Consider the following 50,505-nt stretch of genomic DNA (forward strand, 5'->3'; position numbering starts at 1 on the left):
CCAGCGCGTGGCCGCCGGCGGCGCTTCCCACGCGGCCGCGCCCGACGTGCGGCTGACCGCCGAGGGCTCCGAGGAAAAGCGGATCGCGGCGCAGCGCCTGGCGCACGACCTGGTGGCGCGGCTGGACACTTTGCGCGATCTCGGCCTGGGCTACCTCGCGCTGGAGCGCAGCACGCCCACGCTGTCGCCGGGCGAGCTGCAGCGGCTGCGGCTGGCGACCCAGCTGGTATCCAACCTGTTCGGCGTGATCTACGTGCTGGACGAACCATCGGCGGGGCTGCACCCGGCCGACGGCGAGGCGCTGCTGACCGCGCTGCAAAAGCTCAAGGCGTGCGGTAACTCGGTTTTCGTGGTCGAGCACGACCTGTCGCTGATGCGGCGCGCCGACTGGCTGGTCGACGTCGGGCCCGAGGCGGGCGAGCGCGGCGGCACGGTGCTCTACAGCGGTCCGCCCGCCGGGCTGGCGCAGGTCAAGGCCTCGCACACCCGGCCTTACCTGTTCGGCCAGGTGCAGGCCGCTCCGCGCGAGCTGCGCGGCCCAGCCGGCTGGCTGCGGCTGGAAGGCGTGAGCCGCAACAACCTGGAAGGGCTGGACGCGCGGTTCCCGCTGGGCTGCCTGACCGCCGTCACCGGCGTTTCGGGTTCGGGCAAGTCGACCCTGGTCAGCCGCGCCTTGCTGGAGCTGGTGGCGCAGCACCTGGGCAGCGAGTTGCCCGAGGCCGACCAGGAAGCCGAAGACGCGCTGGACCCGTCGGCCCGCGACGGTATCTGGTCGGGCCGGCTGGCGGGCGACATAGACCGCATCCGCCGGCTGGTGCAAGTCGACCAGAAGCCGATCGGCCGCACGCCGCGCTCCAACCTGGCCACCTACACCGGGCTGTTCGACTCGGTGCGCAAGCTGTTCGCGGCCACGCCGGCCGCGCGCAAACGCCGCTATGACCCGGGCCGCTTTTCCTTCAACGTGGCCAAGGGCCGCTGCGAAACCTGCGAAGGCGAAGGCTTCGTCTCTGTGGAACTGCTGTTCATGCCGAGCGTGTACGCGCCGTGCCCGGCCTGCCACGGCGCGCGCTACAACGCGCAGACGCTGGAGATCCGCTGGCAGGACCGCAGCATCGCGCAAGTGCTGGGCATGACGGTGGAGGAGGCGGTGGCCTTCTTCGCCGAGCAGCCGCAGGTTTTGCGACCGTTGCGGGTGCTGCAGGACATCGGCCTGGGCTACCTGCGCCTGGGCCAGCCGGCCACCGAGCTGTCCGGCGGCGAGGCGCAGCGCATCAAGCTGGCGACGGAGCTGCAGCGCATGCACCGCGGCGACACGCTGTACGTGCTGGACGAACCCACCACCGGGCTGCACCCGGCCGATGCCGACCGCCTGATGGCGCAGCTGCAGCGGCTGGTGGACGAAGGCAACACCGTGGTGTTGGTGGAGCACGAGATGCGGGTGGTGGCGCAAAGCGACTGGGTGATCGACATGGGGCCGGGCGCCGGCGCCCAGGGTGGCTGCGTGGTGGCGGCCGGCGTGCCCGCGGACGTGGCGCGCGCGCGCGGCAGCCGCACGGCACCGTACCTGGCGCAAAGCATCGAAGCAGCGCATCGCTGACGCGCGCGCTTGTCGCGGACGGGCCCCTCTGCTAAGGTCAGTCCATGCAGACCGAGACCGATCGCCGCGCAGGATACCGCTCCGTTTTCCGTCCGGGCCTGTTGCGGGGCCAGGTCATCCTGGTCACCGGCGGCGGCTCCGGCATTGGCCGCTGCACCGCGCATGAACTGGCGGCGCTCGGCGCCCACGTCGTTCTGCTTGGGCGCAAGCTGCAAAAGCTGCAGGACGTGGCCACCGAGATCGTGGCCGACGGCGGCCGCTGCAGCTTCCACGGCTGCGACATCCGCGACGAGCAGGCGGTGCAGGACGTGGTGCAGGCCATCGTGGTGGCGCAAGGCCGCATCCACGGCCTGGTGAACAACGCCGGCGGCCAGTTCATCAGCCCGCTGGAAGACATCAGCGCCAAGGGCTGGGAGGCGGTGATCGCCACCAACCTCACCGGCGGCTTCCTGGTCGCGCGCGAATGCTACCGGCAGTCGATGCAGGCGCACGGCGGCGCCGTCGTCAACATCATCGCCGACATCTGGGGCTCGATGCCGGGCATGGGCCACAGCGGCGCGGCGCGCGCCGGCATGGTCAGCTTCACCGAGACGGCGGCCATCGAGTGGGCGAAAAACGGGGTGCGGGTCAATGCCGTGGCGCCGGGCTACATCGCCTCCAGCGGCATGGATCACTACCCGCCCGAGGCCGGCGATATGTTGCGCGAGATGCAGGCCACGGTGCCGGCCGGGCGCTTCGGCAACGAGGCGGAGACGGCGGCCGCCATCGTCTTCCTGCTCAGCCCCGCGGCGGCCTTCATCAGCGGCAGCGTGCTGCGCGTCGACGGCGCGCGGCCACAGGTGCGCATGGGCTGGGGCCAGGTGGCCGCGCCGGCCGAAGTGCAGGGACGCGACGCGGTCAAGCCGTTCGACGGCTTCCATCGCTACCTGGCGCCCAAGCTGCTCGAGCGATGAAGTTCAGCTCCGGCTGGAACGCCGAGGGCGCCCAGGCGCAAGAGCGGCGCGCCGCGATGCTCGAGCGCGTGGCGCTGCTGCGGGCGCTGGAGCAGCGCGCCGACTCCAGGTCGGCCCAGGCGCGACCCGTGTTCGAGCGGCGCGGGCAGTTGCTGCCACGCGAGCGCGTCGGTCTGCTGCTCGACCCGGGCCGGCCCTGGCTGCCGCTTTGCGCGCTGGCCGGCTACCGGCAAGACCACAAGGATCCCGCAGCGTCGATCCCCGGCGCCGGGATGATCGCCGGCATCGGCTTCGTCAGCGGCGTGCGCTGCATGGTAATGGCCAGCGACTCCGGCATCGACGCCGGCGCGATCCAGGCCATGGGCCTGGACAAGATCCTGCGGGTGCAGGAGATCGCCTTGCAAAACAGGCTGCCGTTCCTGCACCTGGTGGAAAGCGCCGGCGCCAACCTGATGAAGTACCGGGTGGAAGGCTTCGTGCACGGCGGCGCGCTGTTTCGCAACCTGGCGCGGTTGTCCGGCGCCGGCATTCCGGTGGTCACGGTGCAGCACGGCTCGGGCACCGCCGGCGGCGCCTACATGCCGGGGCTGAGCGACGTGGTGGTCATGGTGCGCGGGCGTTCGCGCGCCTTCCTGGCGGGGCCGCCGTTGTTGATGGCGGCGACGGGGGAAGTGGCGACGGAGGAGGAACTCGGTGGGGCCGAGATGCACTCCAGCGTGTCGGGGCTGGGGGAGTACCTGGCGCAGGATGATCGGCAGGCGTTGGGGATTGCAAGGCAGGTGGTGGCCAGGTTGGGCAGCGCCCCCACCCCAGCCCTCCCCCGCAGGGGGAGGGAGAAAGATGAGGAACTGCTGGGGCTGATGCCCGCCAACCTGCGCGAGCCGGTGGACATGCGCGAAGTGATGGTTCGCCTGGTCGATGACGGCATGCTCGAGTTCAAGGCGCTGTACGGCGCCGCCACGGTCTGCGCCCAGGGCAGCATCGCCGGCCACGCCGTCGGCTTCATCAGCAACAACGGCCCGATCGACGTGGCCGGGGCCAACAAGGCCACGCATTTCATCCAGTGGCTGTGCCAGCTTGGCCAGCCCATCGTCTACCTGCAGAACACCACCGGCTACATGGTCGGCAAGGACAGCGAGCAGGGCGGCATGATCAAGCACGGCAGCAAGATGATCCAGGCGGTGACGCACGCCGCCGTGCCGCAGCTGACCATCCAGTGCGGCGCCTCTTTCGGCGCCGGCAACTACGGCATGTGCGGCCGCGGCTATGCCCCGCGCTTTCTCTTCAGCTGGCCGGGCGCCAGGACCGCCGTGATGGGCGGCGAGCAGGCCGCCCGCACCATGCAGATGGTCACCGAGGCGGCGCTGGCCCGCAAAGGCGTGGCGCCCGACGCGGCCCAGTCGCAGGCGCAGTTCGACCAGATCGTCGGCGTCTTCGAGCAGCAGGCCGATGCCTTCTACACCTCGGGGCTGCTGCTGGACGACGGCGTGATCGACCCGCGCGACACCCGCGCCGTGCTGGCGTTCTGCCTGGACACCATCCACGAAGCGCAACAGAAAACCGTGCGGCCCATGCAGTTCGGCGTGGCCCGCATGTGAGCAGGAGACCCCATGCAATACAGCCATGAACACCTCGAAATCCAGAAGACGCTCAAGCGCTTCATCACCGAGGAGATCAACCCGCACGTCGACGAGTGGGAGGCCGCCGAGATCTTCCCGGCCCATGAAGTGTTCAAGCGGCTGGGCCAGCTCGGCCTGTTGGGCCTGACCAAGCCCGAGGCGTACGGCGGCGCCGGGCTGGACTACTCCTACTCGCTGGCGATGGCTGAGGCGCTGGGCCACATCGAGTGCGGTGGCGTGCCCATGGCGATCGGGGTGCAAACCGACATGGCGACGCCGGCGCTGGCGCGCTTTGGCAGCGACGAGCTCAAGCGTGAGTTCCTGGCCCCGGCGATTGCCGGCGCCATGGTGGCCTGCATCGGCGTCAGCGAGCCGGGCGCCGGCAGCGACGTGGCGGCGATCAAGAGCCGGGCCCGCAAGGACGGCGACGACTACGTGATCACCGGCCAGAAGATGTGGATCACCAACAGCTTGCAGGCCGACTGGATGTGCATGCTGGTCAACACCGGCGACGGCCCGGCGCACAGGAACAAGAGCCTGGTGATGGTGCCGATGCGCGACAAAGGCAAGCTGCGCCCCGGCATCGAAGTGGCGCGCAAGATCCGCAAGATCGGCATGAACAGCAGCGACACCGGCCTGATCTACTTCGACGAAGTGCGGGTGCCGCAGCGCTACCGCATCGGCGAGGAAGGGCAGGGCTTCATCTACCAGATGCAGCAGTTCCAGCAAGAGCGCCTGTGGTGCGCCGGCAGCGCGCTGGTGGCACTGGACAACTGCATCCGCTGGACCATCGAGTGGGCGCAGGACCGCAAGCTGTTCGGCGCCGCGCTGTCCGACCAGCAATGGGTGCAGTTCAAGCTGGCCGAGCTCAAGACCGAAGTCGAGGCGCTGCGGGCGCTGACCTACCGCGCCTGCGAACTGTATGTGCAGGGCCAGGACGTGCTGGAGCTGGCCACCATGGCCAAGCTCAAGGCCGGCCGCCTGTACCGCCAGGTGCCCGACACCTGCCTGCAGTTCTGGGGCGGCATGGGCTACACCTGGGAGAACAAGGTCTCGCGCATGTACCGCGACGGCCGGCTCGCCTCGATCGGCGGCGGCGCCGACGAAGTGATGATGGGCATCCTGGCCAAGCTGATGGGGGTGGCCAAGCGGCCGCCGGCGCAAGGATGAAGATCCGGCGCCTGCTGATTGCCAACCGGGGCGAGATCGCGCGGCGCATCATGCGCACGACGCACCGCATGGGCATTGAGACCGTGGCCGTGCATTCGGACGCCGACGCGCAGGCGCTGCACGTGCGCGAGGCCACGCGCGCGCAGCCGCTGGGCGGCAACGCGCTGGCGGACACGTACCTGCGCATCGACAAGCTGCTGGCGGCGGCCCGCGCGACCGGCGCCGACGCGGTTCATCCGGGTTACGGCTTCCTCAGCGAGAACGCGGAGTTCGCGCAGGCCACCGGCGATGCCGGCCTGCTGTGGATCGGCCCGGGGCCGGGCGCGATCCGCACCTTGGGCAACAAGTCGCGCGCCAAGGAACTGGCCCACGCGCGCGGCATTCCCTGCCTGCCCGGCTACCAGGGCGCCGACCAGTCGGAGGCGCGCCTGCTGGCGCAGGCCGATCGCATCGGCTTTCCCTTGATGGTGAAGGCGGCGGCCGGCGGCGGTGGCCGCGGCATGCGGCTGGTGCACGACGCGGCGCAGTTGCCGGCCGCGCTGGAGTCGGCGCGCTCCGAGGCGGCGGCTGCCTTCGGATCGGGCGAACTGCTGCTGGAGCGCGCGCTGCTGCGCCCACGTCACGTGGAGATCCAGGTGTTCGCCGACACCCACGGCAACTGCATCCACCTGGGGGAGCGCGACTGCTCGGTGCAGCGTCGCCACCAGAAGATCATCGAGGAATCACCCAGCCCCGCCGTGGACGCGGCGTTGCGCCTGCGCATGGGCAATGCCGCGGTGGAACTAGTGCGCGCGGCGGGCTACGTCGGCGCCGGCACTGTGGAATTCCTGCTGCAGGACGGCGAGTTCTTCCTGATGGAGATGAACACGCGGCTGCAGGTGGAGCATCCTGTCACCGAGGCCGTCACCGGCCACGACCTGGTGGAGTGGCAGCTGCGCATCGCGCGCGGCGAGCGGCTGCCGTGTCGGCAAAGCGAGCTGGGCTTCAACGGCCACGCCATCGAGGTGCGGCTGTGCGCGGAAGACGAGAACTTCAGGCCGCGCACCGGCCGCGTCGACAGGTTCCTGCCCCCGCCGGCCGGCGAGGGTGGCGGCAGCGGCGGCACGCTGCGCTTCGACCACGCGATCCGGGAAGGCCTTCAAGTCACGCCGTTCTATGACTCCATGCTCGGCAAGCTGATCGCCTGGGCGCCGACCCGTGAGCAGGCCATCGACGACCTGGCGACCGCGCTCGACCGCCTGCAGGTGCTGGGCCTGCCCACCAACCGCCGGTTGCTGGCGGCCTGCCTGCGCCATCCGCTGTTCGCCTCCGGCCAGGCCCTGGTGCCGTTCCTGGCGGACCACGGCGACGCGCTGCGGGCGGCGTTGCAGGACGAGGAGCGGATGGTGGTGCCGGAAGCCGCGGTGTCGGCGCTGCTGCCGCACGGCGGCGCTGGCGCGCTGGCGCCCCCATTCGAGCGGCCGCTGCGAGTGCGCCATCACGACATGCTGCTGGACGTGCCGGTGCGCGAGTCGGACGGCTTCGCGCCGGCGCAAGCCGTTTCGGTCCGGCTCGACGACGGCGGCTGGCACCTGCAGCTCGGCGCGGTGGACCTGTTCCTGGCCGACGCCTCGTTCGACCCGCCCGCCGGCCGCGGCGACGGCGCCGGTGACGACGAACTGCGGGCCCCGTTCAACGGCAAGGTGATCGCGCTGTGCGCCGCCCCCGGCGACGGCGTTCGCAAAGGCGAGGTGCTGCTGGTGATCGAATCGATGAAGCTCGAACATGCGGTGACCGCCGTCCGCGACGGCGTGGTCAAGGCCCTGCACGTGGAGGCCGGCCAGCAGGTCGCCACGGCGCGCGTGCTCGTCACCTTCGAGGCGGCATGAGCCGCCGGGCCGCCCCAAGGCGAATTGCGCAGCGCGTGGCGCGCAGGATCGTCCAGTGAGCGCCGACACGCACGTGGACATCGCCGCGCTGGCCGCCAGCGTGCGCCGCTTCATGACCGAACGGGTCGCGCCGCACGTGCAGCAATGGGATGCAGCGGGCGAATTCCCGCGCACGCTGTACCGCGAGGCCGCCGGGCTGGGCATCCTGGGGCTGGGCTATCCCGAGGAACTGGGCGGCACGCCGGCGCCGTATGCCTTGCGCAATGCGCTGGCCGTGGCCATGAGCCGCTGGGGCGCCAGCGGCGGCGTGCTGGCGGGCCTGTTTTCGCACAACATCGGCTTGCCGCCCGTCCTGCACCACGGCACCGATCGCCTGCAGCAGGAGGTGATCCCGGGCGTGCTGCGCGGCGACAAGATCGCCGCCCTGGCCATCACCGAGCCCGGCGGCGGCTCCGACGTCGCGGCGCTGCGGACCCGGGCCCGGCGGGATGGCGACGCCTGGGTGATCGATGGCGAGAAGGTGTTCATCACCTCGGGCATGCGGGCCGACTGGATCACCGTCGCCGTGCGCACCGGCGAGCCAGGAGCCCGCGGAACGAGCGGAATTTCGGTGATCGTGGTGCCCGGCGAAGCGCCCGGCCTGGCGCGCACCCGGCTGGACAAGATGGGCTGGCTGTGCAGCGACACCGCGCGCCTGCACTTCGACGGCGCGCGCGTGCCGGCCCGCTACCTGGTGGGGGAGGAGGGCGCCGGTTTCCGCATGATCATGGGCAACTTCAACGGCGAGCGCATGGCCATGGCGGCCATGGCGCTGGGCTTCGCCCAGGCCTGTTACGACGAAGCGCTGGCCTGGGCCCGCGAGCGCCAGGCCTTCGGTTCCGCGCTGGTCGAAAAGCAGGTGATCCGGCACAAGCTGGTCGACATGCAGATGCGCATCCACGCCAGCGAAGCCTGGCTGAACGCCGTCACCGCGCTGGCCGATTCCGACTGGAGCCCGGTGCCCCCGCCGGTGCCTGGAACGTCGAAGCTGGAGTCCGATCCCGACTTGATCGCCCAGGTCTGCATGCTCAAGAACCACGCCACCCGGACCATGCAGTTCTGCGCCGATCAGGCAGTGCAGATCCTGGGTGGCATGGGCTACATGCGCGGCACCAAGAGCGAGCGGATCTACCGCGAGGTCAAGGTGATGATGATCGGCGCCGGCGCCGAGGAAGTCATGAAGGACCTGGCCGCCAGGCAGCTGGGGCTGTGACGCGCCGGCGGCGCGCCGCGCTTCAGGGCGCCTCGCCCTCGGCCGCGGACGGCTGCTGCGCCGGCGCATCCTGTTCGTCGCGCACCTTGGCCAGCATGTCCCAGCTGACCAGGAACACGGCAGCGATCACCGGCCCGATCACGAAGCCGTTCAGGCCGAACACCACCAGCCCGCCCAGCGTCGCCACCAGGATCAGGTAGTCCGGCATCCGGGTGTCCTTGCCCACCAGGATCGGCCGCAGGAAGTTGTCAACCAGCCCGATCACCACGGCGCCCCAGAAGGTGAGGCCCACGGCCCTGACCAGGTCGCCCGAAAAGAAAAAATAGATTGCCACCGGGGCCCAGACGATGACCGCGCCCACCGCCGGCAGCAGCGACATCAAGGCCATGACCGCGCCCCACAGCACCGCGCCGGGCACACCCAGCACGAAGAAGGCCACGCCGCCGAGCGCGCCTTGCACCAGGGCCACCAGCACGTTGCCCTTGACGGTGGCGCGCACCACCGTGGCGAACTGCTTGAGCAGCCGGCGGGTGTGCTCCGGCCGCAGCGGGATCTTGCGGGCGATGCCGGCCGACAGCTTCTCGCCGTCCCGGAACAGGAAGTACAGCACGTACAGCATGACGAAGAAGGCGACCACGAAGTCGAGCGTCACCGCGCCGATGCCCACCACCCGGGTGGTGAGCGCCTGGCCGCTGCTGCCCAGGAAGGTCATGGCCTTTTGCTGCAGCAGGCCCAGGTCCGACACGCCCAGCCGGTCGAGGACGGCGCGGGCCCAGCCGGGCAGGGCGTCGAAGACCTTCTGGAAGTACACGCCGATCTGGATCTCGCCGGAGCGCATCTTCTCGACCAGCACCGACGCCTCCTGCGTGATGGAGGCCGCGATCAGCGCCATCGGCAGGATCACGATCAGCAGGATCAACGTCAGCGAGGCCAGCGCGGCGATGCCGTGCTTGCCGTGGCTGCCCTGCAGGAAGCGCTGGTGCAGCGGCCAGAACACGATGGCGATGAACACGGCCCAGCAGACGGCGCCGAAGAAGGGCCAGATGATCAGGGAGAACAGCAGCGTCGCGGCCAGCACCAGCACCAGCAGCGACTTGAACTCCAGCTCGGGAGTCCGCAGGGGATTGGGGGAAGGCATCGGGCGCAAGGGTAACAACAAAAAGGCCGCCCTGGCGGGCGGGCTTCGAAGGTATGTCATTGCGCCTCACGCCGCAGTCCAGCCGGCACGCATGGCTCCCGGGTCGGGCCCGGGCCGACAGCCGGATCAGGGCTTGGCGTAGTCCGAAACCACCTTCCAGCGGCCGTCCTGGATCTGCGACAGCCGCGACAGCTCGTTGCCAAGGCGCATGGTCGGGCCGAACTTCATGCCGGGGCCGCCGAAGATGTCGCCCGGGACCACCATGGTGTCCATGGCCTTGATGAAGCTTTCGGTTGTGAGGTTGGGCCCTGCCTTGCCGGCGACGCGGGCGAAGGAGTCCAGCGCCAGATAGCCGTAGACCGAGAACACCGTCGGGTCTTCGTTGAACTTGGTCTTGTACTTGTTGGCCCAGAAGCGGATCGGCTGTGCGGCGTCGTCCAGGCACGGATGCTGCGAGGTATGGGCGGCGTACAGGCCGTCCATGGGCACCTGCGAGGAGAAGTCGGTGGCGCCGCGCTTGTAGGTGGTGCGTTCCGCCAGTTCCATGCCGCCGGCCTTCAGGCCTGCCTCGGCGCCGCGCATCACCTCCAGCCCGAACTCGTCGTCCTGGTACATGGTGCAGACCTTCGTGGCCCGCTTTTCCTTGGCCAGCTTGGGCACCAGGGTGCGCATCTGGTCGTAGTAGGTGGCCGCGAAGGAGTACTTCAGGCAGTGGAACGGCTCGTACATCTCGCGCGCCGCTGTCACCGGAAAGAAGTTGATGAAGTTCTTTTCGAACTGGACCGGCATCGCCGCCATGTTCTGCGCCGCGCCGATGTGGCCGATCATGGCGAAGATCCTGTCCTGGTTGACCAGCTTCTGCGCCGCCAGCACGGCTTTCTTGGGGTCGTAGGCGGAGTCTTCGATGACCAGCTTGATGCGCCGGCCGTTGATGCCGCCTTGCTCGTTGATCTCGTCGGCGCGCAGCATCATCCCCAGCCGCACCTGCTTGCCAAAGCCCGCGATCGGACCCGACAGGTCCTGGATCGAGCCCAACACGACCTCACTCTTGCTGACCCCCTGGCTGGCGTTCTGCGCGGCGGCGAGCCCGGATGCCAGGGCCAGCGCGGCCAGCGCGGCGGAGTGCAGCTTCATCGTGGTCTCCTTGGGTTATTGCCTAAGTGGCAGGTTCTTCCCGCCGGTCTGGCGCGCCAAGCTGGCGGTTTCCACTAGGTGGTTGCCATGAAAAAGGCCGCCCGGAGGCGGCCTTGGGGTCCAGCCTGTCATCCCGGCCTCGCGCCGGGGTCCAGGGACCTGGGTTGCCGGTTGCGCCGGCAGTGACGGGGTTATTTCATGTAATCCGACACCACCGCCCACTTGCCGTCCTTGATCTGCGACAGCCGCGACTGGTCGTTGCCCAGGCGCTTGGTGGGTGAATAGGTCGAGCGGGCGCTGCCGAAGATGTCGGGCTCGAAGGCCATCGTGTCCATCGCCTTGATGAAGGCATCCGTGGTCAGCGCGGGCCCGGCCTTCTGCGCGGTCTTGATGAAGTGGTCGATGATCATGTAGCCGTAGACCGAGAACACCGTCGGGTCTTCGCTGAACTTGGTCTTGTACTTGTTGGCCCAGAAGCGGATCGGCTGCGAAGCCTCGTCCAGGTAAGGGTGCTGCACCGTCATGGCGGCGTAGAGCCCGTCCATGGGCTTGCCGCCCAGCTTGTGGATCAGGTCGGTGTAGGCGGCGCTGGAGCCGACGAAGACCGGGTCGAACCCCATCTTGCGCGCGGTCCCGATGGTGCCGATGGTCTCGCGGATGATGGTGCCCAGCACCACCATCTCGCACCCCGAGGCCTTCATCTTCGCGACCTGCGAGGAGAAGTCGGTGGCGCCGCGCTTGTAGGTGGTCTTCTCGGTGAAGTCGATGCCGATGGTCTTCAGGCCCGCCTCGCTGCCGCGCAGGATCTCCAGCCCGAAATCGTCGTCCTGGTAGATGGTGCAGACTTTCCTGACGTTCTTTTCCTTGACCAGCTTGGGCACGGCCAGGCGGACCTGGTCGTAGTAGGTGGCGGCGAAGGAGTACTTGAGCTTGTGGAATGGCTCGTACATCTCGCGGGCGGCGGTGATCGGGAAGAAGTTGATGACGTTCTTTTCGAACTGCACCGGCATCGAGGCCATGTTCTGCGCCGTGCCCAGGTGGCCGGCGACGATGAACACCTTGTCCTGGTTCACCAGCTTCTGGGCCGCGAGCACCGCCTTCTTGGGATCGTAGCCGTCGTCCTCCGCCACCAGCTTGAGCTTGCGGCCGTGGATGCCGCCCTGCTCATTGAGTTCGTCGATGCGCAGCAGCATGCCGTTGCGCGCCTGCTTGCCATAACCGGCCAGCGGGCCGGACAGGTCCTGGATCGTGCCGACCAGGATCTCGTTCCTGCTCACGCCCTGTTGTTGGGCCAGGACGAACGAGCAGCCGAGGGCCGCCATCGCAAGGGCAAGGGTGGACTTCAATTTCATTCAGTGTCTCCGTTGGGTTGGAATCGAAAATTAGCGGTACATCGTCTCGATCTGCGGCGCGTACTTGGTTTCCACCAGCTTGCGCTTGAGTTTCATCGTCGGCGTCAGCTCCTCGTCCTCGGCCGACAGCTGGGTGTCCAGCAGGAAGAACTTCTTGACCTGCTCGACCCGCGCGAACTTGCCGTTGACGCGGTCGACCTCGGCCTGGATCAGCGCCTGCACTTGCGGCGCCCTGGTCAGGCTGGCGTAGTTGGAAAACGGCACGTCGCGGTCCTGCGCGTACTTTTCCACGTTCTCCTGGTCGATCATGACGATCGCCACCAGGTAGGGGCGGGCGTCGCCGATCACCACGGCATCGGTGATGTAGGGCGAGAACTTCAGCTCGTTTTCGAATTCGCTGGGCGTGACGTTCTTGCCGCCGGCCGTGATGATGATGTCCTTCATCCGGTCGGTGATGCTGTAGAAGCCCTCGGCGTCGACGGTGCCGATGTCGCCGGTGCGAAACCAGCCGTCGGCGGTGAACGACTCGGCCGTCTGCTCCGGCTGGTTCAAATAGCCCATGAAGACGTTGGGGCCCCTGACCTGGATTTCGGCGGTGGCCGGGTCCAGCCGCATCTGGTTGTGGTCGCCGGCCGGGCCGATCGAGCCGGGCTTGATGTTCCACGGCGGGACGCAGGTGGAGGCACCGCAAGTCTCGGTCATGCCCCAGGCTTCGAGCATCGGCACGCCGAGCGCGAGATACCAGCGCACCAGGTCGGCCGAGATCGGCGCCGCGCCGGTCAGCAGGTAGCGCGCGCGGTGGATGCCGATCAGCTTGCGCACGTTGTTCAGGGCCAGCCAGCGCGCCAGCTGGAACTTGGCCTTGAGCACGGCGCCGACCGGCTGCCCGGCCAGCACCTTGTCGGCGATGGCGGCGCCGACGCCGATCGCCCAGCCGTACACCAGCTGCTGCAGGCCGCTCGCTTCCCTCAGGCCGATCATCACGCCGGAATAGAACTTCTCCCAGACGCGCGGCACCGCGAAGAACACCGTGGGCTGGATTTCGCGGATGTTCTCCGGCACCGTTTCCGGGTTCTCGACGAAGTTGATGATGGAGCCGGTGTACAGCGGGAAGTATTCGCCCGCGATGCGCTCGGCGATGTGGCACAAGGGCAAAAAGCACATGCGCTCGTCGCGCTCGGTCTGCGGCAGGAAGCGGTTGTAGGCATGGACCATGTAGACCAGCGCGCCATGGCTGTGCATGCCGCCCTTGGGCTTGCCGGTGGTGCCGGAGGTATAGACCAGGATCGCCAGTTGCTCGGGCCGGCAGCCCGCCACCCGCTCTTGGAGCAAGCCCGGATGCTGCGCCGCGTGGGCGCGCCCGAGTGCGCGCAGCGCGTCCAGGCTGGTGACCATGGGGTCTTGCAGCTCCCGCAGGCCTTCCATGTCGAACACGATGATCTTTTCAAGCCGCGGCAAGTGCTCGCGTACCGCCAGCACCTTGTCCAGCTGCTCTTCGTTCTCGACGAACAGCACGCGGGTGCCGGAGTCTTCGCACAGGTACTGCACCTGCAAGGCGGCGTCGGTGGGGTAGATGCCGTTGGAGACGGCGCCGCAGCTGAGGATGGCGAGATCGGCCCAGACCCATTCGGCATTGGTGTTGGCCAGCACGGACACGGTGTCGCGCGGCGCCAGGCCCAGGCTCATGAGGCCGTGCGCCAGCTCGCCGACGATGGCGCCGGTCTCGGCCCAGGTCCAGCTGCGCCAGATGCCCAAGTCCTTTTGTCGCATCCAGGTGGTGTCCGCGCGAGCGCGCACGCCGTTCCAGAACTTGGCCGGGATGGTGGCGCCTTGCAGCACGATCTGGCTGACCGGCTTGATGTGGGAGAGGTCCCAGAGGTTGCTCATCGCAGGCGAGCCCCCAAGCTTGTCACTGCGTGTACTGCGCTCCCCCCCGCGGGGGCGCGAGCTTGTTTGAAGCGGATCTGCACGGCGCTCATCTCCAGTTCTTCTTTTTCTTCCACCTGCGCTCGCCGCGCACGCCGGCTTCCTTCATGCCCAGGTAGAACTCCTTGATGTCGTCCTTCTCGCGCAGCCGGGCGCAGGTGTCTTCCATCACGATGCGGCCGTTTTCCAGCACGTAGCCGTAGTCGGCCGCGTTGAGCGCCATGTTGGCGTTCTGCTCGACCAGCAGGATGGTGGTGCCGCGCTCGCGGTTGATCCGCACCACGATCTCGAAGATCTCCTTGGTCAGCTTGGGCGACAGGCCCAGGCTGGGCTCGTCCAGCAGGATCAGGTCGGGCGAGGCCATGATGGCGCGCGAGATCGCCAGCATTTGTTGCTGGCCGCCCGAGAGCAGCCCGGCGTCCTGCGCGAACCGCTCCTTGAGGATGGGGAAGTACTGGCACACCGCGTCCATGTCGCGGGCGATGCCGTCGCGGTCTTTGCGGGTGTAGGCGCCCATCAGCAGGTTGTCGCGCACCGACAGCAGCGGAAACACCTCGCGCCCCTCGGGCACGTGCGACAGGCCCATCTGCACGATGTGCGCGGGGTCGCGCGCGGCGATCGCCTCGCCCTTGAATTCGATGCTGCCCTTGCGCGGGTCGATGATGCCGCTGATGGTCTTCAGGATGGTGGACTTGCCGGCACCGTTGGAGCCGAGCACGGTGGCGATCTCGCCGCGCCGCACCTGCAGGCTGACGCCGCGGATCGCCTTGATCGGCCCGTAGGCGCTCTCGACGTTCAGCAGCTTGAGCACCGGCTTGTCGCTGGTCGGTGGCGGATTTTCGCTCATGGTCTTGCTCCCTCCCCCGCTGGGGGAGGGTTGGGGCGGGGGCTTTCCCGGCGCAACGCCGACACATCCTCTGCCGACCCCAGGTAAGCCTCGATCACCCCCGGATGCGCCTGCACCTCGCGCGGCGTGCCGGTTGCCAGCACCTCGCCCTGGTTCATGGCCAGCACGCGATCGCTCACCCTGGACACCAGCGTCATGTCGTGTTCCACCATCAGCACGGTGATGCCCAGTTCATGCTTGATGTCCTGGATCCAGAACGCCATGTCCTCTGTTTCCTCCGCGTTCAGGCCGGAGGAGGGCTCGTCCAGCAGCAGCAGCTTGGGCTGCGTGCACAGCGCCCGCGCCAGCTCCACCACCTTGCGCACGCCGTAAGGCAAGCCGGCGATCATGGTGTCGCGGTGGTGCTGCAGGTCCAGCAGGTCGATCACCTGCTCCACCTTCTCGCGCGCCGCGATCTCGGCGGCCCGCACTTTCGGCAGGAAGAGCATCTCGCTGAACAGGTTGGACCTGTGGTGGGTGTGGCGGCCGATCAGCAGGTTCTGCAGCACCGAGGCATGTTCGAACAGCTCGATGTTCTGGAAGGTGCGGGCGATGCCCAGCGCCGCGATGCGGTGCGGCGGCTGCGTGGTCAGCGGCTTGCCTTCGAACCAGATGTTGCCCGTGGTCGGGGTGTAGATCCGGCTGATCAGGTTGAACACGGTGGTCTTGCCGGCGCCGTTGGGCCCGATCAGCGTGAAGACCTCGCCGCGCCGCACCTCGAAGCTGACGTTGTTGACGGCCAGCACGCCGCCAAAGCGCACGCTGATGCCGTCGGCCGAAAGCAGGATGTCGTCGGTCATTTGAGGCGGTCCGATTTCTGGAACGTCTTTTGCCGCTTGAACAGGCCCTTGCGGTAGAACGGGAACAGCTGCAGGTAGGTGCGCACCTTGAGCCAGCGCCCGTACAGGCCCATCGGCTCGAACATCACGAAGCCGATCAGCACCGTGCCGTACACCACCGCCTTCAGCCCCGGGGCCTGGCCGATGGCGTCGGGCAGGAAGTCTTTCACCGCACCGATCGCCTGCGGCAGGCCGATCAGGAAGATCGCGCCCAGGAAGGCGCCGTGGATGGAGCCCAGCCCGCCGATCACCACCATCAGCAGCAGGTCGATCGACTGGATGATGTTGAACTGGTCCGGCGACAGGAAGCGAATGGCGTGGGCATAGAGCGCGCCGCCGATGCCGGCCAGCGCCGCCGAGATGGCAAAGCTGAGCGTCTTGTAGCGCGCCAGGTGGATGCCCATGCTCTGCGCCGAGATCTCCGAATCGCGGATGGCGACGAAGGCCCGGCCAGTCGGCGAGCGCAGCAGGTTCAGGCAGGCCAGGGTGGCCAGGATGGCGACCGCCAGGCAAACGAAGTAGAACGAGGCGCCGCTGTCGGCCGTCCAGCCGAACATCCTGACCGGGCCGACCGTCTTGCCGGCGTTGCCGCCGGTGACGCTCTCCCAGCGCGCGAACACCTCCTCGACGATGAAGCCGAATGACAGCGTGGCGATGCCCAGGTAGATGCCCTTGACCCGCAGCGCCGGCAGGCCGACCACGATGCCGACCGCGGCCGACAACACGGCGCCGACGGCCAGCGCGAAGGGGAACGGCCAGCCCATGCCGGTGAGCACCGCCTGGGCATAGGCGCCGACGCCGAAGAAGGCGGCGTGGCCGATGGAGAACAGACCGGTGTAGCCGGCCAGCAGCATCAGCCCGAGGCCGACCACGCCGTAGATCAGGATGAAGGTGAGCTGGGCCAGCAGGTACTCGGACACCAGCAGCGGCGCCGCCACCAGCACCAGGCACAGCAGGCCGTACCAGAACAGGTGGCCGCCATGCTTGGCGAGCTTGATGTCGTGGTTGTAGCCGGTCTTGAAGAGGAATCTCATATTGATCTGACCCGCAAGGTATTCAGACTTTCTTGCTCAATTTCTCTCCGAACAGCCCGTTGGGCATCACCACCAGCATGATCAGCACCACGATGTAGGCCGCGATGTCCTTGAAGCCTTCGGGCAGGTAGAAGCCGGACAGCGACTCCACGATGCCGATGATCAGCCCGCCGACGATGGCGCCGGGCAGGCTGCCAAAGCCACCCACCACGGCGGCGGGAAAGGCCTTCAGGCCGATGAAGCCCATGTTGGCGTGCACGAAGGTGATGGGCGCCAGCAGCAGGCCGGCGATGGCGGCCACGCCCGCGGCCAGCGCCCAGACCAGGCCGTTCAGGCGCTTGACCGGGATGCCCATGTAGTAGGCGGCCAGCTGGTTTTGCGATGCCGCCTGCATGGCAATGCCGACCTTGCTGTAGCGAAACACCGCGAACAGCAGGCCGCACAGCAGCGCGGTGGCGGCGATCACCACCATCTGTTCCACGTTCAGCACCAGGCCGGCGACGTTCCAGACCTGGTCTTTGTAAGGCACCGGCAGCGTGTGGGTGTCGGTGCCGATGTTGGGAATCATCGTGATCAGGCCGCGTGCCACGTAGCCGATGCCGATGGTGAGCATCACGATGGAGAACGCCGGCTGGCCCAGGATGGGACTGATGACGATCTTCTCGAGCAGCACGCCGAACAAGGCCATGGCCACGATCGCGCTGAGCACGGCCAGCCAGAACGGAAGGCCCATCATCGTCATGGCGGCCAGGCCGAGGAAGGCGCCGAGCATCATCAGCTCGCCTTGCGCGAAGCTGACCGTCTCGGTGGCCTTGTAGATCAGAACGAAGCCCAGGGCGATCAAGCCGTAGATGCATCCTTGCGCGATGCCGCCGATCACCAGTTGAAGAAATTGCACCGCTTGCACCCCTGTTGCGTCGCGCACTGTTATAGCTGGGCAGGGGCGCGAGCGTGACTGGGTTTGCCCGTAGAGTGTCGCCAACCCGACGCACCTTGCGGCCGTGGACCTGATCCTGACCGGCCGCAAGGTAAAAGCGGGCGAAGCCTTGCGCATCGGCCTGTCAACCGGGTGGTACGGCGCGGGGACGCTCTGGAAGCCGCCGTGGCGCCGGTGCAGCAGCTGGCGAAGTTTGCGCAATCGACCATGCTGGCGGACCGCATGAATGCCTACGCGCAGAGGGACACGCGCTGGCCCCGGCGCGCATGGCGAGAGGGGGCGCAGCAACGCGTGCATTGCCGATGGCTTGCAGGGCGCGGGAAGGTTCGCCCCGGGGGAGGGGCGGCACGGGGAGTTTTAGCGCGGGATCTCGCGCGGCCGCCCGTTCTCGTCGATCGCCACGTAGGTCACCAAAGCGTGCGTCACCTTCACGTACTTGCCTTGCGCGCCGAAGCTTTCGGCGAACACCTCGACCTCGACGGTGATCGAGGTGCGGCCCACCCGCTTGACGGACGAGAAGAAGCTGCAGATGTCGCCCACGCGCACCGGCTGCTTGAAGATGAACTCGTTGACGGCCACTGTCGCCATGCGGCCGCGGATGATGCGCGCGGGCAGCACCGAGCCGGCAAGGTCGACCTGGGCCATCACCCAGCCGCCGAAGATGTCGCCGTTGCCGTTGGTGTCGGCTGGCATGGGGATTACCTTGAGCACCAGCTCCTTGTCGGAGGGCGGCGTGGCCGCGGCGGGCGTCACGTGGGCCGGGGGCCAACTCGTATCTGCAGACATGGGCACAATCCGTGGAAACACTGAACCGGATTGTCCCTCATGCGCCGCGGCGGCGAACTCACCTCCCCCCCCATCCCGGTCGCGCCGGGCGCTGCCGCCGGCAAGCCTGCGCCACGCTCCGACTGGAGCACGCTGCGGCGCCTGTTCCCCTACCTGTGGCAGTACAAGTGGCGGGTGCTCGCCGCGCTGGCCTTCATGGTGTGCGCCAAGCTTGCCAACGTCAGCGTGCCGCTGCTGCTCAAGGAGCTGGTCGACACGATGGACCTCAAGCCCGGCGACGCCACGGCGCTGCTGGTGGTGCCGGCCGGCCTGCTGCTGGGCTACGGGGCGCTGCGGCTGTCGACCACGCTGTTCACCGAGCTGCGCGAGCTGGTGTTCTCCAAGGCCACCCAGGGGGCGGCGCGGACCATCGCGCTGGAGACCTTCCAGCACCTGCATGCGCTGTCGCTGCGCTTCCACCTGGAACGCCAGACCGGGGGCATGACGCGCGATATCGAGCGCGGCGTGCGCGGCATCGAGTCGCTGATTTCGTACTCCCTCTACAGCATCGTGCCCACGCTGATCGAAGTGGCGCTGGTGCTGACCATTCTCGCTGTCAAATTCGACGCCTGGTTCGCCTGGATCACCATCGCCGCGCTGGTGGTCTACATCGTGTTCACCGTGACGGTGACCGAGTGGCGCACGCAGTTCCGGCGCGAGGCCAACGAGTTCGACTCGGCGGCCCACACCAAGGCGGTGGATTCGCTGCTGAACTACGAGACCGTCAAGTACTTCAACAACGAAGGCTTCGAGGCCGGGCGCTACGACGAGAGCCTGCAGCGGCTGCGCCGCGCCCGGCTGAAAAGCCAGACCACGCTGTCGCTGCTGAACACGGGGCAGCAGGTCATCATCGCGGTGGGCCTGGTGGCGATGCTGTGGCGCGCCACCATGGGCGTGGCCGAGGGCCGCATGACGCTGGGCGACCTGGTGATGGTGAACGCCTTCATGATCCAGCTATACATCCCGCTGAACTTTCTGGGCGTGCTGTACCGCGAGATCAAGCAAAGCCTGACCGACCTGGACAAGATGTTCACGCTGATGGAAAAGGAACGCGAGATCGCCGACCGTCCTGAAGCCCGCCCCCTCCTGGACCTGCTCCCTCCCGCTGCGGGGCGCGGCGGGGGTGGGGGTGCCCGTGCTAGCGCAGCCTCCCCCTGGAGCGTCCGCTTCGAGCACGTCGACTTCTCGTACGAGCCCAACCGCCAGATTCTGCACGACGTCAGCTTCGAGATCCCGGCCGGAAAGACGGTGGCGGTGGTCGGCCCCTCGGGCTCGGGCAAGTCCACCCTGGCACGGCTGCTGTACCGCTTCTACGACGTCCAGCAAGGCCGCATCACCATCGCGGGCCACGACGTGCGCGACGTGACGCAGTCCAGCGTGCGCCAGTCCATCGGCATCGTGCCGCAAGACACGGTGCTGTTCAACGACACGGTCGAATACAACATCGCCTATGGCCGCACCGGCGCGACCCGGGCCGAGGTGGAGGAGGCGGCACGCGCGGCCCGCATCCACGGCTTCATCGAGTCCACGCCGAAGGGCTACCAGACGATGGTGGGTGAGCGCGGCCTGAAGCTGTCGGGTGGCGAGAAGCAGCGGGTGGCCATCGCCCGCACGCTGCTGAAGAACCCGCCCATCCTGATCTTCGACGAGGCGACGTCGGCCCTGGACAGCGCCAACGAGAAGGCGATCCAGGCGGAACTCAAGAGCGCGGCGCAGAACAAGACCACGCTGGTCGTCGCGCACCGGCTGTCGACCGTGGTGGATGCCCACGAAATCCTGGTGCTGGAGCTGGGCCGCATCATCGAGCGCGGCACCCACCAGCAGCTGCTGGCGCAAGGCGGGCGCTACGCCGACATGTGGGCCCTGCAGCGCAGCAGCGAGAAGGAGCCGGGCCAGAGCTTCCAGGAAGTGATCGGGATGTGAGCGGCGACCGGCCACCAGGCACGCGCGGCGAGGAGATCTTCAAGACCGTGCTGCAAGTGCTGGCGATCCTGATGCTGGCGGGCATCTGCCTGATGGTCCTGCACAAAGGTTGCGCCGACATCACGGCGCTGGCGCGCGAGCATCCGGGCGACGGCTTCTGGGGCGCGCTGGCGCGGCAACTGTTTCGCAACATCGGGGGCTGAGCACGGACGTGCCGTGCCGGCAGCCTCGGCCGGGTCCGCCTGCACGAAAGCGCGGGCGACCTGGTTGCCGTGCTGGCCGAAGGTGAGTCGGCCCCGACCCTGGCTGCCAAGCTGGCGGGCGAAGGCCAGGAGCGGCGGGCGTACCGCCGGTACGGCTAGGGCTGGATGGCGGAACGCTCTGTCGGACGTCACCGATGGCGCCAAGGGCGAACTGGTGCGTCGGCGCCGCGGGTGAAGGCGAGGTGGCGCCACTCATGTCGGCGAGCTGGCCGGACGAAGCCGCGGCCAAGGCATCGAGCGGGCTGCGCATGCCGGTCGCCGGTCAACTCCGACGTTAGTCGGCAGAAATGACCATCCTTCGAACAAACTTCGTCCTTGCAGTCCCCGACCTCCGTCGCTCTGCAGCGTTCTATCGTGACGTGCTGGGGTTCGGGATTCGAGAGATCGGTGCCCCGGCTGGCGGATGTACGTGCGTGACGAATGCCGCATCATGGCCGGTGAGTGTTCCGACGCGATCCCGCCGGCCCAGACAGGGGATCACTCATACTTTGCCTATGTCGTTGTCGTTGTCGATGCCATCGACGAGCTCTACGTCAAGGTCTTGGCGGCTGGCGTGGAGATGGTGAGGGCTCTTGCCACGGAGCCATGGGGCATGCGCGAATTCGGGGTACGCACCGTGGATGGGCACCGCATCATGCTTGGGGAGGAAGTGCCATGATGGTCACAGGCGCGCTGCCGGCTAAGAGGTCGTTCGACGCGGCGACGCAGCGGCAAATTCCTTCTCACTCACTCCAGCGCAGCCGACCACGCCCAAGCCGCCGGAAGAGCTTGTCGAGTACTCATACAACGAGTTTTTGCTTGACCTCCCAGAGCACTGGAGGCAACTCCCCACGCGTGAGGACAACTCGATCAACTGGTACTCCGAGATGGATAACGCCTCCATCACCCTGAGTGCAGACTTTTATCAAGTTCCCGATCAGAAGGCGAACGCACTTGCCGAGGTTTGCCTCAAAGGGCGGCACGACGCGATGGAAGCTCTCGCTCCTGGCCAAGTCACTGTCCTGCGTCGGAGCATCAAACCGCACTCGCAAGGCATTGGCTTGGAAATGAGCTACTCTGAGCAGATCCCGGGTCACACCTACATCTATCTGGGGTACGTCACCTCCCGCAAGGTCTTCAACTTTGGCCTTACTGGCGGTCCTGACGAGTTTGCGGCCGCAGACCTATTCAACAGAACTGTGCGGGAGCGCCTTCGTGTCATGCTGCCCTAACAGGTCGATCGACACGGACGCCCAGCGGCCTTCCGCGGCCTCGCCGCTCCACGCCCCGCCGGTCACGGTCATCTGCGACGTTCGACCTCACTGCAGCGCTCGCGGATCAAAAGCGGTAGAGGGACAGAATTGAACTGCTTTGTGAGCATGCCCTTCGCGGCGGAAGTCGACGACGTGTACGCCCTGATCAAATCTACGGTCGATGGCGTAGCCGCAGGCGGTACGCAAGGACGCTGTTTTCGTTTGGACGAGTCGCACCCAGCAGGAAGGATTAAAGACCGGCTTTTGGGTGAGCTGCGGTCTGCCAACATCTGCGTTGCGGACTCACAGACACCAAGCCAAATGTGATGTGGGAGCTCGGATTTGCCATGGCGCTCGGAAAGTCCTCCGTTATCGTGACTCAAAACCTGCCGTCGCTGCCTTTCGATATCGGAACATGCAGAGCATCGAATACTGCCGGAGTCGGCTGAACGCCACACTGCAAACACCTCTACGCCAGTCGATCCTCGACACCTTGGGTGGGCCCGGCGACGGCTCGCCGAACTGCAGGTGCAAGATCCCGCGGTGGCCGAGCGAATGCGTGCCTTCACGGAGCAGTTTTTCACGGTCGACCAAGTCTGCGGGCAGCGTGCTCCTTTCATGGTCCGGCTCATCAGCGAGGAGCCATGTCTTGCCATGGCGCGCTTCTGGAGGGACCAGCCGGGCTGAAGCTTCGCCAGTCACAGTGAGCGCTCTTGTCGGGCAACAAACCGCCCGCTCCCACATTCTCCGCCGACGAACAACGCAGCATCCGTGAGTTCGAACGGAGTTCCGCGTTTGCACAGCTGAGGCGGCCACCCCATTGATCGAGCAGGAACTTCGGGCATATTCCAGCCAGTTGCAGCAAAGGATGCGAGACGCTGCAGCAGGAAAATGACAGGCTCCGGCGCAAGTGGCCGAACGACCCGAGGGCGCGGCACTGGCCAGGTGGCACGGCTCCCAGCCCGGCCACTGTGCTTCAATGACTCGTGCCCCGCACCCCAGCGCCACCTGCGCTGGGGGTTGGGTGCGATGCACCGGAGACACCTCATGAATTCAACCAAGATCGTGGCAATCGCCCTTATCGCCGCCGGCGTGCTGGGCCTTGCCTATGGCGGCTTCAGCTACACCAAAGACACGACAGCGGTGAAGCTGGGCCCGATTGAGCTCACCGTCAAGGAAAAGGAGACGGTCAACGTTCCCATGTGGGCGGGCATCGGCGCCATCGTTGCCGGTGGCGTCCTGCTCGTGCTGGGCAGCAAGAAAGGGTAAGCAGAAGGCGTGAGCGGTGGCGCAGAGGGCGGGCGGGATGATCGGCTTCATCCAATGACAAGGAGGAGAGCTTTTGCAGTTCCTGCCCAAGCAATGCGCCATGACGCTCATTGCCTGTGCACGCGCCTGCGCAAGCAGTTTCGCAGAAGAGGCCGTTCGGCAGGCGCCCGTCTTCGCCCAGCCGTTCTACCGGTCAGGCAAGGCTGTGGGCGATGCGCCCATCGTGGCTGTTGCTGCAAACTACGACCAGCTCCTCGCTGCCAGCGGCCCGGCCGCCACCGAGCAGGTGGTCCGCGGCATCCAGGTGGAGCCGGCGCTCATCACCCCATGACACTGATGGTCCTGGCAATCCTGCACTACGACGTCGGGCTGCGCGATAAAGCGGTGTTCTGGTTCTATCTCGCCAAGGACCGGTATCGATCATCCTTGACAAGCCATCTTCCTTGAGCAGATCCGGGCCAGACCCGGCGACCGCAAGGAGTGCTGCAGGCCCCGATCGCGAACCTCAAGAACGATGCCGCCAGAGGCCGGATCCATGCAGCGCCCGGAAATGCAGGACAGGCTGGCCGCTGCCAGGAAGAAGAATGCAATGGATGCGAAGTATTGCTGGTGAGCTGACAAGCTCCGCGAACACCCACGAAAGCACAAGACCGCCAACAGCTACAAGACCGCCAACAGCTGCTTGCGGCCTTGCAGGCGCGCGTCGTGCAGAACATGCAGCGCCACAAGGGCGTCGCCTGGGACGACGTCGTCCTGGCCGCGCTCGAAGGCGATCCCGCCGCCCTCGGCTCACTGGCTGCGATGGAGGCGAGCGGCGGGGAGCCCGACCTGATCGGCAAGGCCGAGGGGGCTGGGCGCTTCCGGTTCTGCGATTGCTCAGAGGAGAGCCCGGCCGGCCGCAGGAGCATCTGCTACGACGGCTCGGCCTGCGAAGCGCGCAAGGAGAACAAGCCGCAGGGCAGTGCCGTCGAAGGGCGGCCGAGATGGGCGTCGGGTTGTTGATGGAAGAACAGTAGCGCGCCCTGCAGAAGCTGGGCGAGCTCGACGCCAAGACCTCCAGCTGGATCAACACGCCGCCCGAGGTTCGCGCGCTGGGCGGCGCCTTGTTCTGCGACCCCCGCCACGGCAAGGTGCTCGTCTATTGCAACGGCGTGCAGTCGTGCTATGCCGCGCGGGGCTTTCGCGGCGCGCTCTCGCTGTAGCACGCCAGTCGCCTGTTCCGCGGGTGTCGCCTTCTACCATGCGCTTGGCGTCCTGCTGGTTGCATGTGCGGCCTGAGGGTCGATCCACACTGACGGCCTGTCGGCGCCCGGCTTCTTCTAGACGCCAATTCCACAATGCAGGTGGTTTGACGCGCCAGTTTTTGTCGCTGCAATAACCTGTGCGCGTGGTCTATGGTCCCGACAGAGCGCGAGCGCACCCCGCGGGAGCGCGGGTTGGACTTCGAGGATGCGGAACTCGTTTTTGCTGGCGTCACGCTTGAGGTCGAGGACACGCGCAGGCAGTACGGTGAGAACCGGATCATCTGCTTTGGCCTCCCTGCTGGCCGGCTGTACCCCGGGTGGCGCGGACCGCCATGTCTTCAGCATGAGGAAAGCAAATGGCCGTGGGCAAGCCCGTATCCCGCCGCTCCTTGCTGTCTGACCCGGCGCGTGTGGACGCGCACAGAATCAGGAAGAGCGAACACGAAGAACTTCCCGAGCTGACCGAGGAAATGCTGGCGCGAGCCAGGGTCAGGAAGGGGTGACGGCCGGCTTCGGCGAATCCGCTCAAGCTATTGACGTTGCGGCTCGCGCCGGACGTGGTCGAGCGATGGAAGGCGACGGGCCCAGGCTGGCATACCGCATGGCAGAGCGCCTGAGCGTGGACCGGTTCTCGTGGTGGCGATCGAACAGAAGCGGCGGCTGCGCTTCATCTACAACTCCAGAACACGCGTCGTCGAGCCGCAATGCTACGGTGTAGGAACCAGGGGAACCCAACTGCTGCGCGTTCACCAGTCCGGGGCCGAACGACACGAGAGACGGCTCCGCGATCAACACGATCTTTGCGCAGTTGTAGCGGCTGTGCAGCTGACCGAGGAAGGGACGGCGCAGACGGAACGTCTGTTCGACGAATTGTGCGGAAAGACCTGACTTCACCGCCATCCCGCCACCGCGAACCACCCGCGCAGATCCGAAGCTATTGCGAATCCGATGAAGAGGACGTCGTGCGCATCGCCCGGCCGACGGTGGAGGGCCGCCTGGTGCGCGGCGTCAAAGGCTTCGACGTCGGCGATTCGCTGCGGGCCAGGCTGGTCGGCGTCGACGCGGCGCAAGGCTTTGTCGACTTCGAGCGGGTTTGGGCGGGCGTCCAGCCCGCGCCGGGGCCCTGCAACCGGAGGACGCGCCGCAGTCTCCACTTGCGTTGCCGCTCCAACAGGTGTAGAAAATGAATCGAGCTGCCGCGGCAAGCGCGAGGCAGCACCCGAGGACGTGTCGTGGTCCCAGGCCCCAGCCGGCGTCGATGCCGGCCACGCGGCCCGGTGGGGCAGCACACGATTGCCGGCCTGCGCCGCTATCCGCGGCAGAGGGAGTCACCATGGACACTCTCGTTGGTGTGGGTGGTTGGAAGTGGCGTGCGACGGACTGGACCGCGGCAGCGGTGTCGGGCTTCGCGGCCGGTGCGGTGCTGATGGTGCTCGACCTGATCTGGTCCGCGCTGTTCCACCCCGACGGCCCCTGGCGAACATCGCACATGATCGCGCCGATCTTCATCGGCACCGACGCGCTCAAGGCCACCGGTTACGGCTTCAGCGTCGGCGTGGTCGCCATCGCCCTGGCCACCCACTACCTGCTGGGCATGGTCTTCGGGCTGGTAATGGGCGCCGTGCTGACGCAGTTCAAGCTCGATGCCTCGGCCAGCCTGGCACTGGCGGCGGGCGCCATCCTGGGCATCGCGCTGTACCTGGTCAACTTCGACCTGCTGGTGGGCTTCTTCCCCTGGCTGGCCGAACTGCGCGGGCCGGCGACGATCGCCGCGCACGTGCTGTTCGGCGTCGTGACAGCCCTGCTGTACCGCAGACTGAGGCGCACCCGCGCGGAGCCTTGAGGCATGGCGATCGCCATCACCCTGGTGGTGCTGGCCCTCGGGTCGGTCCTGTTCCATTTCCTGAGCCCTTGGTACTTCACGCCAATCGCCTCGAACTGGCACACCATCGACACCACCATCGGCATCACGTTCTGGGTGACCGGCGTCGTCTTCGTCGCCATCAGCCTGTTCATGGCCTGGGCGATCCTGCGCTACCGGCACCGCGCAGACGGCCGCGCCTCCTACCAGCCTGAAAGCAAGAAGCTCGAGGCCTGGCTGGTGGTGGTCACGGCACTGGGCGTGGCCGCCATGCTGGCGCCGGGGCTCGTGGTCTGGGCGGACATCGTCCACGTGCCCAAGGAAGCCCAGGTGGTGGAGGTGGTCGCGCAGCAGTGGCATTGGTCGTACCGGCTCCCGGGCAAGGACGGCAGGCTGGGCACGGTGCACGCCCGCTACGTGAGCGACGCCAATCCGTTCGGCATGAACCCGGCGGATGCCAACGGCGCCGATGACGTGCTGCTGGAGCACCCCGAGCTGCATGTGCCGCTGGGCCAGCCGGTCAAGCTGCTGCTGCGGTCCAAGGACGTGCTGCACAACTTCGCCATCGCCCAGATCCGCGTCAAGATGGACCTCGTGCCGGGCCTGGTCACCTACTCCTGGTTCACGCCCACCCGCACGGGCTGGTTCGACCTGCTGTGCGAGGAACTGTGCGGCATCGGCCACTTCGCCATGCGCGGCCGGGTCGTGGTGGACGAGCCGGCCGTGTACCAGGCGTGGCTGCAGCGCCAGCCCACCGTGGCGCAGACGCGCACCCGGGTGCCCGGCGACGCTGTCGTCGGCAAGGCCTTGTACGCCACCTGCGCCGCCTGCCATGGCGCCGGCGGCGAGGGCAACCTGGCGCTCAACGCCCCCAAGCTCAGCGGCCAGGGCGCCTGGTACCTGGAGCGGCAGCTGAAGCAGTTCAAGCAAGGGGTGCGCGGCACGCATGACAAGGACGTGTTCGGCAAGATGATGGCGCCGATGGCGGGCGTGCTCGCCGACAACGCCGCCATCGCCAATGTCGTGGCCCACATCGCGACCTTGCCGGATGCGCGGGTGACGGCGACGGTCAAGGGCGACGCCGACCGCGGCCGCCAGCGCTTTGCCACCTGCGCCGCCTGCCACGGCGCCGACGCGCGCGGCATCGCGGCCACCAACGCGCCGCGCCTGCAAGGCATGAGCGACTGGTATATGGCCACCCAGCTGAAGAACTTCAGGGACGGCGTGCGCGGCGCCCATGCGCAGGACGTGTATGGCGGCCAGATGGGGCTGGTCGCGGGCATGCTGTCGGACGACGCGGCGATCGGCGACATCCTGGCGTACATCAACTCGCGTTGAGCGGCAAACGGGGAAAGCAATCGATGGCCACACACGTTGCACACGACGAATCGGACTTCGCGCCCCCCGCCGAGGTTGCCGAGGTCGAGCTGTACCACCCCAAGACCTTCATCGGCAAGTACGTTTGGAGCCAGGACGCCAAGGTGATCGCGCTGCAGTACGCGGTGACGGCCATCTCGATCGGCCTGGTGGCGCTGGTGTTTTCCTGGCTGATGCGGCTGCAGCTGGGTTTTCCGGGCAGTGTCTCCTTCATCGACCCCAGCACCTACCTGCAGCTGGTGAGCATGCACGGGATGATCATGGTGGTCTACCTGCTCACGGCGCTGTTCCTGGGCGGCTTTGGCAACTACCTGATCCCGCTGATGGTCGGCGCGCGCGACATGGTGTTCCCCTACGTGAACATGCTCAGCTACTGGCTGTACCTGCTGGCCGTGCTGCTGCTGGTGGCCAGCTTCTTCGTGCCGGGCGGACCCACCGGCGCCGGCTGGACGCTGTATCCGCCACAGGCCATCCTGGACGGCACGCCGGGCTCGCGCTGGGGCATCATCCTGATGCTGGTGTCGCTGCTGGTCTTCGTCATCGGCTTCACCATGGGCGGTCTGAACTACGTGGTGACGGTGCTGCAGGCGCGCACCCGCGGCATGACGATGATGCGGCTGCCGCTGACGGTCTGGGGTATCTTCATGGCCACCGTCCTGGCGCTGCTGGCGTTTCCGGCGCTGTTCGTCAGCGCCATCATGATGCTGCTGGACCTGACGCTGGGCACCAGCTTCTTCATGCCGGCGCTGGTGTCCAAGGGCCAGCAGCTGCCTTACTCGGGCGGCAACCCGCTGCTGTTCCAGCACCTGTTCTGGTTCTTTGGCCACCCCGAGGTCTACATCGTGGCGCTGCCCGCCTTCGGCATCGTGTCCGACCTGATCAGCACCCATGCGCGCAAGAACATCTTCGGCTACCGGATGATGGTCTGGGCCATCCTGGTGATCGGCGGCCTGAGCTTCGTGGTCTGGGCGCACCACATGTACGTCAGTGGCATGAATCCGTACTTCGGCTTTTTCTTCGCCACCACCACGCTGATCATCGCGGTGCCCACCGCCATCAAGGTCTACAACTGGGTGCTGACGCTGTGGCAAGGCAACATCCACCTGAACGTGCCGATGCTGTTCGCCATCGCGTTCATCTTCACCTTCGTCAACGGCGGCCTGACCGGCCTGTTCCTGGGCAACGTGGTGGTCGACCTGCCGCTGTCGGACACCATGTTCGTCGTCGCCCACTTTCACATGGTGATGGGGATCGCGCCGATCCTGGTGGTGTTCGGCGCCATCTATCACTGGTACCCCAAGATCACTGGCCGCATGCTGGACGACACGCTGGGCAAGGTGCACTTCTGGGTCACCTTCATCGGCACCTACGCCATCTTCTACCCGATGCACTACCTGGGCTTCATGGGCGTGCCGCGCCGCTACTACGCCATAGGCGGCACCAACTTCATCCCCGACTCGGCGCACCTGCTCAACGCCTGGATCTCGATCGCTGCCTTCGTGGTCGGCGCGGCACAGATCGCATTTCTCTACAACCTGGCAACCAGCTACTTGCGGGGCCGGCCGGCCGGCGACAACCCCTGGGAAGCCACCACGCTGGAGTGGCAGACGGCCCACACGCCGCCGCGGCACGGCAACTTCGGCAAGGAGCTGCCGGCGGTCTATCGCTGGGCCTACGACTACGGCGTGCCCGGACTCAAGAGCGACTTCATCCCGCAGAACGTGCCACCGGCGGAGGTGGCGGCCGAGGCCTGGGCCAAGGGCCCGGTGCCAGCGGGGAGGTAACGCCATGACCATCGGCCTGGTTTTCCTCACCGTCCTGATGGGCGTCATCGTGTGGTGGCTGTTGCGCCAGACCATCAACGTGCAGCCGTGGCAGGCGCAGGCGGCGCTGCCCGCAGCCGTGGGCGCGGCGGCGCCGCGGCCGGCGATCAAGGCGGCGCTGTGGGTGTTCCTGGGCGTGGCGACGTCGCTGTTCGTGCTGTTCGTCAGCGCCTATGCCATGCGCCTGGGCTTCGAAGACTGGACGCCGCTGCCGCGGCCCCGGCTGCTGGTGCTGAACACCGCGCTGCTGGCCGCCGCCAGCCTGGCGATGGAGTGGACGGTGCATGCCGGTCGCCGCTCCGACCGGGAAGGCGTCGCGCGAGGGCTGGTGGCCAGCGGGGTGTTGACCGCCGGCTTCCTGATGGGGCAGCTGGTGGTGTGGGGCCAGCTGCACAGCGCCGGCTACTTCATGGCCACCAGCGCCGCCACCGCGTTCTTCTACCTGTTCACGGCGGCGCACGGCCTGCATGTGCTGGGCGGCCTGGTGGCCTGGGCGCGCGCCGTGCTGCGGGTGCGGCGCGGGCCCGATCCGGCCGGCATCCGGCTGGCCGTCGAACTGTGCGCCACCTACTGGCATTACCTGCTGGCGGTGTGGGTGGTGCTGTATGCGCTGCTGGTGTCGGACGGCATCGGGCTGGCGATCTGTTCGTCCACCCCCTTGTGAGCCGAGCCATGACGCCGCAAGACACCGCCGGCCGCTGGGACAGCATCGTCGCCGACGTGGGCTCGGACCAACAGGCCTTCAAGGGCGTGCCGTGGGGCAAGCCGATGATGTGGGTCTTCCTGCTCAGCGACACCTTCATCTTCGGCTGCTTCTTGGTGTCGTACATGACGGTGCGCATGTCCACCACCGTGCCCTGGCCCAATCCGAGCGAGGTGTTCTCGCTGACGATGTTCGGCAAGAACGTCCCCTTGCTGCTGATCGCGATCATGACCTTCGTCCTGATCAGCAGCAGCGGCACGATGGCGCTGGCGGTGAACTTCGGCTACCGGCGCGACCGCAAGCTGACCTTCATCCTGCTGGTCGTGACGGCGGCGCTGGGCGCCACCTTCGTTGGCATGCAGGCCTTCGAGTGGTCCAAGCTGATCTCCGAAGGCGCGCGGCCCTGGGCCAACCCCTGGGGCGCGGCGCAGTTCGGCTCGGCGTTCTTCATGATCACCGGCTTTCACGGCACGCACGTGACGATCGGGGTGATCTTCCTGCTGATCGTGGCGGCCAAGGTGCGGCGCGGCGATCTCGACCACGAGCGGCCGGGCTTTCTCACCGGTCGCAAGGGCAACTACGAGATCGTCGAGATCATGGGCCTGTACTGGCACTTCGTCGACCTGGTGTGGGTGTTCATCTTCGCGTTCTTCTATCTCTGGTAGGGGCAAGCCATGGACCATGAAGACCATTCCCACGCCGCGCCCACCGGTTCGGCGGGCGCCGCGCACCAGCCGGGCCAGCAGCATCCGCTGGGCGTCTACTTCAAGATCTGGGGCCTGCTGTTCGTGCTCAGCGCGGCCTCGTACATGGTCGACTACATGCAGCTGCAGGGCCTGCTGCGCTGGACGCTGATCGTCGCGTTCATGCTGCTCAAGGCCGGCCTGATCGTCGCCGTGTTCATGCACATGATGTGGGAGCGGCTCGCGTTGATCTACGCCATCGTGGTGCCGCCGCTGCTGCTGCTGGTGCTGCTGGGTATCGGCGCGCTCGAGGCCGACTACACCTTCTTTACGCGTTCCGAATTCTTCGCCCCGGAGCTGAAACAGCAGCAGCCGGGCGCGCACTGACGGCCATTTCAAGAGGGCACCGCCCTGGGAGTTGACCATGCGCAGACGTATCTACTGGCTCCTGCCCGACCTGGAGAGCGCCCGGGCCACGATGGACGACCTTTTGCTCGCCCGCATCGAGGAGCGCCACATCCGCTTTGTCGCCCGCGAGGGCAGCGACATGTCGGACCTGCACGCCGCCAGCGTGCTGGAAACGTCCGACGTGGTCCGGTCGGCCGAGATGGGGCTGATCCTCGGGGCCGGCGTCGGCGCCTTGCTGGGCGCGCTGGTGGCCGTGCACTACCCGATCATCGGTGACGAGCCGCAATGGGGCCTGGCCGGGGCACTGGCCGTCGCCGGCGCGCTGTTCGGCACCTGGGCCTCGACCATGATCGGCATTTCCACGCCGAGCAAGCGGCTGACGCGGTTCATGCCGCAGATCGAGCAGGGGCAGCTGCTGCTGATGGTCGACGTGCCCGTGTGGCGGGTCCAGGAAGTCGAGGCGCGGCTGCTGGCGCTGCACCCGGAGGCGCACCTCGAAGGCACCGAGCCGGACATCCCGGCCTTCCCCTGAGGCGGCTGGGCGAAGCGCTTGGCCCCGATGCCGATCACGCCAGCCGCAGCCGTCGGCACCTGTCCGCTGGGCCAGGCTTGAACGAAGCTGACGGGCGCCACGCCACCGATCCGCTCGCCCGGCTATCCTCTTGCGCCATGCTCCGCATCGGCCTCATTTCCGACACCCACGGCCTGCTTCGGCCGCAGGTGCTGGCGTTCCTGCGCGGCAGCGACCACATCCTGCACGCCGGGGACATCTGCGAGCCGGCAGTCCTGGCCCAGCTGAGGACGCTGGCGCCGGTGACGGCGGTGCGCGGCAACAACGACCTCGGACCCTGGGCGCAGGAGCTGCAGGAGACGGAAACCGTGGTCTTCGGCGCGGTTCGCATCCACATGGTCCATGACCTGGCCGAGCTCGGGCGTGGCTGGCAAGCCACCGGCGTGCAGGCCGTGGTGTCCGGTCATTCGCACAGGCCGCGGGTGGAACAGCGCAACGGCGTGCTGTGGATCAACCCCGGCAGCGCCGGCCCGCGCCGCTTCAAGCTGCCGATCTCGGCCGGGGAACTGCTGGTGGACGGAGCTTCGGTCTCGGCCAGGCTGGTGGAGTTCTAGGCGACGCCCGCGCCAGCGCGGCAATAATCGGCGCATGGAAACCAAATGGCTGGAAGACTTCGTCAGCCTCGCCGAGACGCGCAGCTTCAGCCGCTCGGCCCAGTTGCGCCACGTGACGCAGCCCGCCTTCTCGCGCCGGATCCAGGCGCTGGAGGCCTGGGCCGGCGCCGACCTCGTGGATCGCAGCTCGTACCCGACCCGGCTCACACCGGCCGGTGAGACGCTCTACGCCCAGTCGCTCGAGATGCTGCAGGCGCTGCAAAGCACGCGCGCCATGCTGCGCGGGCACGCCTCGGCAGGCCTGGACGTGATCGAGTTCGCCGTGCCGCACACGCTGGCCTTCACCTTCTTTCCGGCCTGGGTCTCCAGCCTGCGCGAGAAGTTCGGCCCGATCAAGAGCCGGCTGATCGCGCTGAACGTGCACGACGCGGCCATGCGGCTGGTGGAGGGCAGCTGCGATGTGCTGATTTCCTACCACCATGCCTCGCAGCCGCTGCAGCTGGATGCCGACCGCTACGAGATGGTGACGCTGGGCCAGGAGACGCTGGCGCCGTACTGCAAGCCGGACGCGCGGGGCGAGCCGCTGTTTCGCCTGCCCGGTCGCGCCGGCCAGCCGCTGCCCTACCTGGGTTATGCCCCGGGCGCCTACCTGGGCCGGGTGACGGAGCTGCTGCTCAAGCAGGCCGGCATGCCCATCCACCTGGACCGGGTCTACGAAACCGACATGGCCGAGGGCTTGAAGGTGATGGCGATGGAGGGCCTGGGGGTGGCCTTCCTGCCGCACAGCGCGGTGCGCAAGGAACTGCGCGCGCACCGGCTGGTGGGGGCGGCGCCGGCCGACCTGCAGGCGCTGGAGATCACGATGGACGTGCGCGCCTACCGCGAGAAGCCGTCGGCCAAGGAGGCGCCGAAAAGCGCCGCCCAGGCCCTCTGGCAGTTCCTGGCGACCGAACTGGCCGCCAAAGGCTGACGGCGCGCTGGCTGCCGTTGCGGCACCCGGCACAAACCCTGCTTACGGTCCTGGGCCACCGCGCCTAAGCTTGGCGCCTTGAGGCTTCAGGGTATTCCCGGACTCCGGACGCCCCCTAGAATTTCGTTCAAGCATTCAGGCTCACGCCACCACAGGAGATTTCATGAAGAAGCAATTGCTGGCAATCGCCGTCGCGGCCCTCGCCGCCACCACCGCCATGGCGCAGGCCAACGACACCGTCGCCAAGGCCAAGGCCACCGGCGTGGTCACCATGGGTGTGCGCGAGTCGTCCGGCGCCCTGTCGTACACCCTGGGCGACGGCAAGTTCGCCGGCTACCACGTCGAAGTCTGCCAGCGCATCCTGGCCGAAGTCGAAAAGCAGGCCGGCCGCAAGCTGGAAATCAAGTACGCGCCGGTCACGTCGCAAAACCGCATCCCGCTGGTGCAGAACGGCACCGTGGACATCGAGTGCGGCTCCACCACCAACAACGCCACGCGCGCCAAGGACGTCAGCTTCCTGAACACCACCTTCGTGGAAGAAGTGCGCATCGCCGTCAAGGCCAGCTCCGGCATCACCAGCATCGCCCAGCTGGCCGGCAAGAACGTCGCCACCACCACCGGCACCACCTCGGTGCAACACCTGCGCAAGCACGAGCGCGGCGCCAACGTCAACTTCAACGAAGTGTTCGGCAAGGACCACGCCGACAGCTTCCTGCTGCTGGAAACCGGCCGCGCCGATGCCTTCGTGATGGACGGCTCGATCCTGGCCGGCAATATCGCCAACGCCAAGAACCCCAACGACTTCCGCATCGTCGGTGAAATCCTGAGCGTCGAGCCGATCGCCATCATGGTGCGCAAGGACGACGCCAGCTTGAAGAAGGTGGGCAACGACGTCATCGCCGGCCTGGTCAAGAGCGGCGAGCTGGCCAGGATCTGGGACAAGTGGTTCGTGCAGCCGATCCCGCCGAAGAACACCAAGGTGGGCCTGCCCGTCTCGGAAAGCACCAAGGCCGCCTGGGCCAACCTGAACGACAAGCCGATGGAAGACTACGCCAAGAAGTGATGGTGGCCTGAGTCCGCCGCGAGACCCCTGCCCGGGGCAACCCAGGCAGGGGTCTTGCGTTTGCGCACCTGCCCCATCAACATCGGCCACAAAGAGGAGAACAACAATGGCTTGGGACTGGCAGATCTTCTGCAAGGAGACCGCCACCGGCGAGCAGATCGCCGGCTGCTTCGGCAAGGGCGGCGACCAGACCTACCTGGACTGGCTGCTCTCCGCCTGGGGCTGGACGCTGACGGTGTCGCTGTCGGCGCTGGTGGTGGCATTGGTCGCGGGCCTGCTGGTGGGCACCTTCCGCACGCTGCCGAACAGCCCGTGGCTGTCTCGCTTGGCGAACGCGTGGGTGGAGCTGTTTCGCAACATCCCGCTGCTGGTGCAGCTGTTCCTCTGGTACTTCGTGCTGCCCGGCATCTTCCCCAAGCTGCAGGCCATCCCGTCGGTGTTCCTGGTGATCCTGGCACTGGGCCTGTTCACCTCCGCCCGAATCGCCGAGCAGGTGCGCGCCGGCATCCAGGCGCTGCCGCGCGGCCAGCGCTACGCCGGCATGGCCATGGGCTTTTCCACCGGGCAGACCTACCGCTACGTGCTGCTGCCGATGGCCTTGCGCATCATCATCCCGCCGCTCACCAGCGAGTCGATGAACATCCTGAAGAATTCCTCGGTGGCTTTCGCGGTCTCGATCGCGGAGCTGACCTTCTTCGCCCGCCAGTCGGGCGAGGAGACTTCGGCGCCGGTGCAGATGTACCTGGCCGTGACGGTCCTGTACGCCATCTCGGCCTTCACCATCAACCGCATCATGGCGTTCATCGAGAAGAAGGCGCGCGTGCCCGGGTTCGTGGTCGCCGGCGGCATCGGGGCAGGGCACTGATGAACCCCCACGTTCGTCACTGCGTGTACTCACTGCCGCGCGGGCAGGCCTCAACCTCCCCCAGGCGGCTCTGCAAAGGCTGACATGCTGGGCAACCTCGACCTCACTTTTTTCAGCTGGGACCTGCTGGCGCCCTACGTCGTTCGCGGCCTGATCTTCTCGCTGTGGCTGACGGTGGTGGCCACCATCGGCGGCATGGTGTTCGGCACCATCCTCGCGCTGATGCGCCTCTCCGGCAAGAAGGCGCTGGACATCCCGGCCGCCGCCTACGTCAACACCATGCGCTCGATCCCGCTGGTGATGGTGCTGCTGTGGTTCTACCTGCTGATCCCGTTCGCCATCGGCCGCCCGATCGGTGCCGAAATGTCCGCGGTGATCACCTTCGTCGCCTTCGAGGCGGCCTACTTCTCCGAGATCGTGCGGGCCGGCATCCAGTCGATCCCCAAGGGGCAGGTCAACGCCGGCTACGCGCTGGGCATGACCTACGGCCAGAACATGAAGCACGTGGTGCTGCCGCAGGCCTTTCGCAACATGCTGCCGGTGTTCCTGACGCAGACCATCATCCTGTTCCAGGACACCTCGCTGGTCTACGCCATCGGCGCCTACGACATGCTCAAGGGCTTCGAGACGGCCGGCAAGAACCTGGGCCGGCCGGTGGAGGCCTACCTGCTGGCAGCCGTGCTGTACTTCCTGATGTGCCTGGCGCTGTCGGCGCTGGTGCGCCGGATCCAGCTGAAGGTGCAGATCATCCGTTGAGAACCCAGGCCCCGCACAGGCTCCCGAAGTGGCTCGTGCCGCAGTGCACCGCACGGAGGTTTTACTGAATGAACGACAGACCCATGATCGAAATCAAGAACGCCTCCAAGTGGTACGGGCCGGTGCAGGTGCTGCAGGACTGCAACGTGAACATCAGCAAGGGCGACGTGGTGGTCGTCTGCGGCCCGTCCGGCTCGGGCAAGTCCACGCTGATCAAGACCGTCAACGGCCTGGAGCCGATCCAGCAGGGCGAGATCTTCGTCGACGGCATCCAGGTCAATGGCGCCCGGACCGACCTGCCCAAGCTGCGCAGCCGCGTGGGCATGGTGTTCCAGCACTTCGAGCTGTTTCCGCACCTGTCGGTCACCGAGAACCTGACCATCGCGCAGATCAAAGTGCTCAATCGCAGCCCCCAGGAGGCCAAGACCCGTGGCCTGAAGATGCTCGACCGGGTGGGCTTGATGCTGCACAAGGACAAGTTTCCCGGCCAGCTGTCCGGCGGCCAGCAGCAGCGCGTGGCGATCGCCCGCGCCTTGTCGATGGACCCGATCGTGATGCGGTTCGACGAGCCCACCTCGGCGCTCGACCCCGAGATGGTCGGCGAGGTGCTCGACGTGATGGTCAAGCTGGCCCGCGAAGGCATGACCATGATGGTGGTCACGCACGAGATGGGGTTCGCCCGCAAGGTGGCGAATCGCGTCATCTTCATCGACGTCGGCGGCCGGATCCTGGAGGATTGCGGCAAGGACGACTTCTTCGGCAACCCGGATGCGCGGCAGGAGCGGACCAAGGATTTCCTCGACAAGATCCTGGCGCACTGAAGTCATCAGCTTGAAATCGCTGCGCGATTTCAAGCTGGCCTGATCGGTGCGGGCAAGTCCGGCAAGTCCGGCTCTGGCCGGCAAGCGAGACCCCGCTGCAGGGCGTTCCGCGCGGTCCACGGCCACTGCGCTGGTCTGGGACAATCGGACCCATGAACGAAATCACCATCACCCGCCCCGACGACTGGCACCTGCACGTGCGCGACGGTGCGGCCATGGCGTCCGTGGTGCCGCATTCGGCCGCCCAGTTCGCCCGGGCGCTGATCATGCCCAACCTGCGCCCGCCGGTGACCACGGCCGCGCAGGCCGTCGCCTACCGCGAGCGCATCCTGGCTGTCGTGCCGGCCGGCGTCGCGTTCGAGCCGCTGATGACGCTGTACCTCACCGACAACCTGCCGCCCGAGGAGATCGCGCGCGCCAAGGCGGCCGGGGTGGTGGCGCTGAAGCTGTATCCCGCCGGCGCCACCACCAACAGCGACGCCGGCGTGACCGACCTGCGCAAGACCTACCCCACGCTCGAGGCGATGCAGCGGGAGGGCCTGCTGCTGCTGGTGCACGGCGAGGTGACCGATCCCGGCATCGACATCTTCGACCGCGAAGCCGTTTTCCTGGAGCGCCAGCTGGCGCCCCTGCGCCATGATTTCCCCGAGCTGAAGATCGTGGTGGAGCACATCACCACGCGCGAAGCCGCCCACTACGTGCGCGATGCCGACCGCTTCACCGCCGGCACCATCACCGCGCACCATCTGCTGTACAACCGCAACGCCATCTTCACCGGCGGCATCCGCCCGCATTACTACTGCCTGCCCGTGCTCAAACGCGAGGTGCACCGGCTGGCGCTGGTGGAAGCGGCCACCAGCGGCAGCGGCAAGTTCTTCCTGGGCACCGACAGCGCGCCGCACGCGGCGGTCCTCAAGGAGCATGCGCTGGGTTGCGCCGGCTGCTACACGGCGCTGACCGCGATGGAGCTGTATGCCCAGGCGTTCGACAAGGCCGGCGCGCTGGAGCGGCTGGAAGGCTTCGCCAGCTTTCACGGCGCCGATTTCTACGGCCTGCCGCGCAATGCCGGCAAGCTCACCTTGAAACGCCAGGACTGGCAACTGCCGCAAGCGGTGCCGTTCGGCGAGACCGAACTCAAGCCGCTGTGTGGCGGCGAAACACTGCCCTGGAAGGCCCTGTCATGAATCCCACCAAGCCCCGCGTCGCGCTGCTGATCGACGCCGACAACTCTCCGGCCTCCAAGATCGGCCTGATCCTCAACGAACTGTCGTCGTTCGGCGAGTCGAACATCCGGCGGGCCTACGGCAACTGGAAGAAGAGCGAGCTCAAGGGCTGGGAAGAGCTGCTGCACGAGCACGCGATCCGCCCCATGCAGCAGTTCGACTACACCAAGGGCAAGAACGCCAGCGACATGGCGATGGTGATCGACGCGCTAGACCTGCTGTACACCGACCGGCCCGACGCCTTCGGCATCGTCTCGTCCGACGCCGACTTCACCCCGCTGGTGATGCACCTGCGGGCCAAGGGCGCTGCTGTCTACGGCTTCGGCGCCCGCAAGACACCCGAGCCCTTCGTCAATGCCTGCTCGCGCTTCCTGTTCCTGGACGAACTGCAGCCGGCGGCCGGCGATGGCGATGAGGACCCGGCGGAGCCCGGCCGCACCCAGCGCCTGCGGCTGACGCCCGCCCAGCTCAAGCAGGATGCCAAGCTGGTCGCGCTGCTGCGCAACGCGGTGCAGGGGGCGGCGGACGACGACGGCTGGGCCTATGTCAACGCGGTCGGCAAGCAGATCGGCAACCAGGCTTCCTTCGACTCGCGCAACTACGGCTACTCCACGCTGACCAAGCTGCTGGCGGCCACCCAGCTGTTCGAGATGGCCGACGAAGGGCGCTCCAGCGTGTCGGTGCGCGAAAAGCCGGCGCCGGCCCGCGGCCGCCACTGAAAAGCAATGGCCGCCGCCGTCGACTGGGCCCAGCCCTGGTTGGCGCCGTGGCGCCCGCTTGGGGAGGCGGTCGCCGCGCGGGTCGATGCCGGGATGGCGCTGCACGATGCCCTGAACGCCGCCAGCGGGGCGCCGGTCCGGTTCGTGAGCCAGCACGAGCTGCCGGGCGGCGCCGCCTACGAGCAGTTCATCTTCGCCAGCGGCCTGTGCCCGGTGCGTCCGGGCCTGCACGACTTGTTCAACGGCCTGTGCTGGCTGCGCTTTCCGCGGGCCAAGCGAGCGCTCAACCGGCTGCAGGCGCAGGAGATCGCCCACGCCGGCATCGTCGCTAGGCGCGGTCCGGTGCGCGACGCCATCACCGTGTTCGACGAGAACGGCGCCCTGCTCGATGCGCCGCTGGAGCTGTGGGAGGCGCTGCAGCAGCGGCACTGGCGCCGCCTGTTCGTCGACCTGCGGCCGCTGTGGGCGCAGGCGCGGCTGCTGGTTTTCGGCCATGCCTTGCTGGAGCAGCTGGTGCAGCCGCGCAAACCGCTGACGGCCCATGTCTGGCGCGCCCAGTGCGCGATGGGTCCAGGGGCAGATCCGGACGCCTGGCTGGCGGCGCACGCCACCGCGGAGGCGCTGGCGGCCAAGCCCTTCACGCCGCTGCCGGTGCTGGGGGTGCCGGGCTGGTGGCCGGAAAACCAGAACTTTTCCTTCTATGATGACTCCCTCGTCTTCCGTCCCGCCAGGCCTGAAGAACCCAGAACGACAAGACCGGCGGCGGACCCTGCGGGCCCTTGATTTCGGCCGGCGGCAGCCTCATCTGCCTCGCAGGGGTGAACGTCTTCCACCCTTCGGAGCTTCCTCGCAATGAAACGCATTCTTCTGTTCGTCATGACCAACCTCGCGGTGGTGGTGGTGCTCGGCATCGTCACCAGCCTGCTGGGCGTGAACCGGTTCCTCACGGCGAACGGGCTCAACCTGCCCATGCTGCTGGCCTTCGCCGCCATCATCGGCTTCGGTGGCGCCATCATCTCGCTGCTGATCTCCAAGCCGGTCGCCAAGTGGAGCTCGGGCGTGCAGCTGATCGACGGCACCGGCAGCGCCGACGAAGCCTGGATCGTCGCCACCGTGCGCAAGTTCGCCGACAAGGCCGGCATCGGCATGCCCGAGGTCGGCATCTTCCCGGGCGAGCCCAACGCCTTCGCCACCGGCGCCTTCAAGAACAACGCCCTGGTGGCGGTCTCCACCGGCTTGCTGCAAGGCATGACGCGCGACGAAGTCGAGGCGGTGATCGGCCACGAGGTGGCCCACATCGCCAACGGCGACATGGTCACCATGACGCTGATCCAGGGCGTGATGAACACCTTCGTGGTGTTCCTGTCGCGGGTGGTCGGCTACCTGGTCGACAGCTTCCTGAGCAAGGGCGAGCAGCGCTCGGGCCCGGGCATCGGCTACTACGTGACGACCATCGTGATGGACATCCTGCTCGGTTTCGTCGCCGCCATGATCGTGGCCTGGTTCTCGCGCCATCGCGAGTTTCGCGCCGACCGCGGCGCGGCCGACCTGATGGGCCGCAAGCAGCCGATGATCAACGCGCTGGCCCGCCTGGGCGGCATGGTTCCGGGCGATCTGCCCAGGGGCCTGCAGACGGCCGGCATCACGTCGGGCGTGGGCAAGCTGTTCTCGAGCCACCCGCCGATCGAGGAGCGGATCGCGGCGCTGCAGGCGGCGCAGCAGTAACGCCCCGACAGCAGCAAAGGCCGCCTCCGGGCGGCCTTTTGCATTGCAGCGGATAATCCATCCCGTGAAGCCCTCCAGGCCGTCGCTGGTGCAATTGCCGAAAGGCAGCACTGGAGGAACGTCCGGACTGCACAGGGCGGCGTAGCAGTTAACGGCTGTCCACCGCGAGGTGAGGATCAGAGCAACAGAGACGAGTCGCGGTGCCTTGGCAACAAGGTGCTTCGGGTGAAACGGGCAATCTCTACGCGCAGCAATACCAAGTAGGCCGGCACGGGGTGGCAACACCCCAGCCCCTGTGTCCCGGGGGTTGTCGGCGGGTAGGTAGCACCGAGCCGGTGGGGCGACCCCCGGCCCAGATGAATGACGGTCACGTCCGGCCCGCAAGGGCCGAACGCACAAAATCCGGCGTATCGGGGGACTTCACACAATTTCGTCACCTGGAAAACGCTGCAGCGTTTTCCAGGTGACCGCCGTCAGCCGGCCAGCTGCAGCGCCTCGATTCGCTGCACGTGCGCCAGCAGCGAGCGCTTGGCCACCGGCCACATCCGAGGCGGCACGTCCGCGTAGGCCAGTTCCACCCAGTCTTCCAGCGTGCCGCCCGGGCGCTCGCGCATGGCGGCGATGACGCGGCCCTCGCGCTGCAGGCGGTGCGACTTGAGCGTGGCGATGGCCTGGCGCGCGAAACCCAGCACGTAGCCGTGCGCCGGCAGGATGAACTCGATGGCGTAAGTCGTGCAGGCTGCCGTGAGCAGGTCCAGCGACTCCAGGTAGTCCGTCATGTCGCCGTCCGGGGGGTCGACAACGGTGGTGCTGCCGTTGAGGATGTGATCGCCGGACAGCAGCAGGCCGTCCTCCAGCAGCACCAGGCACAGGTGGTTGGCGGCGTGACCGGGCGTGTGCAGCACTTTCAGGCTGTGGCTGCGGCCGGCGCCGGAGACCGACAGCACCTCGCCGTTGCCGGCCACGCGGTCGGGCGTGAACTCGCTGGCCGGGCGCGCGGTCGGCGCCGAGGGCAGGCCCAGGATCGCAGGCCTGGTCCGGCACAAGGCCTGCAGCGGCCTGGCGCCCGGCGAATGGTCGGCATGCGAGTGCGTGCAGACGATCAGGCGGACGTCGCCGCCGCTGGCGCGCCAGACCCGCTCGATGTGCTCGGGGTCGTTCGGGCCGGGGTCGACCACGATATAGCCGGTGTCCGGGTCACCCAGAATGTAGGTGTTGGTGCCGGGGCCGGTCATCACGCCGGCGTTCGGCGCCGTCAGCCGCACCAGGTTCTTGAGCAGCGCCACCGGCTGGTCCACGCGCCATTCCAGCCGATGCAGCAGCTGGCCGTCGGGGCAGACCATGGCCAGCTCGCCGAACGGCGACTCGTGCTCCATGTAGCGCGCTTCGGCGCCGTTGAGCAGGCCGGCGCGCGGGCAGCTGGTCCACAGCGGCTGCTCGCTGGCGCAGGCGGCCAGCACCTGGTCGACCGTGGCGAATTTCTCCAGCCGCTCCAGCGTGCGGATGGTCGGGAAGATCATGAAGAACTGGCCGGCGTGGTGCCGCCCCAGCGCATCGGCAGCACGCACCCACAGCGGTTCGAACTGTTCGGCTTCGTCCGCCACCGGCGCCTGGCCGGCCGGCATGCGGGCCACCAGGAAAGGAACGTCGAAGCGGCGCGGCAGGTCGCGGTCGGTGACCCAGTGCGCCAGCACGAACACCTCGTCGGCGGCCAGCACCAGCCCGTGCCGCTCGCACTGGGCGGCGAAGGGCGCGCGGCGGTCGAGGGCGGCAACGTCGGCCGCGTCGGCCGGGCGGCCGTCGCGGTGCCGCGCCAGCAGCACGCCCAGTTCCTCGAAGCTTTCGCGGATGGCGGCGATGGCCTGCGTCAGGCGGTCGTCGGACTGGGTGGGGCGGCGCGCGGCCACGGCATGCGCCCGGGCGTCGGCAGCATCGATGCCGCCGCCGGGGAAGACATAGGCGCCGGGCGCGAAGCTGGCGCTGGGGGAGCGCCGCGTCATCAGCACCTGCACCCCTTGCGCGCTGTCGCGCAGCAGCAAGACGGTGGCGGCAGGGCGCGTGGCTGCGGGCTCGCGCTGGGAATGCAACAGCTGGCTGGCTCTGACCATGTGGCGGATTACAGCACGGCGGCCCACCACTGGCCGGCGTGCTTCAGTGCTCCGGCGTCACGCCCAGCGCCACCAGGAAGCGCGCAACCATGTTGTAGGTGGCGATGGCGGCCGTGATCTCCACCAGATCGGTGGTTTCGAAGCGCTGCTTCATCTGCGCGAACAAGGCGTCGTCCACCTTCACGCCGCGTGTCATCTGCGCGGCGTAGCGGGCCACCAGGGCTGCGTCGCCGGACAGGCCGGCGGGCAGGGCGCCCGCTGGCGCTTTGGCAAAGGCCTGCAGCGCATCCAGGTCGGCCTGCGTGCCGCCGGCGGCCAGGTAGTCGGGCGCGTGGTGGTGGTACTCGTAGTCCGCGCCGGTCAGCAGGGCGACCATGCAGATGCCGAGCTCGCGCAGCTTGCGGCTGGCGCCCAGGCCGGTGCGCACGTTCTTGAGGTACACGTTCCAGCCCCGGGCCAGCGGCTCGCTCCACAGCAGCGCCTTGTCCAGGTTGATCAGGGTGCCGCCGCGGCGCTCCAGGATCGCGTTCACCAGGTCGTCGGGCTGCGGCTTGGTCTCGGGGGTCCAGTCGGGGATGCGCATGGCGCCATTCGAAGTCGAAGAATGCGAGCATACGGGAGTGGTGGTTGCATGGAAGGATCCGGCTTTGGCGGTCCTCTTCGGACTGGTCGAGCTCCTGAAAAACTCCCCGGCGGTTTTCATGTGATGCACATAAGCTCATGTCGCCACGGCGCAGTTGGACTTGCCACAATGGCATATCGACCTCAGGAGTTCCCAATGCCTTTCGCCACCAGCCGCCGTGCCCTGTTCGGCCTGCTCGCCGCCTGCGCCTTCGCCCCCGCGGCGCAGGCGCAAGGCAGCTGGCCCGAGCACCCCATCACCATGATCATGACCTTCCCGGCCGGCTCCGGCGTGGACGTGGTGGCGCGCACCATCCAGTAGCCACTGGGCAAGCTGCTGGGCCAGCCAGTGATCATCGACTACAAGGTCGGCGCCGCCGGCAACATCGCCAGCGAATACGTGTCGCGCGCCAAGCCGGACGGCTACACGCTGGTGTTCGGCACCGCCGCCACCCACGGCAGCAACGCCGCGCTGTACAAGAAGCTGCCGTTTGACGTGGAAACCGACTTCGTGCCGGTCGCGCCCATCCTGGACGTCTCCAACGTGCTGACCATGAATCCGGAGGTGATGAACGTCAAGACGATGAAGGAGTTCGTCGAGCTGGTGCGCGCCAATCCCGGCAAGTACAACTACGCATCCACCGGCAACGGCACCGGCACCCACATGGCTTTCGCCGAGATGAATTCGCGCCTGGGCCTGGCCATGACGCACGTGCCTTACAAGGGCGGGCCGGAGGCGATGACCTCGGTGCTCAAGGGCGAAACCTGCTGCATCATGAACCAGGTGCAGACGGTGCTGCAGCAGTACAAGGCCAGCAAGGTCAGGCTGCTGGGCATCACCACCGCCAAGCGCGTTGCGGCGGTGCAGGAAGTGCCCACCATCGCCGAGAGCGGCATTCCCGGCACCCAGGGCTTCGACAGCTCGATCTGGTTCGCGGTGTTGGCGCCCAAGGGCACCGACCCGGCCATCGTCACCAAGCTCAACGGCGCCACCCGCACCGTGCTGCAGACGCCCGAGGCCAAGGCCAAGCTGGAAAGCCAGGGCAACGCCGTGCGCATCGAAACGCCCGAGCAGTTCCGCGTCACCGTCCGTGCCAACCGGGCCAAGTGGGCCGAGGTGGTGAAGGCGGCGAATATTTCGATCGATTGAATGCAGGTGGTCGCAGGGTCTAGAGAAACTCTGATCTGGCGCTGATTCTGTGGAAAGCGAGCGTACGCGGTGCCCGGATTGTCCGAACGCGTGGCTTGGAGCTCCCCTTTTTCCGGGCTGCGGCGCCGCACGTTGCCTAAGCCTTGCCTCCGAAGCTCGCGCGTTATGAGTCGCTCCTTCTAGGATCCGGAGTTGTGAGTGCGGGCGCGAGCGATCATTTCCCTGATGTTCTTATTTGCGTTGATCGGAATCAGCTCGATCTCCTTATGCTCGGTCGCGAAAACCCGAAATATCTGGTCAGCGAACGACTGCCCGATCATCTCGACGCCGGCGAAGTCAAAAACAACTTTGGTGAAAAGTTCCACTCGCGCAAGAACACGCTTGGCTTGAGACCGAGAAACAAGCTCATCGGCACCATACTTCGCCAAGTTCACCGGGACCACGGTTTTATTGAAGCCATAGTCATCGCCCGACGAGTATTCGTCAAAGACTTTCTTTGTCGTAGCGGCCGTGTGGTTGTGAAGCTCAAGAAACACGGAGGTCCCAGACCCTGGCTTGCTGCTCTCAATCATCCAGTCCTCAGTCTTGCCCCGATCATGATTGAAGTAAACGCCGCCCGAGAGAATGTCGAACTTGTCGAACATTCTTGAGGTGAAGAAAATGCCCTCTCCCGAGTGATTCTTGGGATCAGTGGTCAACTTGCCCTTCGTCAGTTCGAACAGCGCATGACGTTCATCCAAGAGATCCAGAGCGGCCTGAATTTTCTTGAAAATGCCCATCCCATCGTCCCGGATCTGAATTTCTGTTGATCGCGCAGTTTTCTTCATCGTGACCGAGATCAGCGTGCCGCCAGAGTGGTCGATGGCGTTATTGAACATTTCCGTGAAGCCGTGGTGCCAGATATTCAGTACGTTGTCAGGCAAGTCGCCCAGCGCCGGCTTGACGTGCTCCGACCACACCAAGTCCTCCGCCAGCCCCGGCTTGATCGTGAACACGAACCGAGCTTCCGACAGCGGTGCCAATTTGTAGAGCGGAGCCCTGGCACTTCCATCCATCGTGATGGTCCCTTGCTCTCGAAGTCGCAAAAGATGCTTATTAACTGCTTGGCGGGTGATGCCGAACTTGGCGCTGACCAATGACGCGATGTCGCCGTTGTGATCCTCGACGTTGTCGAGAATGAACCGGCGCACCTTCTCACCCTGCTCACGGACTTTACTGCTCATGTATGTTCGTCAACCTTTGTTGATTAAATTGTCAACCCTAAAGACAGATTTGTCAACCTTGTGGTGCGGACGGTGAGCGGCGATGCCATCGCTTGAGGTATCGCTCCGTCGGGCTCGTTTCTCGACGAATGAGGTCCCGCTGGGATCATTTGGAGCGCTCAGCAGCAGATCCGAATCATCGCCGGCAGCTCGCCGGTGAAGATTCCGACGCTATCGCCGAAGCGGTCCTTGGCCTTGCCCGGCGCATCGCGTCCCGAGTCCGCACATCCGGAACTGTTGGCGTACTTAGCTGCGCATGTGACCGCACGAGCGCTGCTGCCTAGGAGCGCTCGTTCGGCGGCACGTACCAGCGGGTCGGCAGCAGTTCCGGCTCCTCGTGCGCCAGCAGCCGCTCCCAATGCGCATCGGCGTCGGCCATGAACAGGTCGCGCGCGATGGCCTGCGCCAGCCGATTCGCACCGACCGCCAGGCCAGGAATGTCGCCGGCGATCGCGCCGTGGCTCATGGTGCTGCCCCAGTTGAACAAGTGCATGTTGCCCAGCACGGCCGCTTGCGCCGGGTCGGTCGAGCGCAGCTCAAAGCCGGATCCCAGGTAGGGAAAGCGCGCCGGCTCCGGCTTGGCCAGCGCCTGTTCCGCCGTCACGTGGTTGGCCCAGGTGTCCACCAGCGGCAGGTAGCGCGCCAGTTCGTGCCGGTCCAGCAGGTCGACGTCGAAGCCGGTGCCGAAGATGACTGCGTCGAAGCGCTCGCTGCCGGCCGGTGTCGTCACCGCCACCCCGTCCGCATCGGCGCGCACGTCCAGCCAGGGCGCCGCCAGCCGCAGCGTGAACGCCTCCTGGGCGTCGCAGCGGCGCACCGTCTCCCACGGCGGCGGCACCTGCTCGTCGAAGATGTAGGTGTAGATGCGCCACTTGCGCGCGTCGTCCAGCGCCTCGAAGCCGCGGAAAAAGCCGGTGAACGCCGTCCACTTGCTCTTGTTGACCTGCGGCAGGATGGGCCGGCGGGCGAACAGCGTCACCCGTGCGCCGGCTTCCAGTGCGCAGGCGGCGTTGTCAAAGGCGGAGGCGCCGGCGCCCAGCACCGCCACCTGCTGGCCGCGCCAGCGCTGGAAATCGATCGCATCGGCCGAGTGGAAGACGCGCTCGCGCGCGGCCGCGTCGTCGCGCCGCAGCGATGGAAACTCGGGCCAGCGCGGCGCCCCACTGCCTTCGCGGCCCAGCGCCAGCACCAGCTTGCGCGTCCACACGGTTTCTGCGCCGGCGGCCGAGCCCAGCCGCACCCGCAGCAGGCCGGCCTCGTCCTCCACCGACAGCAGCATCACCCTGTTTTCCACGCGCAGGCCGACCGTCTCGCGCACCCACAGCAGGTAGTCGCGCCAGTCGAGGCGGCCGATCTTGTGCAGCGCCGCCCAGCCGCGCTCGCCGTGCTGCGCCTCGTACCAGGCGCGAAAGGTCAGCGACGGCACGCCCAGGTCGGGCCCGGTCAGGTGCTTGGGACTGCGCAGCGTCAGCATGCGGGCGAAGGTGCCCCAGGGACCTTCCTGGCCGCGGGCGGCACGGTCGATCACCCGGAAGTTCGAGATGCCTTCGCGCAGCAAGGCGTAGGCGGCGGTCTGCCCGCACATGCCGGCGCCGGCCACCAGCACGTCCAGCACAGTCTGGCCTTGTGGTCCGAGGGCGGGCAGCACCCAGTTGGCGGGCGGCAGGTTCAGCCGCGCCAGGTCGGCACTGGCCTGAAGGGCCAGCCGCGCCAGCGCCGCTGTGTCGCGCGGGCTGGAGAGGGATTGCGCCGGAACCGGCGGCAAGGGGGAGGGAACGTTCACTGTGAAGAAGATAATCCGCGGATGACGACACAACTGGACTGCTACTACAGCTGTCTTCGCCGTGGGCCTATTTTGCCGGGCCGCAGCTGCAGGACCTCGTGCGCCGGCACAAGGTGAAGCTGGTGCTCAAGCCCTACGACTTCCAGGCCGTGGTGCTGCAGACCGGCGGTATTCCGATCCGTACCCGGCCGGCGCCGCGCCGCAGCTACCACGCCGAGGAGCTGGCCCGCTGGCGCGACCACCTGGGCATGCCGCTCAACGTGGAGCCCAAGTACTACCCGCAAGCCATGCCGGCCGACCCGGACTGGAACAAGGTCACGGGCTGGATGGTGATCGCGGCCCAGCAGCAGGGGCTGGACGCCTTCGTGCTGTCGCACGCGCTGTTGCGCGCGCTGTGGGCCGAAGAGCGCGATACCTCGCAGCCCGAGGTGCGGATCGCGGTCGCCAGCGAGAACGGCTACGACGGCGCGGCCCTGCATGCGCTGGAGCGGGCGCCGGCCACGCTGGCCCGCTACCAGGCCTTCAGCGCGGAAGCGGTCCGGCGCGGCGTGTTCGGCGCGCCCACCTTCATCATTGAAGGCCAGCCGGAGCGCTACTGGGGGCAGGATCGATTGTTCTTCCTCGACCGCGCGCTCGAGAAGCTGCGCCGATAATCTGCCGATGCGGATCCGATTCACCAAGATGCAGGGCGCCGGCAACGACTTCGTCGTGCTGGACGAGACGCGCGAGCGCCTGCCGCTGAGGCCCGCCCATTACCGGCAGCTGGCCGACCGCCATTTCGGTGTCGGCGCCGACCAGGTCCTGTCGGTGCGGCCGGCGCCGGCGCCCGGCATTGACTTTGAATACGTGATCCACAACGCCGACGGCGGCGAGGTGGAGCAGTGCGGCAACGGCGCCCGCTGCTTCGCCCGCTACGTGGCCGACAAAGGCCTGGCATCGAGCCGCCAGATCCGGGTGCAGACGCTCTCGGGCGTGATCGCACCGACGCTGGACGACGACGGCCGCGTCACCGTGGACATGGGCCCGCCCGTGTTCGAGCCGCCAGCCGTCCCGTTCGACACCGCCGGCCTGTCCCCGCATGCCGCTGGCGGGTGGGAAATGTGGCACCTGGCGCTGGGCGCCGAGCCGGACGCGACGATGGTGCCGCTGGCCGTGCTGTCCATGGGCAATCCCCATGCGGTGCAGGTGGTGCCGGACGCCGAGGCGGCCGCCGTCGCCACCGAGGGCCCGCTGATCGAGCACCATCCGCGCTTTCCGAACCGCGTCAATGCCGGCTTCATGCAGGTGGTCGATCGCGGCCGGATCAAGCTGCGGGTGTGGGAACGCGGCGCGGGTGAGACACTCGCGTGCGGCACCGGCGCCTGTGCCGCCGTCGTGGCTGGCGTCCGGCTGGGCCGGCTGGACGCGCGCGTCGATGTGGAAACACACGGCGGCCTGCTCACCATTGCCTGGGCCGGCGGCGCGGCACCGGTCTTCATGACCGGGCCGGCCGTGACGGTCTTCGAAGGCGAAATCGAATTGCAGGACTGACATGCTGACCATGGGCAACGACCAGATGAACCCGATCACCGAAGACGACATTGCCAACTACCTGGCGAACAGTCCGGACTTCTTCGAGCGCCACGCCCAGCTGCTGGCGGCGGTGCAGCTGACCAGCCCGCACGGCAACCGCGCCGTCAGCCTGCAGGAGCGGCAGGCCGAGATGCTGCGCGAGAAGATCAAGGCCCTGGAGCACCGCATCATGGACATGGTGCGCCACGGCAACGAAAACATGGTGATTTCCGACCGGGTGCACCGCTGGGCCCGCGGCATGCTGCTGGTGCAGTCCACCCGCGCCTTGCCGGCCACGCTGGTGACCGATCTGCAGAGCCAGTTCATGGTGCCGCAGGTGGCGCTGAAGGTCTGGGACGTGGATGCGCGCTACGCGCAGGAGCCGTTCGCGCAAGGCGTCAGCGAAGACGCCCGGACCTTCGCGGCGTCGCTGACGCAGCCGTACTGCGGCGTCAACTCCGGCATCGAGGCCGCGGGCTGGCTGGGCGATCCGGCCACCGCCATGTCGATCGCCCTGATCCCGTTGCGCGCCGGCGCGGTGAACAGCCCGGGCCCGGCCTTCGGCATGCTGGTGCTGGCCTCGCCCGACCCGCAGCGCTTCCAGTCCGGCCTGGCCACCGATTTTCTCGAGCGCATCGCGGAACTGGCCAGCGCCGCGCTGTCGCGGCTGCGCCCGCGCTGAGAACCGTGACCGACGAAGCGGGCCTGGTCGAGCGCTACCTCGAGCACGTCCGCGTCGAAAAGCGGCTGGCGGCGCGCACCGTCGAACTCTATTCGCTCGACCTGGGCAAGCTCGTCGACAACGCCGCTGCTGCCGGCGTCGCCCTGACCCAGGTCCACAACGCGCACATCCGCCGCTGGGTGGCGCAGATGCACTCCGGCGGCCGCAGCGGCCGCGGCATCGCGCTGATCCTGTCCGGCTGGCGCGGCTTCTACACCTGGCTCGGGCGCGAGGGGCTGGTGCAAAGCAACCCGGCGCAGGACGTGCGCGCGCCCAAGGCGCCCAAGCCCCTGCCCAAGGCGCTGAGCGTCGACGACGCGGTGCAGCTGGCCGAGTTCAACAGCGACCTGGCGGACCCCTGGATGGAGGCGCGCGACGCCGCCATCGTGGAGCTGCTGTACGGCTGCGGCCTGCGGGTGGGCGAACTGGTCGGCCTCGACGCCCAGGCCAGCAGCGCCGCCAAGGGCTGGATCGATTTGCAGGCCGGCGAGGCCCACGTGCTGGGCAAGGGCAGCAAGCGGCGCAGCGTGCCGGTCGGGCGCAAGGCGCTGGAGGCGCTGCGCCACTGGCTGGCGCTGCGCGCGCTGCATCCGCATGCCGGCGCCGTGGCGCTGTTCACCGGCCGCCACGGCGCCCGCCTGGGCGCGCAGGGCGTGTGGCAGCGCCTGAAGCAGCGCGGCCAGCAGGCCGGGCTGGCCACGCCGGTGCATCCGCACATGCTGCGCC

Annotated in this window: 49 protein-coding genes, 1 other RNA gene and 4 pseudogenes; 41 read left to right on the top strand and 13 right to left on the bottom strand. The window is 67.4% G+C overall.

Going from position 1 to position 50,505, the window contains the following annotated elements:
* The 6 genes and pseudogenes from JWP65_RS13760 to JWP65_RS13785 form a co-directional block, all read left to right on the top strand.
* Positions 1-1,597: pseudogene (locus JWP65_RS13760) on the top strand (ATP-binding cassette domain-containing protein); the annotation flags it as partial.
* A 44-nt stretch (positions 1,598-1,641) separates the two neighbouring features.
* Entirely contained in the window at positions 1,642-2,550 is a 909-nt protein-coding gene (locus JWP65_RS13765; RefSeq protein WP_299764638.1) for an SDR family oxidoreductase, read from the top strand.
* Positions 2,547-4,148, top strand: coding sequence for an acyl-CoA carboxylase subunit beta (locus tag JWP65_RS13770; protein ID WP_299764640.1), 1,602 nt, complete (start codon positions 2,547-2,549; stop codon positions 4,146-4,148). The genes JWP65_RS13765 and JWP65_RS13770 overlap by 4 nt, the downstream gene beginning before the upstream one ends.
* A gap of 12 nt (positions 4,149-4,160) precedes the next feature.
* A complete protein-coding gene (locus JWP65_RS13775) occupies positions 4,161-5,339 on the top strand; it encodes an acyl-CoA dehydrogenase family protein (RefSeq protein WP_299764642.1) in 1,179 nt (392 codons plus the stop codon).
* A gap of 2 nt (positions 5,340-5,341) precedes the next feature.
* Positions 5,342-7,207 carry a biotin carboxylase N-terminal domain-containing protein gene (locus JWP65_RS13780; RefSeq protein WP_299764729.1) on the top strand — a complete coding sequence of 622 codons (1,866 nt, stop codon included), beginning with the start codon at positions 5,342-5,344 and terminating at the stop codon, positions 7,205-7,207.
* Positions 7,208-7,280: 73 nt separating this feature from the next.
* Positions 7,281-8,459, top strand: coding sequence for an acyl-CoA dehydrogenase family protein (locus JWP65_RS13785; protein ID WP_299764730.1), 1,179 nt, complete (start codon positions 7,281-7,283; stop codon positions 8,457-8,459).
* Between the two features lie 22 nt (positions 8,460-8,481).
* Here JWP65_RS13785 and JWP65_RS13790 read toward each other — a convergent pair whose 3' ends face one another.
* From JWP65_RS13790 to JWP65_RS13830, 9 genes are all read right to left on the bottom strand, one after another.
* A complete protein-coding gene (locus JWP65_RS13790; RefSeq protein ID WP_299764644.1) occupies positions 8,482-9,597 on the bottom strand; it encodes an AI-2E family transporter in 1,116 nt (371 codons plus the stop codon).
* A 126-nt stretch (positions 9,598-9,723) separates the two neighbouring features.
* A complete protein-coding gene (locus JWP65_RS13795; protein ID WP_299764646.1) occupies positions 9,724-10,731 on the bottom strand; it encodes an ABC transporter substrate-binding protein in 1,008 nt (335 codons plus the stop codon).
* Between the two features lie 191 nt (positions 10,732-10,922).
* Positions 10,923-12,083: an ABC transporter substrate-binding protein gene (locus tag JWP65_RS13800; RefSeq protein WP_299764648.1), complete on the bottom strand. Its 1,161-nt coding sequence runs from the start codon at positions 12,081-12,083 to the stop codon at positions 10,923-10,925.
* A gap of 30 nt (positions 12,084-12,113) precedes the next feature.
* Positions 12,114-13,970 carry a long-chain fatty acid--CoA ligase gene (locus JWP65_RS13805; RefSeq protein ID WP_299764651.1) on the bottom strand — a complete coding sequence of 619 codons (1,857 nt, stop codon included), beginning with the start codon at positions 13,968-13,970 and terminating at the stop codon, positions 12,114-12,116.
* A gap of 88 nt (positions 13,971-14,058) precedes the next feature.
* A complete protein-coding gene (locus JWP65_RS13810) occupies positions 14,059-14,856 on the bottom strand; it encodes an ABC transporter ATP-binding protein (RefSeq protein ID WP_299764653.1) in 798 nt (265 codons plus the stop codon).
* The gene (locus JWP65_RS13815) at positions 14,853-15,695 is read right to left on the bottom strand and encodes an ABC transporter ATP-binding protein (RefSeq protein WP_299764655.1); all 843 of its coding nucleotides are present in this window, start codon (positions 15,693-15,695) and stop codon (positions 14,853-14,855) included. Before JWP65_RS13815 ends, JWP65_RS13810 begins: the two co-directional genes overlap by 4 nt.
* Complete coding sequence (locus JWP65_RS13820; protein ID WP_299764657.1) at positions 15,692-16,768, bottom strand: branched-chain amino acid ABC transporter permease; 1,077 nt, start codon at positions 16,766-16,768, stop codon at positions 15,692-15,694. Before JWP65_RS13820 ends, JWP65_RS13815 begins: the two co-directional genes overlap by 4 nt.
* A gap of 22 nt (positions 16,769-16,790) precedes the next feature.
* Complete coding sequence (locus JWP65_RS13825) at positions 16,791-17,666, bottom strand: branched-chain amino acid ABC transporter permease (protein WP_299764659.1); 876 nt, start codon at positions 17,664-17,666, stop codon at positions 16,791-16,793.
* Positions 17,667-18,062: 396 nt separating this feature from the next.
* Positions 18,063-18,491, bottom strand: coding sequence for an acyl-CoA thioesterase (locus JWP65_RS13830; protein ID WP_299764661.1), 429 nt, complete (start codon positions 18,489-18,491; stop codon positions 18,063-18,065).
* 39 nt (positions 18,492-18,530) lie between these two features.
* Here JWP65_RS13830 and JWP65_RS13835 point away from each other — a divergent pair, with 39 nt between their 5' ends.
* The 30 genes and pseudogenes from JWP65_RS13835 to rnpB all read left to right on the top strand — a co-directional run bounded on the left by JWP65_RS13835 (position 18,531) and on the right by rnpB (position 41,009).
* The gene (locus JWP65_RS13835; protein ID WP_299764732.1) at positions 18,531-20,453 is read left to right on the top strand and encodes an ABC transporter ATP-binding protein/permease; all 1,923 of its coding nucleotides are present in this window, start codon (positions 18,531-18,533) and stop codon (positions 20,451-20,453) included.
* A complete protein-coding gene (locus tag JWP65_RS13840) occupies positions 20,450-20,656 on the top strand; it encodes a hypothetical protein (protein ID WP_299764663.1) in 207 nt (68 codons plus the stop codon). The genes JWP65_RS13835 and JWP65_RS13840 overlap by 4 nt, the downstream gene beginning before the upstream one ends.
* A 347-nt stretch (positions 20,657-21,003) precedes the next feature.
* Positions 21,004-21,081, top strand: a pseudogene (locus JWP65_RS20175) (hypothetical protein); the annotation flags it as partial.
* Positions 21,082-21,119: 38 nt separating this feature from the next.
* Positions 21,120-21,374 (top strand): VOC family protein, encoded by a 255-nt coding sequence (locus JWP65_RS13845; protein WP_299764666.1) that lies wholly within the window; start codon positions 21,120-21,122, stop codon positions 21,372-21,374.
* Positions 21,375-21,582: 208 nt separating this feature from the next.
* Entirely contained in the window at positions 21,583-21,927 is a 345-nt protein-coding gene (locus JWP65_RS13850) for a hypothetical protein (protein ID WP_299764669.1), read from the top strand.
* A gap of 1,068 nt (positions 21,928-22,995) precedes the next feature.
* On the top strand, positions 22,996-23,217 hold the full coding sequence (locus JWP65_RS13855) for a hypothetical protein (protein WP_299764671.1): 222 nt from the start codon (positions 22,996-22,998) through the stop codon (positions 23,215-23,217).
* Positions 23,218-23,290: 73 nt separating this feature from the next.
* Complete coding sequence (locus JWP65_RS13860) at positions 23,291-23,548, top strand: hypothetical protein (RefSeq protein ID WP_299764673.1); 258 nt, start codon at positions 23,291-23,293, stop codon at positions 23,546-23,548.
* Positions 23,549-23,931: 383 nt separating this feature from the next.
* Positions 23,932-24,219 carry a DUF4256 domain-containing protein gene (locus JWP65_RS13865; RefSeq protein WP_299764735.1) on the top strand — a complete coding sequence of 96 codons (288 nt, stop codon included), beginning with the start codon at positions 23,932-23,934 and terminating at the stop codon, positions 24,217-24,219.
* A 62-nt stretch (positions 24,220-24,281) separates the two neighbouring features.
* Positions 24,282-24,419, top strand: a complete 138-nt coding sequence (locus JWP65_RS13870; protein ID WP_299764737.1) for a DUF4256 domain-containing protein — start codon at positions 24,282-24,284, stop codon at positions 24,417-24,419.
* A 572-nt stretch (positions 24,420-24,991) separates the two neighbouring features.
* Positions 24,992-25,078 (top strand): annotated as a pseudogene (locus JWP65_RS13875) (BrnA antitoxin family protein); the annotation flags it as partial.
* 16 nt (positions 25,079-25,094) lie between these two features.
* The gene (locus tag JWP65_RS13880) at positions 25,095-25,349 is read left to right on the top strand and encodes a hypothetical protein (RefSeq protein ID WP_299764676.1); all 255 of its coding nucleotides are present in this window, start codon (positions 25,095-25,097) and stop codon (positions 25,347-25,349) included.
* Between the two features lie 74 nt (positions 25,350-25,423).
* The gene (locus JWP65_RS13885; RefSeq protein ID WP_299764678.1) at positions 25,424-25,648 is read left to right on the top strand and encodes a hypothetical protein; all 225 of its coding nucleotides are present in this window, start codon (positions 25,424-25,426) and stop codon (positions 25,646-25,648) included.
* Positions 25,649-25,794: 146 nt separating this feature from the next.
* The gene (locus tag JWP65_RS13890; RefSeq protein WP_299764680.1) at positions 25,795-26,304 is read left to right on the top strand and encodes a hypothetical protein; all 510 of its coding nucleotides are present in this window, start codon (positions 25,795-25,797) and stop codon (positions 26,302-26,304) included.
* A gap of 3 nt (positions 26,305-26,307) precedes the next feature.
* Positions 26,308-27,660 (top strand): c-type cytochrome, encoded by a 1,353-nt coding sequence (locus JWP65_RS13895; protein ID WP_299764683.1) that lies wholly within the window; start codon positions 26,308-26,310, stop codon positions 27,658-27,660.
* Between the two features lie 23 nt (positions 27,661-27,683).
* A complete protein-coding gene (locus JWP65_RS13900; protein ID WP_299764685.1) occupies positions 27,684-29,483 on the top strand; it encodes a cbb3-type cytochrome c oxidase subunit I in 1,800 nt (599 codons plus the stop codon).
* Between the two features lie 4 nt (positions 29,484-29,487).
* Positions 29,488-30,186, top strand: coding sequence for a cytochrome c oxidase subunit 3 (locus JWP65_RS13905; RefSeq protein ID WP_299764687.1), 699 nt, complete (start codon positions 29,488-29,490; stop codon positions 30,184-30,186).
* Positions 30,187-30,194: 8 nt separating this feature from the next.
* A complete protein-coding gene (locus JWP65_RS13910) occupies positions 30,195-30,890 on the top strand; it encodes a heme-copper oxidase subunit III family protein (protein WP_299764689.1) in 696 nt (231 codons plus the stop codon).
* Positions 30,891-30,899: 9 nt separating this feature from the next.
* Positions 30,900-31,295, top strand: a complete 396-nt coding sequence (locus JWP65_RS13915) for a cytochrome C oxidase subunit IV family protein (protein WP_299764691.1) — start codon at positions 30,900-30,902, stop codon at positions 31,293-31,295.
* A 37-nt stretch (positions 31,296-31,332) separates the two neighbouring features.
* Positions 31,333-31,848 carry a DUF1269 domain-containing protein gene (locus tag JWP65_RS13920; protein WP_299764693.1) on the top strand — a complete coding sequence of 172 codons (516 nt, stop codon included), beginning with the start codon at positions 31,333-31,335 and terminating at the stop codon, positions 31,846-31,848.
* A gap of 137 nt (positions 31,849-31,985) precedes the next feature.
* On the top strand, positions 31,986-32,441 hold the full coding sequence (locus JWP65_RS13925) for a metallophosphoesterase family protein (protein ID WP_299764695.1): 456 nt from the start codon (positions 31,986-31,988) through the stop codon (positions 32,439-32,441).
* Between the two features lie 34 nt (positions 32,442-32,475).
* Complete coding sequence (locus JWP65_RS13930) at positions 32,476-33,411, top strand: LysR substrate-binding domain-containing protein (RefSeq protein WP_299764697.1); 936 nt, start codon at positions 32,476-32,478, stop codon at positions 33,409-33,411.
* Positions 33,412-33,574: 163 nt separating this feature from the next.
* Entirely contained in the window at positions 33,575-34,474 is a 900-nt protein-coding gene (locus JWP65_RS13935; RefSeq protein WP_299764699.1) for an amino acid ABC transporter substrate-binding protein, read from the top strand.
* Positions 34,475-34,580: 106 nt separating this feature from the next.
* Positions 34,581-35,339, top strand: a complete 759-nt coding sequence (locus tag JWP65_RS13940; protein ID WP_299764700.1) for an amino acid ABC transporter permease — start codon at positions 34,581-34,583, stop codon at positions 35,337-35,339.
* A gap of 84 nt (positions 35,340-35,423) precedes the next feature.
* A complete protein-coding gene (locus JWP65_RS13945; RefSeq protein WP_299764702.1) occupies positions 35,424-36,095 on the top strand; it encodes an amino acid ABC transporter permease in 672 nt (223 codons plus the stop codon).
* An 83-nt stretch (positions 36,096-36,178) separates the two neighbouring features.
* Positions 36,179-36,916, top strand: coding sequence for an amino acid ABC transporter ATP-binding protein (locus JWP65_RS13950; protein WP_299764739.1), 738 nt, complete (start codon positions 36,179-36,181; stop codon positions 36,914-36,916).
* A gap of 152 nt (positions 36,917-37,068) precedes the next feature.
* Positions 37,069-38,100, top strand: a complete 1,032-nt coding sequence (pyrC, locus tag JWP65_RS13955; RefSeq protein WP_299764704.1) for a dihydroorotase — start codon at positions 37,069-37,071, stop codon at positions 38,098-38,100.
* Complete coding sequence (locus JWP65_RS13960) at positions 38,097-38,858, top strand: NYN domain-containing protein (protein ID WP_299764706.1); 762 nt, start codon at positions 38,097-38,099, stop codon at positions 38,856-38,858. The genes pyrC and JWP65_RS13960 overlap by 4 nt, the downstream gene beginning before the upstream one ends.
* Positions 38,859-38,864: 6 nt before the next feature.
* Positions 38,865-39,641, top strand: a complete 777-nt coding sequence (locus JWP65_RS13965; RefSeq protein ID WP_299764708.1) for a DUF3025 domain-containing protein — start codon at positions 38,865-38,867, stop codon at positions 39,639-39,641.
* Positions 39,642-39,710: 69 nt separating this feature from the next.
* Complete coding sequence (htpX, locus tag JWP65_RS13970; RefSeq protein ID WP_299764710.1) at positions 39,711-40,583, top strand: protease HtpX; 873 nt, start codon at positions 39,711-39,713, stop codon at positions 40,581-40,583.
* A 66-nt stretch (positions 40,584-40,649) separates the two neighbouring features.
* Positions 40,650-41,009, top strand: an RNA gene (rnpB, locus tag JWP65_RS13975) — RNase P RNA component class A.
* A gap of 47 nt (positions 41,010-41,056) precedes the next feature.
* Here rnpB and JWP65_RS13980 read toward each other — a convergent pair.
* On the bottom strand, positions 41,057-42,691 hold the full coding sequence (locus JWP65_RS13980) for an MBL fold metallo-hydrolase (protein ID WP_299764713.1): 1,635 nt from the start codon (positions 42,689-42,691) through the stop codon (positions 41,057-41,059).
* 43 nt (positions 42,692-42,734) lie between these two features.
* Positions 42,735-43,274: a carboxymuconolactone decarboxylase family protein gene (locus JWP65_RS13985; RefSeq protein WP_299764715.1), complete on the bottom strand. Its 540-nt coding sequence runs from the start codon at positions 43,272-43,274 to the stop codon at positions 42,735-42,737.
* A 195-nt stretch (positions 43,275-43,469) separates the two neighbouring features.
* Between JWP65_RS13985 and JWP65_RS13990 the strand changes: the two are divergent.
* A pseudogene (locus JWP65_RS13990) lies at positions 43,470-44,462 on the top strand (Bug family tripartite tricarboxylate transporter substrate binding protein).
* A 179-nt stretch (positions 44,463-44,641) separates the two neighbouring features.
* On the opposite strand, the gene JWP65_RS13995 reads toward JWP65_RS13990, so the two are convergent.
* Positions 44,642-45,685 (bottom strand): DUF4325 domain-containing protein, encoded by a 1,044-nt coding sequence (locus JWP65_RS13995; protein WP_299764717.1) that lies wholly within the window; start codon positions 45,683-45,685, stop codon positions 44,642-44,644.
* Positions 45,686-46,004: 319 nt separating this feature from the next.
* Positions 46,005-47,507: an NAD(P)-binding domain-containing protein gene (locus JWP65_RS14000; protein WP_299764719.1), complete on the bottom strand. Its 1,503-nt coding sequence runs from the start codon at positions 47,505-47,507 to the stop codon at positions 46,005-46,007.
* Positions 47,508-47,605: 98 nt separating this feature from the next.
* Between JWP65_RS14000 and JWP65_RS14005 the strand changes: the two genes are divergently transcribed.
* The 4 genes from JWP65_RS14005 to xerC form a co-directional block, all read left to right on the top strand.
* The gene (locus JWP65_RS14005; protein WP_299764721.1) at positions 47,606-48,160 is read left to right on the top strand and encodes a 2-hydroxychromene-2-carboxylate isomerase; all 555 of its coding nucleotides are present in this window, start codon (positions 47,606-47,608) and stop codon (positions 48,158-48,160) included.
* Positions 48,161-48,167: 7 nt separating this feature from the next.
* Complete coding sequence (dapF, locus tag JWP65_RS14010) at positions 48,168-49,037, top strand: diaminopimelate epimerase (RefSeq protein ID WP_299764723.1); 870 nt, start codon at positions 48,168-48,170, stop codon at positions 49,035-49,037.
* Between the two features lies 1 nt (position 49,038).
* Positions 49,039-49,740 carry a DUF484 family protein gene (locus JWP65_RS14015; RefSeq protein ID WP_299764725.1) on the top strand — a complete coding sequence of 234 codons (702 nt, stop codon included), beginning with the start codon at positions 49,039-49,041 and terminating at the stop codon, positions 49,738-49,740.
* Between the two features lie 5 nt (positions 49,741-49,745).
* A partial coding sequence (xerC, locus tag JWP65_RS14020) for a tyrosine-type recombinase/integrase (RefSeq protein ID WP_299764727.1) occupies positions 49,746-50,505 on the top strand: 760 nt, incomplete at its 3' end.

This window comes from Ramlibacter sp. (assembly GCF_028292805.1).
Lineage (GTDB): Bacteria > Pseudomonadota > Gammaproteobacteria > Burkholderiales > Burkholderiaceae_C > Ramlibacter.

What these genes read in the sequence shown, in the direction of transcription:
- JWP65_RS13765 (WP_299764638.1), top strand. Translation starts at nt 1,642, where the DNA reads ATGCAGACCGAGACCGATCGCCGCGCAGGATACCGCTCCGTTTTCCGT.
- JWP65_RS13770 (WP_299764640.1), top strand. Translation starts at nt 2,547, where the DNA reads ATGAAGTTCAGCTCCGGCTGGAACGCCGAGGGCGCCCAGGCGCAAGAG.
- JWP65_RS13775 (WP_299764642.1), top strand. Translation starts at nt 4,161, where the DNA reads ATGCAATACAGCCATGAACACCTCGAAATCCAGAAGACGCTCAAGCGC.
- JWP65_RS13790 (WP_299764644.1), bottom strand. Translation starts at nt 9,597, where the DNA reads ATGCCTTCCCCCAATCCCCTGCGGACTCCCGAGCTGGAGTTCAAGTCG.
- JWP65_RS13795 (WP_299764646.1), bottom strand. Translation starts at nt 10,731, where the DNA reads ATGAAGCTGCACTCCGCCGCGCTGGCCGCGCTGGCCCTGGCATCCGGG.
- JWP65_RS13800 (WP_299764648.1), bottom strand. Translation starts at nt 12,083, where the DNA reads ATGAAATTGAAGTCCACCCTTGCCCTTGCGATGGCGGCCCTCGGCTGC.
- JWP65_RS13805 (WP_299764651.1), bottom strand. Translation starts at nt 13,970, where the DNA reads ATGAGCAACCTCTGGGACCTCTCCCACATCAAGCCGGTCAGCCAGATC.
- JWP65_RS13810 (WP_299764653.1), bottom strand. Translation starts at nt 14,856, where the DNA reads ATGAGCGAAAATCCGCCACCGACCAGCGACAAGCCGGTGCTCAAGCTG.
- JWP65_RS13815 (WP_299764655.1), bottom strand. Translation starts at nt 15,695, where the DNA reads ATGACCGACGACATCCTGCTTTCGGCCGACGGCATCAGCGTGCGCTTT.
- JWP65_RS13820 (WP_299764657.1), bottom strand. Translation starts at nt 16,768, where the DNA reads ATGAGATTCCTCTTCAAGACCGGCTACAACCACGACATCAAGCTCGCC.
- JWP65_RS13830 (WP_299764661.1), bottom strand. Translation starts at nt 18,491, where the DNA reads ATGTCTGCAGATACGAGTTGGCCCCCGGCCCACGTGACGCCCGCCGCG.
- JWP65_RS13835 (WP_299764732.1), top strand. Translation starts at nt 18,531, where the DNA reads ATGCGCCGCGGCGGCGAACTCACCTCCCCCCCCATCCCGGTCGCGCCG.
- JWP65_RS13845 (WP_299764666.1), top strand. Translation starts at nt 21,120, where the DNA reads ATGTACGTGCGTGACGAATGCCGCATCATGGCCGGTGAGTGTTCCGAC.
- JWP65_RS13850 (WP_299764669.1), top strand. Translation starts at nt 21,583, where the DNA reads ATGGATAACGCCTCCATCACCCTGAGTGCAGACTTTTATCAAGTTCCC.
- JWP65_RS13855 (WP_299764671.1), top strand. Translation starts at nt 22,996, where the DNA reads ATGAATTCAACCAAGATCGTGGCAATCGCCCTTATCGCCGCCGGCGTG.
- JWP65_RS13865 (WP_299764735.1), top strand. Translation starts at nt 23,932, where the DNA reads ATGCAGCGCCACAAGGGCGTCGCCTGGGACGACGTCGTCCTGGCCGCG.
- JWP65_RS13890 (WP_299764680.1), top strand. Translation starts at nt 25,795, where the DNA reads ATGGACACTCTCGTTGGTGTGGGTGGTTGGAAGTGGCGTGCGACGGAC.
- JWP65_RS13895 (WP_299764683.1), top strand. Translation starts at nt 26,308, where the DNA reads ATGGCGATCGCCATCACCCTGGTGGTGCTGGCCCTCGGGTCGGTCCTG.
- JWP65_RS13900 (WP_299764685.1), top strand. Translation starts at nt 27,684, where the DNA reads ATGGCCACACACGTTGCACACGACGAATCGGACTTCGCGCCCCCCGCC.
- JWP65_RS13905 (WP_299764687.1), top strand. Translation starts at nt 29,488, where the DNA reads ATGACCATCGGCCTGGTTTTCCTCACCGTCCTGATGGGCGTCATCGTG.
- JWP65_RS13910 (WP_299764689.1), top strand. Translation starts at nt 30,195, where the DNA reads ATGACGCCGCAAGACACCGCCGGCCGCTGGGACAGCATCGTCGCCGAC.
- JWP65_RS13915 (WP_299764691.1), top strand. Translation starts at nt 30,900, where the DNA reads ATGGACCATGAAGACCATTCCCACGCCGCGCCCACCGGTTCGGCGGGC.
- JWP65_RS13920 (WP_299764693.1), top strand. Translation starts at nt 31,333, where the DNA reads ATGCGCAGACGTATCTACTGGCTCCTGCCCGACCTGGAGAGCGCCCGG.
- JWP65_RS13925 (WP_299764695.1), top strand. Translation starts at nt 31,986, where the DNA reads ATGCTCCGCATCGGCCTCATTTCCGACACCCACGGCCTGCTTCGGCCG.
- JWP65_RS13930 (WP_299764697.1), top strand. Translation starts at nt 32,476, where the DNA reads ATGGAAACCAAATGGCTGGAAGACTTCGTCAGCCTCGCCGAGACGCGC.
- JWP65_RS13935 (WP_299764699.1), top strand. Translation starts at nt 33,575, where the DNA reads ATGAAGAAGCAATTGCTGGCAATCGCCGTCGCGGCCCTCGCCGCCACC.
- JWP65_RS13940 (WP_299764700.1), top strand. Translation starts at nt 34,581, where the DNA reads ATGGCTTGGGACTGGCAGATCTTCTGCAAGGAGACCGCCACCGGCGAG.
- JWP65_RS13945 (WP_299764702.1), top strand. Translation starts at nt 35,424, where the DNA reads ATGCTGGGCAACCTCGACCTCACTTTTTTCAGCTGGGACCTGCTGGCG.
- JWP65_RS13950 (WP_299764739.1), top strand. Translation starts at nt 36,179, where the DNA reads ATGATCGAAATCAAGAACGCCTCCAAGTGGTACGGGCCGGTGCAGGTG.
- pyrC (WP_299764704.1), top strand. Translation starts at nt 37,069, where the DNA reads ATGAACGAAATCACCATCACCCGCCCCGACGACTGGCACCTGCACGTG.
- JWP65_RS13960 (WP_299764706.1), top strand. Translation starts at nt 38,097, where the DNA reads ATGAATCCCACCAAGCCCCGCGTCGCGCTGCTGATCGACGCCGACAAC.
- JWP65_RS13965 (WP_299764708.1), top strand. Translation starts at nt 38,865, where the DNA reads ATGGCCGCCGCCGTCGACTGGGCCCAGCCCTGGTTGGCGCCGTGGCGC.
- htpX (WP_299764710.1), top strand. Translation starts at nt 39,711, where the DNA reads ATGAAACGCATTCTTCTGTTCGTCATGACCAACCTCGCGGTGGTGGTG.
- JWP65_RS13980 (WP_299764713.1), bottom strand. Translation starts at nt 42,691, where the DNA reads ATGGTCAGAGCCAGCCAGCTGTTGCATTCCCAGCGCGAGCCCGCAGCC.
- JWP65_RS13985 (WP_299764715.1), bottom strand. Translation starts at nt 43,274, where the DNA reads ATGCGCATCCCCGACTGGACCCCCGAGACCAAGCCGCAGCCCGACGAC.
- JWP65_RS13995 (WP_299764717.1), bottom strand. Translation starts at nt 45,685, where the DNA reads ATGAGCAGTAAAGTCCGTGAGCAGGGTGAGAAGGTGCGCCGGTTCATT.
- dapF (WP_299764723.1), top strand. Translation starts at nt 48,168, where the DNA reads ATGCGGATCCGATTCACCAAGATGCAGGGCGCCGGCAACGACTTCGTC.
- JWP65_RS14015 (WP_299764725.1), top strand. Translation starts at nt 49,039, where the DNA reads ATGCTGACCATGGGCAACGACCAGATGAACCCGATCACCGAAGACGAC.